This is a genomic window from Noviherbaspirillum sp. (genome assembly GCF_035254685.1).
In the GTDB taxonomy this organism is placed as follows: Bacteria; Pseudomonadota; Gammaproteobacteria; order Burkholderiales; family Burkholderiaceae_D; genus Noviherbaspirillum.
In genome coordinates, this window is the sequence record NZ_DATFAI010000040.1 from 1 (window position 1) to 53,856 (window position 53,856).

General features: G+C 61.8%; 61 protein-coding genes (1 of these 61 only partly in view). 33 read left to right on the top strand and 28 right to left on the bottom strand.

Translation table 11 applies throughout. The annotated features are described in order from the left end of the window. Window positions 1-205: Asp-tRNA(Asn)/Glu-tRNA(Gln) amidotransferase subunit GatC (gatC, locus tag VJ698_RS16975; RefSeq protein WP_324103974.1), on the bottom strand; the 205-nt coding region annotated here is incomplete at its 3' end. A 135-nt stretch (window positions 206-340) separates the two neighbouring features. On the opposite strand from gatC, the gene VJ698_RS16980 reads away from it, so the two are divergent. From VJ698_RS16980 to VJ698_RS17005, 6 genes are all read left to right on the top strand, one after another. Next, on the top strand, window positions 341-1,384 hold the full coding sequence (locus VJ698_RS16980; RefSeq protein WP_324103975.1) for a rod shape-determining protein: 1,044 nt from the start codon (window positions 341-343) through the stop codon (window positions 1,382-1,384). A gap of 96 nt (window positions 1,385-1,480) precedes the next feature. After that, on the top strand, window positions 1,481-2,767 hold the full coding sequence (gene mreC, locus VJ698_RS16985; protein ID WP_324103976.1) for a rod shape-determining protein MreC: 1,287 nt from the start codon (window positions 1,481-1,483) through the stop codon (window positions 2,765-2,767). Next, on the top strand, window positions 2,764-3,279 hold the full coding sequence (mreD, locus tag VJ698_RS16990; RefSeq protein ID WP_324103977.1) for a rod shape-determining protein MreD: 516 nt from the start codon (window positions 2,764-2,766) through the stop codon (window positions 3,277-3,279). The genes mreC and mreD overlap by 4 nt, the downstream gene beginning before the upstream one ends. 105 nt (window positions 3,280-3,384) lie before the next feature. Continuing rightward, the gene (gene mrdA / locus VJ698_RS16995) at window positions 3,385-5,373 is read left to right on the top strand and encodes a penicillin-binding protein 2 (RefSeq protein ID WP_324103978.1); all 1,989 of its coding nucleotides are present in this window, start codon (window positions 3,385-3,387) and stop codon (window positions 5,371-5,373) included. Continuing rightward, on the top strand, window positions 5,373-6,494 hold the full coding sequence (gene rodA / locus VJ698_RS17000) for a rod shape-determining protein RodA (RefSeq protein WP_324103979.1): 1,122 nt from the start codon (window positions 5,373-5,375) through the stop codon (window positions 6,492-6,494). Before mrdA ends, rodA begins: the two co-directional genes overlap by 1 nt. Before the next feature lie 262 nt (window positions 6,495-6,756). Further along, complete coding sequence (locus VJ698_RS17005) at window positions 6,757-7,839, top strand: septal ring lytic transglycosylase RlpA family protein (RefSeq protein WP_324103980.1); 1,083 nt, start codon at window positions 6,757-6,759, stop codon at window positions 7,837-7,839. Window position 7,840: 1 nt separating this feature from the next. Here VJ698_RS17005 and rsmI read toward each other — a convergent pair whose 3' ends face one another. Beyond that, on the bottom strand, window positions 7,841-8,746 hold the full coding sequence (gene rsmI / locus VJ698_RS17010; protein WP_324103981.1) for a 16S rRNA (cytidine(1402)-2'-O)-methyltransferase: 906 nt from the start codon (window positions 8,744-8,746) through the stop codon (window positions 7,841-7,843). An 83-nt stretch (window positions 8,747-8,829) separates the two neighbouring features. Here rsmI and VJ698_RS17015 point away from each other — a divergent pair, with 83 nt between their 5' ends. From VJ698_RS17015 to VJ698_RS17050, 8 genes are all read left to right on the top strand, one after another. Further along, window positions 8,830-9,078, top strand: coding sequence for a hypothetical protein (locus tag VJ698_RS17015; protein WP_324103982.1), 249 nt, complete (start codon window positions 8,830-8,832; stop codon window positions 9,076-9,078). After that, window positions 9,078-9,458 (top strand): YraN family protein, encoded by a 381-nt coding sequence (locus tag VJ698_RS17020; protein ID WP_324103983.1) that lies wholly within the window; start codon window positions 9,078-9,080, stop codon window positions 9,456-9,458. Before VJ698_RS17015 ends, VJ698_RS17020 begins: the two co-directional genes overlap by 1 nt. A gap of 138 nt (window positions 9,459-9,596) precedes the next feature. Then, complete coding sequence (locus VJ698_RS17025) at window positions 9,597-10,193, top strand: phosphoheptose isomerase (protein WP_324103984.1); 597 nt, start codon at window positions 9,597-9,599, stop codon at window positions 10,191-10,193. After that, window positions 10,186-10,827, top strand: a complete 642-nt coding sequence (locus VJ698_RS17030) for a BON domain-containing protein (protein WP_324103985.1) — start codon at window positions 10,186-10,188, stop codon at window positions 10,825-10,827. Before VJ698_RS17025 ends, VJ698_RS17030 begins: the two co-directional genes overlap by 8 nt. Before the next feature lie 86 nt (window positions 10,828-10,913). Continuing rightward, window positions 10,914-11,504, top strand: a complete 591-nt coding sequence (locus tag VJ698_RS17035; protein ID WP_324103986.1) for a LemA family protein — start codon at window positions 10,914-10,916, stop codon at window positions 11,502-11,504. 156 nt (window positions 11,505-11,660) lie between these two features. Beyond that, complete coding sequence (locus tag VJ698_RS17040) at window positions 11,661-13,586, top strand: M48 family metallopeptidase (RefSeq protein WP_324103987.1); 1,926 nt, start codon at window positions 11,661-11,663, stop codon at window positions 13,584-13,586. After that, window positions 13,583-14,014 (top strand): DsrE family protein, encoded by a 432-nt coding sequence (locus VJ698_RS17045; protein ID WP_324103988.1) that lies wholly within the window; start codon window positions 13,583-13,585, stop codon window positions 14,012-14,014. The genes VJ698_RS17040 and VJ698_RS17045 overlap by 4 nt, the downstream gene beginning before the upstream one ends. A gap of 60 nt (window positions 14,015-14,074) precedes the next feature. Then, window positions 14,075-14,602, top strand: coding sequence for a TlpA disulfide reductase family protein (locus VJ698_RS17050; RefSeq protein ID WP_324103989.1), 528 nt, complete (start codon window positions 14,075-14,077; stop codon window positions 14,600-14,602). A 50-nt stretch (window positions 14,603-14,652) separates the two neighbouring features. Here VJ698_RS17050 and VJ698_RS17055 read toward each other — a convergent pair whose 3' ends face one another. The 4 genes from VJ698_RS17055 to VJ698_RS17070 all read right to left on the bottom strand — a co-directional run bounded on the left by VJ698_RS17055 (window position 14,653) and on the right by VJ698_RS17070 (window position 18,236). Beyond that, window positions 14,653-15,297, bottom strand: a complete 645-nt coding sequence (locus tag VJ698_RS17055; RefSeq protein ID WP_324103990.1) for a phosphatase PAP2 family protein — start codon at window positions 15,295-15,297, stop codon at window positions 14,653-14,655. Between the two features lie 328 nt (window positions 15,298-15,625). Then, window positions 15,626-16,600, bottom strand: a complete 975-nt coding sequence (gene lipA / locus VJ698_RS17060) for a lipoyl synthase (RefSeq protein WP_324103991.1) — start codon at window positions 16,598-16,600, stop codon at window positions 15,626-15,628. Window positions 16,601-16,652: 52 nt separating this feature from the next. Then, entirely contained in the window at window positions 16,653-17,291 is a 639-nt protein-coding gene (gene lipB, locus VJ698_RS17065; RefSeq protein ID WP_324103992.1) for a lipoyl(octanoyl) transferase LipB, read from the bottom strand. A 96-nt stretch (window positions 17,292-17,387) separates the two neighbouring features. Then, the gene (locus tag VJ698_RS17070; protein ID WP_324103993.1) at window positions 17,388-18,236 is read right to left on the bottom strand and encodes a helix-turn-helix transcriptional regulator; all 849 of its coding nucleotides are present in this window, start codon (window positions 18,234-18,236) and stop codon (window positions 17,388-17,390) included. Between the two features lie 275 nt (window positions 18,237-18,511). On the opposite strand from VJ698_RS17070, the gene VJ698_RS17075 reads away from it, so the two are divergent. From VJ698_RS17075 to VJ698_RS17090, 4 genes are all read left to right on the top strand, one after another. Continuing rightward, the gene (locus tag VJ698_RS17075) at window positions 18,512-19,075 is read left to right on the top strand and encodes a hypothetical protein (protein WP_324103994.1); all 564 of its coding nucleotides are present in this window, start codon (window positions 18,512-18,514) and stop codon (window positions 19,073-19,075) included. A 61-nt stretch (window positions 19,076-19,136) separates the two neighbouring features. After that, complete coding sequence (locus VJ698_RS17080) at window positions 19,137-20,282, top strand: branched-chain amino acid ABC transporter substrate-binding protein (protein WP_324103995.1); 1,146 nt, start codon at window positions 19,137-19,139, stop codon at window positions 20,280-20,282. 395 nt (window positions 20,283-20,677) lie between these two features. Next, window positions 20,678-21,412, top strand: a complete 735-nt coding sequence (locus VJ698_RS17085) for an aspartate/glutamate racemase family protein (RefSeq protein ID WP_324103996.1) — start codon at window positions 20,678-20,680, stop codon at window positions 21,410-21,412. Beyond that, a complete protein-coding gene (locus tag VJ698_RS17090; RefSeq protein ID WP_324103997.1) occupies window positions 21,409-22,422 on the top strand; it encodes an asparaginase in 1,014 nt (337 codons plus the stop codon). The genes VJ698_RS17085 and VJ698_RS17090 overlap by 4 nt, the downstream gene beginning before the upstream one ends. Before the next feature lie 75 nt (window positions 22,423-22,497). On the opposite strand, the gene VJ698_RS17095 is transcribed toward VJ698_RS17090, so the two are convergent. Further along, a complete protein-coding gene (locus VJ698_RS17095) occupies window positions 22,498-22,809 on the bottom strand; it encodes a cupin (protein ID WP_324103998.1) in 312 nt (103 codons plus the stop codon). Window positions 22,810-22,877: 68 nt separating this feature from the next. Continuing rightward, entirely contained in the window at window positions 22,878-23,234 is a 357-nt protein-coding gene (locus VJ698_RS17100; protein ID WP_324103999.1) for a DUF2917 domain-containing protein, read from the bottom strand. 144 nt (window positions 23,235-23,378) lie between these two features. On the opposite strand from VJ698_RS17100, the gene gcvA reads away from it, so the two are divergent. Further along, on the top strand, window positions 23,379-24,275 hold the full coding sequence (gene gcvA, locus VJ698_RS17105) for a transcriptional regulator GcvA (RefSeq protein ID WP_324104000.1): 897 nt from the start codon (window positions 23,379-23,381) through the stop codon (window positions 24,273-24,275). Window positions 24,276-24,279: 4 nt separating this feature from the next. On the opposite strand, the gene VJ698_RS17110 is transcribed toward gcvA, so the two are convergent. The 10 genes from VJ698_RS17110 to VJ698_RS17155 form a co-directional block, all read right to left on the bottom strand. Then, a complete protein-coding gene (locus VJ698_RS17110; RefSeq protein WP_324104001.1) occupies window positions 24,280-24,549 on the bottom strand; it encodes an HP0495 family protein in 270 nt (89 codons plus the stop codon). Window positions 24,550-24,613: 64 nt separating this feature from the next. Continuing rightward, on the bottom strand, window positions 24,614-25,459 hold the full coding sequence (locus tag VJ698_RS17115; RefSeq protein WP_324104002.1) for a D-amino acid aminotransferase: 846 nt from the start codon (window positions 25,457-25,459) through the stop codon (window positions 24,614-24,616). Between the two features lie 166 nt (window positions 25,460-25,625). Then, window positions 25,626-26,771 (bottom strand): D-alanyl-D-alanine carboxypeptidase family protein, encoded by a 1,146-nt coding sequence (locus VJ698_RS17120; RefSeq protein WP_324104003.1) that lies wholly within the window; start codon window positions 26,769-26,771, stop codon window positions 25,626-25,628. Window positions 26,772-26,870: 99 nt separating this feature from the next. Then, on the bottom strand, window positions 26,871-27,494 hold the full coding sequence (locus tag VJ698_RS17125; protein WP_324104004.1) for an alpha/beta hydrolase: 624 nt from the start codon (window positions 27,492-27,494) through the stop codon (window positions 26,871-26,873). A 1-nt stretch (window position 27,495) separates the two neighbouring features. Then, window positions 27,496-27,813: a (2Fe-2S) ferredoxin domain-containing protein gene (locus tag VJ698_RS17130; protein ID WP_324104005.1), complete on the bottom strand. Its 318-nt coding sequence runs from the start codon at window positions 27,811-27,813 to the stop codon at window positions 27,496-27,498. Window positions 27,814-27,862: 49 nt separating this feature from the next. Further along, complete coding sequence (locus tag VJ698_RS17135; protein ID WP_324104006.1) at window positions 27,863-29,038, bottom strand: VanZ family protein; 1,176 nt, start codon at window positions 29,036-29,038, stop codon at window positions 27,863-27,865. A gap of 87 nt (window positions 29,039-29,125) precedes the next feature. Continuing rightward, a complete protein-coding gene (locus VJ698_RS17140) occupies window positions 29,126-29,737 on the bottom strand; it encodes an ABC-type transport auxiliary lipoprotein family protein (protein ID WP_324104007.1) in 612 nt (203 codons plus the stop codon). 12 nt (window positions 29,738-29,749) lie between these two features. Further along, window positions 29,750-30,685, bottom strand: a complete 936-nt coding sequence (locus tag VJ698_RS17145; RefSeq protein WP_324104008.1) for an MlaD family protein — start codon at window positions 30,683-30,685, stop codon at window positions 29,750-29,752. Between the two features lie 9 nt (window positions 30,686-30,694). Beyond that, the gene (locus tag VJ698_RS17150; RefSeq protein ID WP_324104009.1) at window positions 30,695-31,462 is read right to left on the bottom strand and encodes an ABC transporter ATP-binding protein; all 768 of its coding nucleotides are present in this window, start codon (window positions 31,460-31,462) and stop codon (window positions 30,695-30,697) included. Further along, window positions 31,462-32,583 (bottom strand): ABC transporter permease, encoded by a 1,122-nt coding sequence (locus VJ698_RS17155; protein WP_324104010.1) that lies wholly within the window; start codon window positions 32,581-32,583, stop codon window positions 31,462-31,464. The genes VJ698_RS17150 and VJ698_RS17155 overlap by 1 nt, the downstream gene beginning before the upstream one ends. Before the next feature lie 125 nt (window positions 32,584-32,708). Here VJ698_RS17155 and VJ698_RS17160 point away from each other — a divergent pair, with 125 nt between their 5' ends. From VJ698_RS17160 to VJ698_RS17170, 3 genes are read left to right on the top strand one after another with little or no spacing between them, the layout of a single operon-like run. Further along, window positions 32,709-33,512 (top strand): biotin--[acetyl-CoA-carboxylase] ligase, encoded by an 804-nt coding sequence (locus tag VJ698_RS17160; RefSeq protein WP_324104011.1) that lies wholly within the window; start codon window positions 32,709-32,711, stop codon window positions 33,510-33,512. A gap of 4 nt (window positions 33,513-33,516) precedes the next feature. After that, window positions 33,517-34,284 carry a type III pantothenate kinase gene (locus VJ698_RS17165; RefSeq protein WP_324104012.1) on the top strand — a complete coding sequence of 256 codons (768 nt, stop codon included), beginning with the start codon at window positions 33,517-33,519 and terminating at the stop codon, window positions 34,282-34,284. A gap of 8 nt (window positions 34,285-34,292) precedes the next feature. Further along, window positions 34,293-35,003 (top strand): SPOR domain-containing protein, encoded by a 711-nt coding sequence (locus VJ698_RS17170; RefSeq protein ID WP_324104013.1) that lies wholly within the window; start codon window positions 34,293-34,295, stop codon window positions 35,001-35,003. A 29-nt stretch (window positions 35,004-35,032) separates the two neighbouring features. Here VJ698_RS17170 and VJ698_RS17175 read toward each other — a convergent pair whose 3' ends face one another. Further along, the gene (locus VJ698_RS17175; RefSeq protein ID WP_324104014.1) at window positions 35,033-35,227 is read right to left on the bottom strand and encodes a zf-HC2 domain-containing protein; all 195 of its coding nucleotides are present in this window, start codon (window positions 35,225-35,227) and stop codon (window positions 35,033-35,035) included. A gap of 14 nt (window positions 35,228-35,241) precedes the next feature. Continuing rightward, complete coding sequence (locus VJ698_RS17180) at window positions 35,242-35,793, bottom strand: sigma-70 family RNA polymerase sigma factor (protein WP_414691183.1); 552 nt, start codon at window positions 35,791-35,793, stop codon at window positions 35,242-35,244. A 124-nt stretch (window positions 35,794-35,917) separates the two neighbouring features. Between VJ698_RS17180 and argB the strand changes: the two genes are divergently transcribed. Beyond that, complete coding sequence (argB, locus tag VJ698_RS17185) at window positions 35,918-36,829, top strand: acetylglutamate kinase (RefSeq protein ID WP_324104016.1); 912 nt, start codon at window positions 35,918-35,920, stop codon at window positions 36,827-36,829. 361 nt (window positions 36,830-37,190) lie between these two features. Here the strand turns inward: argB and VJ698_RS17190 are convergent, their stop codons facing one another. Then, entirely contained in the window at window positions 37,191-38,000 is an 810-nt protein-coding gene (locus VJ698_RS17190) for a TraB/GumN family protein (RefSeq protein ID WP_324104017.1), read from the bottom strand. Window positions 38,001-38,173: 173 nt separating this feature from the next. On the opposite strand from VJ698_RS17190, the gene VJ698_RS17195 reads away from it, so the two are divergent. The 4 genes from VJ698_RS17195 (at window position 38,174) to pabB (ending at window position 42,636) form a co-directional block, all read left to right on the top strand. Then, the gene (locus VJ698_RS17195) at window positions 38,174-38,896 is read left to right on the top strand and encodes an HAD-IA family hydrolase (RefSeq protein ID WP_324104018.1); all 723 of its coding nucleotides are present in this window, start codon (window positions 38,174-38,176) and stop codon (window positions 38,894-38,896) included. Window positions 38,897-38,921: 25 nt separating this feature from the next. Beyond that, complete coding sequence (slmA, locus tag VJ698_RS17200) at window positions 38,922-39,497, top strand: nucleoid occlusion factor SlmA (RefSeq protein ID WP_324104019.1); 576 nt, start codon at window positions 38,922-38,924, stop codon at window positions 39,495-39,497. Window positions 39,498-39,770: 273 nt separating this feature from the next. Continuing rightward, window positions 39,771-40,664, top strand: a complete 894-nt coding sequence (locus tag VJ698_RS17205) for a DMT family transporter (RefSeq protein WP_324104020.1) — start codon at window positions 39,771-39,773, stop codon at window positions 40,662-40,664. Between the two features lie 121 nt (window positions 40,665-40,785). Further along, complete coding sequence (gene pabB, locus VJ698_RS17210) at window positions 40,786-42,636, top strand: aminodeoxychorismate synthase component I (RefSeq protein WP_324104021.1); 1,851 nt, start codon at window positions 40,786-40,788, stop codon at window positions 42,634-42,636. A gap of 2 nt (window positions 42,637-42,638) precedes the next feature. Here pabB and VJ698_RS17215 read toward each other — a convergent pair whose 3' ends face one another. Together VJ698_RS17215 and VJ698_RS17220 are read right to left on the bottom strand one after the other, a co-directional pair. Continuing rightward, a complete protein-coding gene (locus VJ698_RS17215; protein ID WP_324104022.1) occupies window positions 42,639-43,835 on the bottom strand; it encodes a YbfB/YjiJ family MFS transporter in 1,197 nt (398 codons plus the stop codon). A gap of 4 nt (window positions 43,836-43,839) precedes the next feature. Next, window positions 43,840-44,730 carry a DMT family transporter gene (locus tag VJ698_RS17220; protein WP_324104023.1) on the bottom strand — a complete coding sequence of 297 codons (891 nt, stop codon included), beginning with the start codon at window positions 44,728-44,730 and terminating at the stop codon, window positions 43,840-43,842. Window positions 44,731-44,919: 189 nt separating this feature from the next. On the opposite strand from VJ698_RS17220, the gene VJ698_RS17225 reads away from it, so the two are divergent. After that, on the top strand, window positions 44,920-45,312 hold the full coding sequence (locus VJ698_RS17225) for a hypothetical protein (protein ID WP_324104024.1): 393 nt from the start codon (window positions 44,920-44,922) through the stop codon (window positions 45,310-45,312). Here the strand turns inward: VJ698_RS17225 and VJ698_RS17230 are convergent. The 5 genes from VJ698_RS17230 to gpmA form a co-directional block, all read right to left on the bottom strand. After that, a complete protein-coding gene (locus VJ698_RS17230; protein WP_324104025.1) occupies window positions 45,299-46,060 on the bottom strand; it encodes a molybdopterin-synthase adenylyltransferase MoeB in 762 nt (253 codons plus the stop codon). The two genes, VJ698_RS17225 and VJ698_RS17230, sit on opposite strands and share 14 nt — an antisense overlap. Before the next feature lie 109 nt (window positions 46,061-46,169). Beyond that, window positions 46,170-47,471, bottom strand: a complete 1,302-nt coding sequence (locus VJ698_RS17235) for a divalent metal cation transporter (RefSeq protein WP_324104026.1) — start codon at window positions 47,469-47,471, stop codon at window positions 46,170-46,172. Between the two features lie 180 nt (window positions 47,472-47,651). Then, window positions 47,652-49,133: a S41 family peptidase gene (locus VJ698_RS17240; protein ID WP_324104027.1), complete on the bottom strand. Its 1,482-nt coding sequence runs from the start codon at window positions 49,131-49,133 to the stop codon at window positions 47,652-47,654. 55 nt (window positions 49,134-49,188) lie between these two features. After that, on the bottom strand, window positions 49,189-50,571 hold the full coding sequence (locus VJ698_RS17245; protein WP_414691180.1) for a murein hydrolase activator EnvC family protein: 1,383 nt from the start codon (window positions 50,569-50,571) through the stop codon (window positions 49,189-49,191). A 47-nt stretch (window positions 50,572-50,618) separates the two neighbouring features. Then, the gene (gene gpmA, locus VJ698_RS17250) at window positions 50,619-51,365 is read right to left on the bottom strand and encodes a 2,3-diphosphoglycerate-dependent phosphoglycerate mutase (RefSeq protein WP_324104028.1); all 747 of its coding nucleotides are present in this window, start codon (window positions 51,363-51,365) and stop codon (window positions 50,619-50,621) included. Window positions 51,366-51,478: 113 nt separating this feature from the next. Here gpmA and VJ698_RS17255 point away from each other — a divergent pair, with 113 nt between their 5' ends. From VJ698_RS17255 to VJ698_RS17275, 5 genes are all read left to right on the top strand, one after another. Next, window positions 51,479-51,880 (top strand): rhodanese-like domain-containing protein, encoded by a 402-nt coding sequence (locus VJ698_RS17255; RefSeq protein ID WP_324104029.1) that lies wholly within the window; start codon window positions 51,479-51,481, stop codon window positions 51,878-51,880. Between the two features lie 10 nt (window positions 51,881-51,890). Beyond that, window positions 51,891-52,154, top strand: coding sequence for a glutaredoxin 3 (grxC, locus tag VJ698_RS17260; RefSeq protein ID WP_324104030.1), 264 nt, complete (start codon window positions 51,891-51,893; stop codon window positions 52,152-52,154). Between the two features lie 73 nt (window positions 52,155-52,227). Then, window positions 52,228-52,728: a protein-export chaperone SecB gene (secB, locus tag VJ698_RS17265; protein ID WP_324104031.1), complete on the top strand. Its 501-nt coding sequence runs from the start codon at window positions 52,228-52,230 to the stop codon at window positions 52,726-52,728. 34 nt (window positions 52,729-52,762) lie between these two features. Further along, entirely contained in the window at window positions 52,763-53,209 is a 447-nt protein-coding gene (locus VJ698_RS17270) for an SH3 domain-containing protein (RefSeq protein ID WP_414691181.1), read from the top strand. A gap of 42 nt (window positions 53,210-53,251) precedes the next feature. Beyond that, a protein-coding gene (locus VJ698_RS17275; protein WP_324104102.1) for an NAD(P)H-dependent glycerol-3-phosphate dehydrogenase crosses the window boundary here: on the top strand, window positions 53,252-53,856 show its 5' portion. The gene runs 397 nt beyond the window's last position; 605 of the gene's 1,002 nt are visible here — the first part of the coding sequence; the start codon lies at window positions 53,252-53,254; its stop codon lies off the right edge, out of view.

Consider the following 53,856-nt stretch of genomic DNA (forward strand, 5'->3'; position numbering starts at 1 on the left):
CGTCACGCAGGCGCAGGGCCACCTCGCTCACTGCGGACAGTGGGGTATACAGCGGCTCGACGCCGCGCGTATCGACCGCGCTCATCTGCCCGACGATGGAGAAGAAACCGTTGAGCTGCGCGAGCATCGCGGCCTGTTCGCTCGGCTGCAGTTCGAGCCGCGCAAGGTGGGCGATCCGGCTGACATCGAAAGGGGTCAAAGCCATGGACAAATGCACTCAGAGTCGTGCTTCCCACAGGTGGGGAGCGGGAGGGGATCGGGTATTATCTTCGGTTAATTTTCCACGCGCAGCAGCATCGCGCGCCGCGTCGCCCACAGCCTGCTGAACGCACAACACACCATGTTCGGATCTTTTCGTCGCTACTTCTCGACGGACCTCGCCATCGACCTCGGCACCGCCAACACGCTGATCTATGTGCGTGGCAAAGGCATCGTGCTCGATGAGCCCTCCGTCGTCGCCATCCGCCACGAGGGCGGCCCCACCGGCAAGAAAACCATCCAGGCGGTCGGCGCCGAGGCCAAGGCGATGCTGGGCAAGGTGCCCGGCAACATCGAAGCCATCCGCCCGATGAAGGACGGCGTGATCGCCGACTTCACCGTCACCGAGCAGATGCTCAAGCAGTTCATCAAGATGGTCCATCCGCGCTCGGTGTTGAAGCCGAGCCCGCGCATCATCATCTGCGTGCCCTGCGGCTCGACCCAGGTCGAGCGCCGCGCGATCCGCGAATCGGCGCTCGGCGCCGGAGCCAGCGAGGTGTACCTGATCGAAGAGCCGATGGCCGCGGCGATCGGCGCCGGCCTGCCGGTCAGCGAGGCCAGCGGCTCAATGGTGGTCGACATCGGCGGCGGCACCACCGAGGTGGGCGTGATCTCGCTCGGCGGCATGGTCTACAAGGGCAGTGTGCGGGTGGGCGGCGACAAGTTCGACGAAGCCATCATCAGCTACATCCGCCGCAACTACGGCATGCTGATCGGCGAGCAGACCGCCGAGGCAATCAAGAAGGAAATCGGCTCCGCCTTCCCGGGCTCGGAAGTGAAGGAAATGGAAGTCAAGGGCCGCAACCTGTCCGAAGGCATCCCGCGCTCGTTCACGATCTCGTCGAACGAGATCCTGGAAGCGCTGACCGACCCGCTCAACAACATCGTCTCCGCTGTCAAGAACGCGCTGGAGCAGACGCCGCCGGAACTCGGTGCCGACATCGCCGAGAAGGGCATGATGCTGACCGGCGGCGGCGCGCTGCTGCGCGACCTCGACCGCTTGCTGATGGAAGAGACCGGCTTGCCCGTGATCGTGGCCGAGGATCCGCTGACCTGCGTGGTGCGCGGCTCCGGCATGGCGCTCGAGCGCATGGACAAGCTCGGTTCGATCTTCTCCTACGAGTAAATCTTCGCAACGCTTCAAATGCGGGCCTTGCCGACGATGCAGGGCTCGCGGGCGGACCGAGACACGTCACATTCCTCGTACTCACGTTAGATCCTGATGGAATACAGTCCACCGCCACTCTTCAAGCAAGGCGCATCCGCACGCGCCAAAGTGGTGTTTTTCTCTCTGATCGCCCTGATCCTGCTGGTGGCAGATTCGCGCATGCGCTCGCTGTCGATCATTCGCCAGGTGGTGGGCACCGTGCTTTATCCCCTTGAGGTGGTGGCGCTGATGCCGCGCGACGCGGCGTACAAGGTGACCGATTACTTCTCCTCCATGTCTGCGCTGCAGAAGGAAAACAACCGCATGAAGGAGCAGCAGGTCGCCAATGCGTACACCCTGCAGCAGGTGCAGCAGCTGGCCGCCGAGAATGTGCAGCTGCGCAAGCTGCTGGTGGCCAACGAGCGCGTGCCGGTCAAATCGATCCTGAGCGAGATCCTGTACGACGCGCGCGATCCGTTCACGCGCAAGATCGTGCTCGACCGCGGCAGCCAGCACGGCGTCACGCCGGGGCAGCCGGTAATCGATGACGTTGGTGTGGTGGGGCAGGTCACGCGCGTATTCCCGTTCACTTCGGAAGTGACGCTCCTGACCGACAAGGACCAGGCCATTCCAGTGCAGGACGTGCGCAGCGGATTGCGCAGCATCGCCTACGGCATGGGCCATTCCGGCTCGCTCGACCTGCGTTTCATGCCGGCCAATGCCGACATCAAGAACGGCGATACGCTGGTCACCTCGGGGATCGACGGTGTTTACCCGGCAGGCCTGGCCGTGGCTAAGGTCGTGCAGGTGGAGAGCAAGTCGAACGATGCATTCGCCCGCATCGTCTGCCAGCCGATGGCGGGCATCGACCGCAACCGGCAGCTGCTGATCCTGCTGACCGAAGCCAATTTCCCGCAGCGTCCGCCGGCCGAGGAGCCGCGTGACAAGAAGGACAAGCTCGGCAAGAAGCGTCCTCCCGAGGGCGCGAAAGAAGCACCGAAGGATCCGCTCAAGGAGCCGGCGAAGGAACAGAAGACGGATGCGGCGCCCGCCGCCGAACAGAAGGCTCCGGCCCAGGCTGCGGCAGCCCCGGCCGCAGTGCCCCAGCCTGGCGGTGCGGCAACGCTGAAACCTGTTGCTGCTGCGGCAGGGCAGAAGGCGCCTGTGCAGGCAGTGCAAAAACCTGCCGCAGTGGTTGCTCCGGCCGCGACTGCGAAACCAGTGGCCGCACAACCGTTGCCGGCCCGGAAGCCGGTGACGCCTCCCGCAGCCGCGCCGACCGTCACGAAGACGCAGGCCCCGGCGCAGCCTGCCGCTGCGCCGCGGAAGACGACCGTTGAGCAAAGGACAACGACGCCATGAACGACCGTCCTCAGTACATTCTGCTGCCGGCCAACTCACTGTTCATTGCCGCCAGCATCATCTGCGCGTTCCTGCTGAACCTGCTGCCGTGGGACCATTGGTACGGCGTACCGGATTTCGTCGCGCTCGTGCTGGTGTTCTGGAGCATTCACCAGCCGCGCAAGGTAGGCATTGGCATTGCCTTCATGATGGGCCTGCTGATGGATGTGCACAATGCCAGCCTGCTCGGCGAGCATGCGCTGTCGTATACGCTGCTATCCTATTTCGCCATCATGATTCACCGCCGGGTGCTGTGGTTCAGGCTGCTGACGCAGGCCGCGCACGTGTTGCCATTGCTGCTCCTGATGCAGGGTGTGCAACTCGTGGTCCGGCTGCTGGTGAGCGGCAAGTTTCCCGGCTGGCTGTACTTCCTGGAAAGCGTGACAGCTGCCGCGCTCTGGCCGATGGTGACGATCCTCTTGCTGGCGCCGCAGCGCCGCGCCATCGATCGTGACGAAACGCGCCCGATCTGAAATGGACTATCCACGATCTTGAAGATTGCCGAGAACAGCGCTGTGGCAGGCGTCTATCCCTTTCCGCTTTCCTCCATGCGGGCGAGCGGAACGTAATGGCTGAACATGACCGAGTTTAAGAATACCGAACGCGAGATACACCTGTTCCGGCTGCGCCTGTCGGTTGCTGGCGTGTTCGTGCTCATCTGTTTCGGATTGCTGGCGACGCGCTTCCTGTGGTTGCAGACCGTCAAGTACAAGGATTACGCCAGCCAGGCCGAGGACAACCGGATTTCCGTCGTCCCCGTAGTGCCCAACCGCGGTCTCATTCTGGATCGCAACGGCGTGGTGCTGGCACGCAATTTCTCCGCCTACACGCTGGAAATCACGCCGTCCAAGATCCGTGAGCCGCTGGAACAGGTCATCGACGGACTTGCCACGCTGGTCGACATCCAGCCCAAGGACCGCCGCCGCTTCCGCCGTTTGCAGGAGGAAGCCAAGAATTTCGAGAGCGTGCCGATCCGTACCCGCCTCACCGACGAAGAGGTAGCGCGTTTCACCGCGCAGCGCTATCGCTTCCCTGGCGTTGAAATCCAGGCGCGCCTGTTCCGCCAGTATCCGCTGGGAGAAACTGCATCGCACGTGATCGGCTACATCGGTCGTATTAGCCAGCGCGACGCCGAGCGCATCGATGACATGGAAGATTCGGCCAACTACGCCGGTACCGATTACATCGGCAAGGAAGGCCTGGAAAAGAAGTACGAAGAAACCCTGCACGGCACCACCGGCTATGAGGAGGTCGAGGTCTCGGCGGGCGGACGCGCCGTGCGCACGTTGTCGCGCACACCCGCCACCCCGGGCAACAACCTGATCCTGTCGATCGACATCGAATTGCAGAAGGTCATCGAAGAAGCGTTCGGCGAGCATCGTGGCGCGCTGGTGGCGATCGAGCCATCGACCGGCGACGTGCTGGCCTACGTGTCCAAGCCGACCTTCGATCCCAACCTGTTTGTGGAAGGCATCGACCCGAAGAGCTGGGAAGAGCTGAACACCTCGATCGACCGGCCTCTTTTGAACCGTCCGCTGATCGGCAGCTATCCGCCCGGTTCGACCTACAAGCCGTTCATGGCGCTGGCAGCGCTCGAACTGGGCAAGCGCACGCCGAACCAGATCGTGCATGATCCCGGCTTCTTCTGGTTCGGCAATCACAAGTTTCGCGACGACAAGGAAGGCGGTCACGGCAGCGTCGACATGTACAAGTCGATCGTGCAGTCCTGCGACACGTACTACTACATGCTGGCAAACGACATCGGCGTCGACGGCATCCACGACTTCATGAAACAGTTCGGCTTCGGCCAGCTCACCGGCATCGACCTGGAGCACGAACGCCAGGGTGTGCTGCCGTCCACCGCATGGAAGCGTAATGCCTATAAGCGGCCGGAGCAGAAAAAGTGGTACGCCGGCGAGACGATTTCGCTTGGCATCGGCCAAGGCTACAACTCGTTCACGCCATTGCAGATGGCGCATGCCATTGCCACGCTCGCCAACAACGGCGTGGTGATGAAGCCGCACCTGGTGAAGATCATCGAGAACGGCGCCACCAAGGAGCGCACGCTGACGGTGCCCAAGGAAAGCTACCGCATCAGCCTCAAGCAGCAGAACGTGGACTTCATCAAGAATGCGATGGTTGGCGTGACGCGCGAAGGCACGTCGTCGCGGGCGTTCGCTGGCGCAGGCTATGTCTCGGGCGGCAAGACCGGTACCGCGCAGGTGGTGGGCATCAAGAAGAATGAAAAATACGATGCGAAAAAGGTCGAGGAGCGGCATCGCGACCACTCGCTGTACACGGCCTTCGCGCCAGCTGACAATCCGAAAATTGCGATCGCGATCATCGTCGAAAACGGCGGCTTTGGCGCGACCATCGCAGCCCCGATCGTGCGCAAGGCGCTCGATTACTACCTGTTGGGCAAGCGCCCCGATGACAAGGACAAGCCCGCTGTGCCGGCCGAAAAAGCCGACGATGCCAACGCCCGCCCGGTTGCCGAACTGAAGGCGGAGGAAGAGTCGATTGGCGGCCCGAAAGCAGGCGCGGAAACCAGAGGAAACCAGGACTGATGGCAAACAACGACTTGACTGAACACCGGCCGGTCTGGCCGATGATCAAGCAATATCTGACGGTCTTCGACGGACCGCTGGCCCTGATCGTCTTCCTGATCCTGTGCGTGAGCAGTGTGACGATGTATTCGGCGGGTTATGACTTTGCCGGGCGCTTCGAAGACCACATGCGCAATATCCTGATTTCCTTCGTCATCATGTGGATCGCGGCCATTCTGCCGCCGCAGACGCTGATGCGCTTTGCCGTGCCGGCCTATTCGATTGGCGTGGCCTTGCTGATCGCGGTCGCCACCTTCGGCATCGTTAAGAAGGGCGCGCGTCGCTGGGTCAATATCGGTGTCGTCATCCAGCCCTCGGAAATCCTGAAGATCGCAGTGCCGCTGATGCTGGCGTGGTTCTTCCAGAAGCGCGAAGGCATGCTGCGCTGGCATGAATTCGTGATCGCGGGAATCCTGCTCGTGATACCGGTCGGCCTGATCGCCAAGCAGCCTGACCTGGGCACCGCCATCCTCGTGGTCGCAGCCGGCTTTTACGTCATCTTCCTTGCAGGCCTGTCATGGAAAGTGCTCATCGGCCTTTTCCTTGCGGCCGCTGCCAGCCTGCCCGTCGTGTGGTCGCTGCTGCATGATTACCAGCGCGAACGCATCATGACGCTGATCGATCCGACCACTGACCCGCTGGGCAAAGGTTTCCATATCATCCAGTCGACCATCGCGATCGGCTCCGGCGGCGTCACTGGAAAGGGCTGGCTGAAAGGGACGCAGGCACATCTCGAATTCATTCCTGAACGCACCACGGACTTTATCTTCGCGGTGTTCTCCGAGGAGTTCGGCTTGATCGGCAACCTGATCCTGGTGGTGCTGTACCTGCTCCTGATCGGGCGCGGCCTGCTCATCGCGGCTAACGCGCCGACGGTATTCACCCGCCTGCTGGCCGGTGCGATCACCATGATTTTCTTCACCTATGCCTTCGTCAACATGGGCATGGTGAGCGGAATCCTTCCGGTGGTCGGCGTGCCCTTGCCCTTCATGAGCTATGGCGGCACGGCGTTCACCACACTGGGCGTCGCGATCGGCATTTTGATGAGCATCCAGCGGCATCGCAAGCTGGTGCAAAGCTGAGTAGAACCCGGGAAACTTTTTCCCGGGCACGCAGTCGATATCAGTTCAAGAACGACAAGACCGGCCTTGCGGCAATACCCTTGTCGGTGCAAACTGTTTCCATTTGGAACGCGTGATTGCGCGTTTCCGTCCGTAAATTAAAATAATGACCACAAGCGGCGGCCGTCGCGCCCGATGGCTGCCGCTTGTGTTGATCTGTGAGGGGACGCATGCGCAATGCCGCGGCGACCTGCCTCGCTGGTCAGGAACAAGGGAGAAAGCGATGTCATTGCGCATTCAGAGCCGTTTCCGATGGTCGGCGCTGTTGTTATCCATGGCGCTGCCTGCGCTGATCCTCGCCGGCTGCGGCAGCGTGCCGACTTCCTCCGATTCATCGGCGCGCGGCGCCTCATCCAAATCGGCGTCCCGCCTTCCCAAGCTGCCTCGGGCCGGCTCCGGACGCGGCGGCTATTACCAGGACGATGGTCCCGGCGACGCACCGCCCGAAGGCTTGCTGGATACGCCCGATGCGGAACCGAAAATCGAACCTTATTCCACCCGCGCCAACAAGCCGTATGTCGTGTTCGGCGTGACCTATACGCCATTCACCGACGACCGGCCGTTCAGGCAGCGCGGTATCGGTAGCTGGTATGGCCGGAAATTCCACGGGCAGAAAACCTCGACCGGCGAGCCGTACAACATGTACGGAATGACCGCCGCCCATCCCACGCTGCCGATCCCTTCCTATGCGCGGGTAACCAATCTGGTCAACGGCAAGCAGGTCATCGTCCGCGTCAATGACCGTGGACCTTTCCATTCCGATCGCATCATCGACTTGTCCTACACGGCTGCCCTGAAACTCGGTTACCTCGCCTCGGGCAGCAGCCAGCTGGAGGTTCAACGCATCCTGCCGGACGAGATACAAGGCATGGCGAGCGCGAGGAAGCAGGCGCCGTCGCAGCCGGCCCCCGCGATGATGCCGGAATACCTGTCGGACGCCTCGCCGGTTCCGTCCGCACCGGAACCCGAAGCGCGGGCCATCGCGGCGGCAGCGCCCGACCAGGCGATGGGTGCGATGCCCGCCAGGCCGATGCTCGTATCCTATTCGCCCGCAACGCCTTCCGTTTCCCCGGCGGCCGGCTACTATTTGCAGCTTGGCGCGTTCACGCAAATGGAAAATGCGGAGGCGGCACGCCAGCGCCTGGCGCAAAGTCTGCCGGTGTCGCTGCCTGCCGTCGAGATGGTGGAATTCGGCCTGTTCTATCGCCTGTACAGCGGTCCTTTCGCGAGCAGGGACGAGGCTGCTGCCGCCGCGGCACAGTTGCAGCAAGGAGGCGCGGCGAAACCGTTGATCGTGCAGCGCTGAATCAGCCTTGCTTCATGCGCAATGCACGCTCGTACAGTGCATTCTTTTTCTGCCCGGTAATTTGAGCCGCGAGCGATGCGGCCTGTTTGACCGGGCACTCCGCCAGCAGGATCGCCAGCACGCGATCCGCTTCCGCTTCACCCTGGTCCGTCTCTGCCGGCGCGCCTTCCACCAGGATCACGTATTCACCCTTTTGCCGGTTGGCGTCTGCCGCCAGCCAGGCGCGCGCTTCCGGCAGGCGGCAGCGATGCATTTCCTCGAACAGTTTGGTCAGTTCGCGCGCGAACACCATCTGCCGCGTCGGCTCGAATGCTGCGGCAAGCGCTTCCACCGTCTCGTTGATGCGGTGCGGTGCTTCGTAGAAGACCAGCGTGGCGCTGATGCCCCGCAAGCCGGCGAGCACATTTTCACGCTGTTTCGCTTTGGCCGGAAGAAAACCGACGAAATGAAACTGATCGTTGATCAACCCGCTTGCCGAGAGCGCACTGACGGCCGCCGATGCGCCTGGAACAGGCACCACGCGCAGTCCGGCATGGCGCACGGCGTCGACGATGCGCGCGCCCGGATCGGAAACCGCCGGCGTGCCCGCATCCGACACCAGCGCAATGCGTTGGCCCGCCTGCAGGCGCGCGATCAGCTTGTCTGCCACTTCGCGCTCATTGTGCTCATGCGCGGCAAGCAGTTCCTTTGACAAGCCGTAGCGCGCAAGCAGGTGCGAGGTGTTGCGGGTGTCCTCGCAGGCGATGGCATCGACCATCTCCAGTACCTTGATTGCGCGCAACGTGATGTCGCCCGTGTTTCCGATGGGCGTCGCCACCACATATAATGTAGACAAAGGATAAACTTGTTGCGACACCTCCTGCATCAGTGGCAGCAGGGATGAAGTGGTTGTAGTGGACGGTGTCATGGAGAGAGGTGATGTTCGGTCGGCTTACGAAAGCGGCGTTGCTTGGTAGTTTGCTCATGGGATTGTGCCTTCCCGCCGGGGCGATGACAACATTGGACGACGCGGAGCCGTCCGCGCTGCCCGAAGACGCGAACGTGTCCATCCTCCTGGCGGAATGCACGCCGTCCGACACGATTCGCCTCGACATGGATATGCCCTTCCTGCGGAGACCGCTCGTCATGGCACTACTCTTGCCATTGCGCTACGAAAAGAACGCCGCCCGATTCGCGCGCACCGAGCAGCAGGCCGTTTATCGTGAAGGCATCGTCATGCCCGACGAGGAGCCGCGCTGATGGGTGTTCTGGATGCATTCAGGCGCAGCCGCACCGCGAAGCAGGTGGCCGGCGATGCAGCCGAGGATCGCGCCCTGCACTTCCTGGAACAGCAGGGCATGACGCCCATCGCGCGCAATTTCCGCTGCAAGGGCGGCGAGATCGACCTCGTCATGCGCCACCGCGACACCCTGGTGTTCGTCGAAGTCAGGAAGCGCGGGACTGCCCGCTTCGGCGGCGCGGCGGCAAGTGTGACGGCGCGCAAGCAGGCAAGGTTGGTGATCGCTGCACAGGTCTTTCTTCAACGTTACAAGATACCTCCTCCATGCCGCTTCGACGTGATTGCGATTGAAGGCGAACGGATCAACTGGTTGCAGAACGCCATCGAGGCCGGCACATAGGAACAAAAGCGAGGCACAAGAGCGAGACACACAAGCGCTGCCGGGTTTCGCTACTATCAATCATTTATTGCACGCCGGTTTCAATGCTCCTGCTGCCCGAGGCCTTTTCTTCCCGGTCTGCACTATAATCGCTGGATCATGACGAACCAACGCATCCAGGCGCACTTCCAGGAAAGTGCCGAACTGAAACAAAAGGCCGCTTCCCTCCTTGCCCATCCAATTTCCCAAGCCGTGGAACTTATGTTTACGGCATTGTCTAATGGCAATAAGATTCTTGCTTGCGGGAATGGTGGCTCGGCTGCCGATTGTCAACATTTTGCCGCCGAGCTTGTAGGCCGCTTCGAGCGCGAGCGTCTGCCGTTGCCGGCGATCGCACTGACGACTGACACCTCGATCCTCACCGCTGTGGCCAACGACTACAGCTTCCAGGACATTTTCAGCAAGCAGGTGCAAGCCTTTGGTCAGCCTGGCGACGTGCTCCTCGCCTTGTCGACCTCGGGCAATTCGGCGAATGTGCTCGCCGCCGTCGATGCTGCGCTCGAACGGGACATGCGCGTGGTGGCGCTGACCGGCAAGGGCGGCGGCACGATCGGCAGGCGCATCACCGATGCCGACGTGCACATCTGCGTGCCGCACGACCGCACCGCAAGGATCCAGGAAGTGCACTTGTTGACCATTCATTGTTTGTGCGACGGCATCGACGTCGCCTTGTTCGGGGAGGATGCGAATGATTAATTGGGGACGCGTAACACGTCCGCTGGCCACCGCGCTGTTGTGCGGTGCCGTGGTAACCAGCCTGCAGGGCTGCATCGAGATGGCTGTCGGCACCGCCGTGGTCGGAACACTGGCTGCAACGGATCGCCGCACGTTCGGCGCGCAGACCGAAGACAAGGAAATTCTGGTCAAGGGCGAAGCGCGGGCGCACAACGTGGTTGGCGACGCCGGGCACGTCAACGTCACCAGCTTCAACCGCAAGGTACTGATCACCGGCGAGGTGCGCGACCAGGCAATGAAGGCTGCGGTCGAGCGCGAAGTCGGCTCGATCGAAGGCGTGCAATCGGTCGTCAACGAACTGGAAATCGCCGGTCCGTCGAGCTTCACCTCGCGTTCCAACGACTCCCTGATTACCGGCAAGGTCAAGGCATCCTTCGTCGATGCCAAGGATATCTACGCGAACTCCATCAAGGTCGTCACCGAGCGCGGCGTCGTTTACCTGATGGGCCGCGTGACGCCGCGTGAAGGGCGGGTCGCGGCGGATGTCGCCGCCGGTGTGAGCGGCGTGTACAAGGTGGTGAAAGTATTCGATTACATCACCGAGGACGATCTCCGGCAGATGACACAGGCATCGGAAGACCAGAGCAGGAAATGATGGCCGGGCAGGCAGCCGCCGGCCCTTGAAATGCTATAGTAAGCCGCAACTCATTTCGATTTGCGGCTTTTTCTTTGGGGGAAACCATGGTCGGAATCATTATCCTGGTGGTGCTTGCCTTGCTGGTTCTGTTCTGGGGCGTGGGCGCGTACAACCGCCTGGTGAGCCTGCGCAACCAGTTCAAGAATGCCTTCGCGCAAATCGACGTCCAGCTGAAGCGGCGCTACGATCTCATCCCGAACCTCGTGGAAACCGCCAAGGCTTACATGAAGCATGAGCGCGAAACGCTGGAAGCGGTGATTTCTGCACGCAACCAGGCGGTGACGGCGAATGCGAAGGCGGCGAGCAACCCGGCCGATGCGGCGGCGATGCACAACATGGCGGCTGCAGAGAATGCGCTGTCGGCCACGCTGGGACGGATGTTCGCTCTCTCCGAGGCCTATCCGGACCTGAAGGCAAACCAGAACATGATGCAGCTTACGGAAGAGCTGACCAGCACCGAAAACCGCATTGCCTTTGCACGCCAGGCATTCAATGACAGCGTGATGCAGTACAACACCTCGCGCGAACAGTTTCCCGGCTCGATCATTGCCGGCATGTTCGCCTTCCAGCCGGCGGAATTGCTGGAAGCCACCGAGTCGCCGGAAGAGCGCAAGGCAGTGAAGGTTTCCTTCTGAGCGAATGCGCTTCGCGCATCCGTTCTCACCTTCTCCCTTGCAGGGAAAAGGCCGGGATGAGGCTAGAGTGGTCGATCGGTTGAAATTGGCAGTTCAATGACTCCATGCCCGCCCTGGCCTCCCTCAGCAAGGAAGAAAAAACCCGCCCCGCCGCCCATGAACTTTTTCGAACAGCAGGATCACGCACGCCGCCAGACAAGGACGCTCATCGTCCTGTTCACGCTGGCGGTTATCGCGATCGTTGCTGCCGTCAATGTTGCCATGGCGCTCATCTGGATCTGGGCGCGCAACGGGTATGTCCCGGGCATGCACACCTATCCGCGGGGTTTCTTTTTCACCAACACAACGATTACGCTGGCGCTGATCGCGGCCGGCACACTGATTGAAACCTTCAACCTGCGTGACGGCGGCGACGCGGTGGCGAAAATGGCCGGCGGCCGTCTCATCCCGCCGTCCTCGACGGATTTGCGCGAGCGCCGCTTGCTCAACGTCGTCGAAGAAATGGCGCTCGCATCCGGTATCGCCTGCCCCAAGGTCTATCTGCTCGATCGCGAGGATTCGATCAACGCCTTTGCCGCCGGCTACAACCAGAACGAAGCGGTGGTGGCGGTGACGCAGGGCGCGCTGGTGCGACTGACGCGCGATGAGCTGCAGGGTGTGATCGGCCATGAATTCAGTCATGTCCTGAACGGCGACATGCGGCTCAACGTGCGCTTGATCGGGCTACTGTTCGGCATCCAGATGATCGCGGGCTTCGGCCAGCACCTGATGAATTTCGGCTCCAGCACATGGAGCTTCCGCGATCGCGACGAAAAGGGATCATCGGCACGCGGCGCATTGTTCGCTTCCGGCCTCGCCTTGTTCGTGATCGGCTACATCGGCATTTTTTTCGGACGCCTGATCAAGGCCGCCGTGTCGCGTCAGCGCGAATTCCTGGCGGATGCCAGCGCCGTGCAGTTCACGCGCAATCCGGATGGCATCGGTGGCGCATTGCGCAAGATCGGCGGGCTCTCGCGCACCATGGAGCTCGGATCACGCATTCGCCATCCGAATGCCGAGCAGCTGTCGCATCTCTTCCTCGGTGCGCCGAGGGCAAACCTGATCGGCGGATTCTTCGCCACCCATCCGCCGATCGAAGAGCGGCTGCACCGCATTTACGGGCGTAGTGTGGATCTGCTCGATGCGCCGGAGCTGCCGCCCGAACCGGTGCCGCAAGGCGAAACGCTGCCGGACATTCCCTATGTCGCCAGCGGCTTTGCCGCTGCGGCACCGGCCTCGCATTGGCTCGCGTTCGGCAACGATGAGCCGGATCGCATCCCGCTGCCGCAAGAGATCGACAGCGCGGTGCGTGATCCGCAATCGGCATGCGCGGTCGTCCATGCGCTCCTGCTTGGCAGCGGCGCGGAGCGCGACACGCAGATCGCCCTGCTGGAAAATGAGGTGCCAAGACAGGCAGCGTTCGTGCCGTCGCTTGCCAGGGCCATCAGTCGTTTGCCCAAGAGCGCACGCCTGCCTTTGCTGGATCTTGCCATGCCCGCGCTGAGGCAATTGCCCGATGCGGAACGCGCAGGTTTGCTCGCCATCGCCGACAAGCTGATCGCGGCCGACAACAAGCTCACACTGCCCGAGTTCGTGCTGCAAACCGTGCTGGCGCGGCGACTGGATTCGCGTGCCGGGCGGGCAACACCGATACGTTATGATCGACTTGATGCCTTGAGGGAAGATTGCATCAGCCTGCTTTCCCTTGTTGCCTACGTGGCGGCGAAAGATGGCGCGGATGCTCGTCAACTATTCGCCAGCGGCGCGGCGCGCTGCAAGGACCTGGGCCTGTCGGCTGCCGACCTGCAGCCGGTCGAGGCGCTCGACTATGCCCAGGTGAAGACCGCTCTCGACCACGCGCAACAGCTCGCGCCACTGGCCAAGCCGGCGCTGGTCAAGGCATTGCTTGCCGCCGCCGGCGATCGTGATCCAGTGCCACTTGCAGTGGCGGACCTGCTGCGCGCCATCTGCGCGGCGCTGGACGCACCCATTCCGCCTTCCGTGGCGGCCACTTACACCAGCTTTCATTGGGAGCAGACATGAAACGCACATTGCTCAAGATTTTTCTCGCCACGATGTTAGGACTGCTTGTCAGCAGCGGGGTATCGGCAGAAGAGCGCATCAAGGTGGTGTACCACATCGTCGACGGCCTCGATCAGGCTGCACGCGCACTGGCGAACATCCGCAACCATTTGCGCGCCGAGCCGGGCGTGCAGATTGTGGTGGTTGCCAATGGCAACGGCATCAAGTTCCTGTTGAAGGGTGCACAGGATCGCGACGGCAAGCCCTTCGATGCGGCAGTCCGTGCCCTTGCGGAGCAAGGCGTCGAATTCCGTGCCTGCCGCAATACCATGACCGCGCATGAGATTCCGGAATCGGACTTGTTGCCGGAAGCGAAGCTGGTGCCTTCCGGTGTTGCTGAAGTGGCTCGCCTGCAGGCAAGGGAAGGCTTCGTCTATCTGCGTCCCTGATGTGCCCGGTGACGGCACTATAATGCGGGCATTGGCATCAACGAAAAACGGGCAAATACCATGCAGCCGGAAACATCCGTGACCCCGCCTGCGCGCACCTGGAGCGCATTGCTGGCAGTTGTTGTCGTGGTCGCACTTGCCGCCATCGGCTATCTCTCCCTGTCCGCGACGAACACTGCGCCGAACGTCACATTCTCAAGCCTGACCGGCGAAAAGATTCCTCTGCGCAGCTTGCGTGGCAGGGTAGTCATGGTGAATTTTTGGGCAACAAGCTGCACTACCTGCGTCAAGGAAATGCCGGAGATGGTCCGGACCTATAACAAGTTCAAGGACAAGGGGCTGGATTTCGTCGCTGTGGCGATGAGCTACGATCCGCCCAACTATGTGCTGAATTACGCGCAGACACGCCAGCTTCCTTTCACGGTCGCGCTCGACACAAAGGGCGACATCGCAAAGTCGTTCGACGATGTGCAACTGACGCCGACCACTTATGTGATCGACAAGGACGGCAAAATCATCAAGCGCTATGTCGGCGAGCCAGACTTCGCTGCCTTGCATCAGTTGCTGGAAAAGGCGCTAGCGGCCTGAACACAGCACGCAAAAAGAAAGCGCCTTCCCGGCGCTTTCTTTTTGTGGCTTCATAGCGCACCGGGTGGTCTTCCGCTCACGCGGTCTGTGCGCCAGCCTTCGCGCGGGAAGGGCTGGTCATGACCTGAAAAATAGAGCGTGATATTGGTCAGCCATTGCTGTGTCGGCGCCGGATGCACGTACGGTGCCGGCAAAAGCGTAATCAGGCTCAATACGATGCGCCAGGGATTGAGGACCGGTTTACGCAGCGACTTGCCGGCGATCCGGATGAAGCCGAGGCTGACGCAGCTTCCCAGCATCCATCCCGCCGTGATTTCGGAGACGGAATGCGCGTGCACGGCAAGGCGCGACACGCCGATCACCATCGCGAGCGCAAGCCCCAGCAAGATGCCGCTGCTGCGCACGAAGGATGGCGTGCGCTGCAGGACCAGGTAGAGCAGCACGGGCAGCACGGCAGCGGCGCGCATCGCGTGTCCGCTGAAGCCGGCGAAATCCAGCGATCGGATGCCGATGCCCCAGCCGATGAACGCCATCTTGGTGACGATCACGACGCACAGCCCGAGGCCGAACAGCAGGCCCCAGCACAAGGCCAGGCGCCTTTCGTTTTCTACAAGGAGCCAACCCGCGATTGCCAGGGCGGCAAACGTGGTAATCGTGACGTCTCCGAACTTTGTAACCTCTGACCATGCAATCATAAGTGTTGGTATGGCAAGCGTGTCGGGGATAAGTTCATGCGGATTTGTAACCGGATGCGAAACGCAACATGCCTTGTCGCAAGTCCGGCCTCGCGTCGCATGCGGCGCTGGATGCCTCCGCAGGGTTCAGTCGAAACATGCCGGTGCACGGTCTGATGGCGCATGCGGGGCGAGAGCTCGCTCACCCATGCATTGTCTGCGATACGCCGGCTGCTTCCTTTATTTTTATCAAACGCAGCAGGGCTGCGAGGACAAAGTCTTGTCCTGCCTCAGCTGGTGTGAAGAGGAGGGAGAGGCGCCCGGGCGGACACCTCTTGCCATGGATGGATCAGAGGACGCCGGCGCCGTGCGCCTGCTGGTCGGCGTGATACGAACTGCGCACCAGGGCGCCAACTGCCGCATGCGCGAAACCCATCTTGTAGGCTTCGGCTTCGAACATTTTGAAGGTGTCGGGATGCACATAACGGCGTACCGGCAAATGATCACCGGACGGCATCAGGTACTGGCCGATGGTCAGCATGGAGATGCCATGCTCGCGCATGTCGCGCATCACCTGCAGGATTTCCTCGTCCGTCTCGCCGAGGCCGACCATCAGGCCGGACTTGGTGGGAACGTCGGGGCAGATTTCCTTGAAGCGCTTGAGCAGGTTCAGTGAAAAGGCGTAATCCGCACCGGGCCGCGCTTCCTTGTACAGGCGCGGTACGGTTTCGAGGTTGTGGTTCATCACATCCGGCGGCGCTTCCTTGAGGATCTCAAGTGCGCGATCCATGCGGCCGCGGAAGTCCGGCGTCAGGATTTCGATGCGCGTGTTCGGCGAGACCGCGCGGATCTCGCGGATACAGTCTGCAAAATGGCCGGCGCCGCCGTCGCGCAGGTCGTCGCGGTCGACCGAGGTGATCACCGCGTAGCGCAGGCGCATGGCGGCGATGGTCTTCGCGAGCTTCCCGGGTTCGTTCGGGTCGAGCGGGTCGGGACGGCCGTGGCCGACGTCGCAGAATGGGCAGCGACGGGTGCACTTGTCGCCCATGATCATGAAGGTCGCCGTACCCTTGCCGAAGCATTCGCCAATGTTCGGGCAACTGGCTTCCTCGCAGACCGTCACCAGCTTGTTTTCGCGCAGGATGTCCTTGATCTCGTTGAAGCGTGTCGAAGGCGAGCCCGCCTTCACGCGGATCCAGTCAGGCTTGGGAAGTTTTTCCGCCGGGACGATCTTGATCGGAATGCGCGCGGTTTTGCCGGCGCCTTTTTGCTTCTCGGTGGGATTGTAGGCTGGCGCAGCCTGCGGTTCTTTTTCAGTGGTCATGGAGCGGCTCGTTTCCTCGTCCATCGCTTCGACGGAGCGAAAGGCGTGTCTATCACGCCGTTAATAAATCGATCAGGTTGTGAGCCAATGCCGATTGCACGTCGTGCAAATGTGCTTCCACGCCGACAGTTTTCATGTCCACGGTAGCCAGTCCTTCATAACCGCAGGGATTAATCCAGGAGAATGGGGCCAGGTCCATCGAGACATTCAGCGACACGCCGTGATAGGTGCATCCGCTGCCACGCACCTTCAGTCCGAGCGCGGCAATCTTCGCGCCTTTCCATTCGCCGTCCGACATGTAGATGCCGGGCGCGCCGGGCTTGCGCTCACCGTCCAGATTATACGCTCGCAAGGTATTTATGACCGACTGTTCGATTTTCTGCACGAATTCCCGTGCATAGAGGCGCGCTTCCGTCTTGCGGCGCAGATCCATGAGCAAATAGACCACGGCCTGGCCCGGACCGTGATAGGTCACTTCGCCGCCGCGATCGGTCTGGATCACCGGTATGCCGTGCGCGTCCAGCACGTGCGACGGGTCAGCGCCGAGGCCGAGGGTATATACCGGCGGATGTTCGACGATCCAGAATTCATCCGGGGTCTCGACAGTGCGCGTATCGGTAAAGGTGCGCATCGCGTCGAAGGTGGTCTGGTACGGCTCGTTTCCGCGGTCAATGATGATGGGATTGGGCATGTGCGCAAGTTTACCGAAATCCGTTGAGGTTTGTGGCAGTGTTGAAATGACAAGCCCGGATTGAAATGACGATGACGTCGCGATCATCGACGCGGCCTACAGGGGGATCGTGTAGAAGTGGTGCTGGTCCTTGTGCGGCGAGTTGTCGATCACTTTTAGGATGGTCGGATCGATGCCGTCGCGCTTCGGGTCGAACAGGCCGCACAGGCGCATTGCCTTGCGGATATCGATGCTCTTGCCGAGGAATTCGAACACTACGCGCGCGCAGGCGATCGAGCGCTGGTTGCTCGATGCGACGCCCAGCATCAGGCCCGAGAGGCGGGCAACCTTGTTCTTGTAGGTCGGGAAAAGGATGGTCTGCGCGACCTCGTTGCCTGTCAGAGATTCATAGTCCGTCAGGAAGATGCGGTCGTTCAGGTAGAAGGTGCAGCCCATGTACTTGCACTTGTAGGTCTGGTCGAGGTTGGCATGCTGCGGGAAGCGCTCGAGGCGTTCATGGTAGACCGCGCCATCGTGCATGAAGATGTGCACCAGCCCGCGCAGCACCTTGCCGGGAGAGCTCATCGAGTAGTAGTACTCGTAGTAGTAGCCGAGATATTTATCGAACCTGCCGGTCGACTGATGCTGCAGGCGCGCGATGTGGTCGGCGTATACCGCGCGTTCGGTGCGCTGCCTGGGGCGGACCTGTACGATCTGGTGGAAATGCTCGTGCGGCAGGTAGATCTCCGCCGGTTCCACGCCGAAGAAATCGCAGATGCGCTCCAGCGTGTGGCTGGACGGCTTGCTGGTGCCGTTCAGGTAGCGGTTGAATTGCGCGCGGTTGAGGTTGAGCTTGCGGCAAACGTCCGCTACCGAGCGGTAATAGCTGCAGAGCATGCGCAGGTTGGTGCAGAACTCACGCTGGGAGGCATGAACGGGCCTTGTAGTTTCCATGGTGTAGGTCATGCGGCGCCCCTCTTTTCTGGCTGGCAATGAACGATGCTGGATGGTGCTAGTTTAGCAGCATCTAGTATCAGGTAGCGCCAAGTAGCGAAATGGTGTTTGTCTCACTTTGTCCCTAAAGTTGCGTTCCATGTTGTCATTGCTTCAATTCACGAAGCGATGCTTCGGACGGACAAAACAATAAGAAAAAGCCGTTGCAGGAAAGCGACTGCGAGAGGCGCAACCGGTCAGAAACCGGCCTGTACCGACCGCAGCCAGACCCCACAAAGGAGACATTAATGGTGACCGTTGAAGACTGCATTCTCGGCAATGGCGCGTTGCACGACCGCTTTTTTGCCACTACCGAAATCCTCGCCAGGCTTGTGTCAAGTTCACCGCGGACGGTGAGCATGGAGCAGCTGGAGGACGCAACCGGGCGTCCGGCGCGCGAGCTGGCAAGGCTCTGCAATAACCTGGTCCGTGCCAATCTGCTGCAACACGACCCAGCAGCACCCGACAAGTGGATGCTGACATGCCACCCGGGCATGGTGACGCTCGAAGACGTATTTCGCTGCGTACTGGCAGGGCAGCCGGCACGTTCAAAATCCGCAGTCAGGAGCAGCACCCACGAACGTTCGTCCAGCGACGTCGACCTGCTGGTCATGCAGGCGATGATTGCCATCAACCAGAGTGTGTTCAAGCATCTGCGACAGTTTTCCCTTGACCGACTGAAGATCAGCGCCACGGGCATGTTCCCACCCCGCAGGAATCCGCTTCGCGATGCCTGTCCGGACGACAGTTTCGACCTGGAGATGTCCGGTAATGAAACGAGTCATGTTTCGCCTGCGCACGTCCCGGCGTAGGTGAACTTTATCGCAGCACCAGGGCAGCAACTTCATTCCATTCATGATCAGGAGACATCTCATGTCGTTCAAAACAAAAATGATTCCATTGGCTGGCGCGCTCGCATTTGCCTTTGCTGGTGCCGCAGCTGCACAGGAGCTGGTCGTCAAGATCGGCCACGTCGGCCCGATATCAGGCCCCATCGCCCATCTCGGCAAGGACAATGAAAACGGCGCGCGCATGGCCATCGATGATCTCAACGCCAAGGGCGTGACCATCGGCGGCAAGAAGGCCAAATTCGAATTGGAGGCGGAAGATGATGGCGCCGATCCGAAGCAGGGTACCGCCGCGGCGCAGAAGCTGGTCGACGCCAAGGTCAACGGTGTGGTCGGTCACCTGAACTCCGGTACCACCATCCCGGCATCCAAGATTTATGCCGACGCCGGCATTCCGCAGATCTCCCCGTCAGCAACCAACCCGAAATATACGCAGCAAGGCTTCAAGACCACCTTCCGCGTGGTGGCCAACGACGGCCAGCTCGGCGGCACGCTGGGACGCTATGCGGCCGACAAGCTCAAGGCCAAGAAAGTGGCCGTGATCGATGACCGCACCGCCTACGGTCAGGGCGTGGCGGAAGAATTCATGAAAGGCGCGAAGGCCAAGGGCGTGCAGGTTGTGGCGCAGCAGTACACCAACGACAAGGCCACCGACTTCAACGCGATCCTGACTGCCATCAAGGGCAAGAGCCCGGATGTCATCTTCTTCGGCGGCATGGATGCCGTGGCCGGTCCGATGCTGCGCCAGATGAAGGCGCTGGGCATCAATGCCAAGTTCATGGGCGGCGACGGCATCTGCTCCGAAGCGCTGGCGCAACTCGCAGGCGACGCCCTTGGCGACAACCATGTGGTCTGCGCCGAAGCGGGCGGCGTGCAGGAAGCGCAGAAGAAGGGCATGGAAGATTTCCGCGCCAGGTACAAGCAGAAGTTCGGCACCGATGTGCAGATCTACGCGCCGTACGTCTATGACGCCGTGATGGTGATGGTCGAAGCCATGAAGAAGGCAGGTTCCGCCGAACCGCAGAAGTATTTGCCGGAACTGGCGAAGATCCATTACAAGGGCGTGACCGGCGACATTGCCTTCGACTCCAAGGGCGACATCAAGGACGGCACTTTGACGCTCTACACCTACAAGGACGGCAAGCGCACGCAGATCGCCGTTGTGAAGTAAGGCGCCGCGCAGGAATAACTTGCACAATTCTGCTGGTCGTAGCGGGCGAGTGGCGACGTTGCTCGTCGTCGCCATAGCCCCTGCTATGACTCCTCCTCGTGCCTTGCCGCGCATCCCGCTAGGACCGACAAATTGCACAAGTCATGCCTGCACGCCGCCTAAGCCATGAAACGCAGGTAGCAATCAGTAGTCTCCGTCGATGCGGTTGGCCTCGTGGCCAACCGCTTTTTTTAGCGTCGCAGCCACGCGAGACTCGCTGCCGCAATAACATTCAGGCTTTGTCCATGTCGACCGGACAGTTCGCGCTGCCATCCGTCGTGACGACACGGCGATCTGCTGGCAAACTACCTGTTCTCCAATGCGTCGTGTAGCGACGCGAGGAAAGGGACCTGGCCATGCTTACCAGCTTCAACACCCATCCGAAGATCGGCATCATCACCGGTTCGGGGCCGGACGCCGGCCTCGACCTGTGGCGCAAACTGCTGCGCGCCAATCGCGCGATGCTCGGCACGCATTTTCGTGGCGACCTCGATGCGCCCAACGTCACGATTTTTTCCGAGCCCGCGCTCGGCCTGTCGATGGAACTGGCAGCCAACGACGCCGCAGTGTGGGCATGCCTGAAGGAGACTGCGCAGGCCATGGCGCAGCGCGTGGACTACTACGCGATCGCCTGCAATACCCTGAACTATTACCAGCCACAGCTCGAGGCATTGCAGTTGCCGGCAAAGCTGGTGTCCTTCGCCGACACGGCGCTGGAATTCCTTCAGGCCGCGCGCATCCAACGCGTGGCGCTGCTGGGCGCGCGGCCGGTCATTGAGTTCGGTCCCTGGTCGCCTTACCGCAAGCTGGCGGCGCACGTGGATCTGGAACCTCCGGATGCGGCCGTTGTGGAGCAGGTGCATCAACTGATTTATGACGTGAAGACACACGGCCAGGATGCGCCGGACATACGCGAACGTTTCGGTGCGATCCTCGACGCGCTCCAGTCGGATACTGTCCTCCTTGCCTGCACCGAACTGCCGCTGATAGCGCAGGAGCCGGGGCGCAAGCGAACCGTCGACGTTACAGATCTTGTCGCGCACAAATTGGCTCGACTGGCGAATACCTTTGAGAATATTGAGAAACGATGAGCAGAAAACACATCGCACTGATCTACGCTGGCGGCACGGTCGGCATGACGCGGACCGCGCAAGGTTTTGCACCGACGCCGGATTTCGATTCCTCGTTGGCGAAACTGCTGGAGAACCAGGATGCGAGCCTGCCGCGCTACACGTTGCATGCCTACGAATCGCCGATCGACAGCTCCAACGCGACGCCGCGGGACTGGCAGAGGATCGGGCGCGACATCGCGACGCGCTACAACGATTACGACGGTTTCGTGATCCTGCATGGCACCGACACCATGGCCTACACGGCTGCTGCGCTGTCCTTCATGCTGCAAGGACTGCGCAAGCCAGTGATCATGACCGGCTCGCAGATACCCCTGAGCGCGCCGAATTCGGACGCCCCGCATAACATGGTCACGGCGCTGCAACTGGCAGCGTCGGATGTAATCAATGAAGTTGCCATCTATTTCAATGGCCGTCTGTTGCGCGGCAATCGCGCGACAAAGGTCAGTATTACTGCGCTCGATGCCTTCGACAGCCCGAATTACCCGTGGTTGGCCGAGACACTGCCGCAACTGCGCTTTGACATGCAGGCTCTGCTGCCCCAGGCGGACCAGGAAAAATTCGAACTGCCGGATTACGACGATACGCTTGTCCTGCCCTTGCGCTTCGTGCCGGGACTGCCGGTTCGCGCGGTGCGGGCCATGCTCGACCTTGCGCCGCGGGCAGTGATCCTGCAATGTTACGGCGCCGGCAATATTCCCGATCGCGATCCCGCCTTGCTCGAACTGCTCGGGCGGGCGCATGCCAGCGGCGTGGTGCTGGTCGCCTGCAGCCAGTCGCCGCAGGGGAAAGTGTCTATCGGCACCTACGCCGCGGGCGCGGGAATGACTGCGGCCGGTGTCATTGGCACCGGCGATATGGGTTTCGAGGCGATTTTCGCCAAGCTGCATCACCTGCTCGCGCTTGGCATGACAGCCGATGCCGTGCGAAAGGAATTCCTGCGCAACATGAGTGGTGAATTAACGGACTGAAGAATCAGGCAGCCTGCTGCTTGATCCTCGGAGGGCGAGATGGTGATTGGCAGATGCCATCTGCCGAAATGGATCCTAAATGCTGCCTTCCGTTTCGATCACCAGGATGCGCGCCGCGCCGCGTGGATGCGCGACATGTTCGCAGCCGATCCCCGCAAAGAAGATATCGCCGGCCTCCAGTTCTGCGATCTTCTCCTCGCCGTTCTCGCGATAATGCATCTCGACCACGCCGTCGAGCACGGCAAACACTTCCTCGCCGTCATTGACATGCCATTTATAGGGCGCGTCGGTCCAGTGCAGGCGGACGCTGACACCGTTCATGCTGGCGATGTCCAGCGCGCCCCAAGGCTTGCCCGCGACGAAGCTGCGGCTGCGAATGACCTTCAATGTACCCTCCAGTGATCTGTTTCAACGCAGACGCAGGCACGCTTCATCGATGCTCCTCCGATCTGAGCTCAGGCCGACTCACCGCAGTTGCAGGTGCGATGGCGCTTGAGCGAGGCGCTAACGGTGCGACCGGGCGCGAAGCGCGATGCGATGTCTGCCAGCAGCAGCTTCAATGTCTTGATCCACTGGATCGCCGGCGCCCATTCGACGCGACTTTCGTGCTGGTCGGCCTCGACCACGGTGATGCGGCCGGGAATCGTGGTGAGGGTGTCGCCGGCATGCAACCAGTAGTCATGCGAAATGCCTTCGACCGTGATCCAGACGCGGCCCTGCGTCACGCGCAAGGTGTGGGCGCGTCCTGCGACGCCGGAAACGGTCTCACCGGCCGGGATGGTGAGTGCCTGTTTTGTGAATAAGCCTCTCATGATGGTTCACTCCTGAAGCAATGACCAGGCTCGCTTCATCCTGTGGATTCGGGATAATTGCCTGCCATGCAAAGTCATTCTAGTGCTTGCATGGCGCTTGTCTAAACGATATATTTTTGATTCCCTTGTCAATTGCATTCACATATGGCGGACTTCAGGAAACTGCCGAACCTGGCGGCATTGCGGGCCTTCGAGGCGGCCGCGCGGCATGGCAACTTTTCCCGCGCGGCAGAGGAGATTCACGTCACGCATGGCGCGATCAGCCATCAGGTGCGTGCGCTGGAAGAGGAGCTGGGTGTCGCGTTGTTTGCGCGGCATGGCAAGCGGATTGCGATCACGCCGGACGGCGAGCATTTCGCCGCCGTGCTGCGCAAGGCGCTGACGGAGATCGCCGGCGCGGCGGAAGCCTTGCAGGCGAACGCGATGCAGGCGCGCCTCACGGTAACCGCGCTGCCCTCCTTCGCCGCCCGCTGGCTGTCACCACGCCTCGGTCGTTTTATCGAGCAGCATCCGGGCCTGGAGATGATGCTGCAGTCGAGCCACCAGTTGACTGATTTCGTTCGCGAATCGGTCGATCTCGGCATTCGCTTCGGGCGCGGCAATTATCCCGGGCTACTGGTCGAGAAGATCATGGACGATTACTACTACCCGGTTGCCAGCCCGCGTTTCAATCGAGGCAAGCTGCCCCGCTCGCCGCAAAAGCTGGCGCAGCATTCCCTGCTGCGATGCGTGATGGAACCGTGGACGCCTTGGTTCCGTGCGGCAGGCGTGGATTTGCTCGAGCCGACCGGCGGCTTGGTGTTCCAGGATTCATCGATGCTGGTGCGCGCGGCGGCGGAAGGGCATGGCATTGCGCTGGCACGGCATTCGTTGGCCATGATGGATATCGATGCGGGCGAACTGGTACGCCTGTTCGATATCACCATCCAATGCCCCGAGTCGTATTACCTCGTGTGTCCGCCGGAAGCGATGCAGAAGCCGCAGGTGCGGGCGTTCCGCGACTGGCTGTTTGATGAGGTGGGGAAGATGCCGCAGGCCTGAGCGCTTACAGCACGACTTTCACCATCGGATGCGACGACAGCGCGCGATACAGGTTGTCGAGCTGTTCACGGCTGGTGGCGCGCACCGTGATGGTGAGCGACAGGTAGGTGCCCTTGGACGAGGCGCGCATCTCCATCTTGCCTGAGTGGAAGGTCGGGTCGTGCAGTTGGACCACTTCGACCATGGTCTGCGCAAAGGCGTCCTGCATCACGCCCATGACCTTGATGGGGAAGTCGCTCGGATATTCGATGAGTGAATCGGTAGGTTGAGGCATGGCTTGCTCGTTGGATGTATTTCATCCAGATAAGAACGAAATCGCGTATTTCAATGCCATCATTCTAAGCCTTCTTGGCCTCCTGGTAGCCGGCGTAGAGCATGCGGAACACAGGGCCGGGCTTGCCGCTGCCGATCACCTTGTCATCGATACGCACAACCGGCAGCAGTTCGCGGCCGGCAGACGAAATCAACACTTCATCGGCGACCAGCACTTCCTCGCGCGTCAACTTGCGAGCGACGAATGGAATGTTGGCGGCCTGGCACAATTCCTCGATCAATCCATAGCGGATGCCCTCCAGGATCAACGAGTCCTTCGGCGGTGCCATCAATGTGCCGTCCTTCAACACCCACACATTCGACGACGAGCCTTCGGTCAGGAAACCATCACGGAACTGGATGGTTTCCGTCGCGTCATGCTCCACCGCATATTGTGCGGCTAGCACATTGCCGAGCAGGGAGATCGACTTGATATCGCAGCGCAGCCAGCGCTTGTCTTCCATCGTCGCGCACGCGATGCCGTTTTCGCATAATGCGGTGGCGGGCGCCACGAAGGGATTGGTCATGATGAATACGGTCGGCGTCACGCCTTCAGGGAAAGCATGCGCGCGCTTGGCCACGCCGCGCGTCACCTGCATGTAGATCAGCTGGTCATCGGCGGGGTGCGCTGACGCGACCTTGTCGATCAGCTCCATCCATTCTGCCTCGGTATGCGGATTGCGGATGCCGACAGCTTTCAGGCTGCGAAACAGGCGCGCCATGTGCTGCTTCGCGCGGAACAGGCGGCGCGCGTACATCGGGATGACGTCGTACACCCCATCGCCGAAGATGAAGCCGCGATCCAGCACGGGGATCTTTGCTTCGGACAGCGGCGTCATTTCGCCATTGAGATAAACGAGCGGATCAAGCATGACAGGTTCCTGGAATGAGAGCGAACCATTCTTGCACAATCATCGATGGATGATGATGCAAAATCGGTATGGGAAGGAGGAGCTTGAAGGAGGGGGGGCGGCGACGCCAACTGCCGGGAGAATGCCGGGTGGGCAACGCATGCCCACCCGCACAATGCACAAGCTGTTACTTCATCCAGAGACGCATGGAGTCCCAGGCGCGACCGAAGATGGTGGCCTGGTTCACCTGTTCCAGCGACACGACCGGCAGTTCGGTCAATGCCTTGCCATCGACCATCACCTTCATGATGCCGACCTTGCTGTTCTGGTTGACTGGCGCAATCAGCGGGTCCTTGCGTTCCAGCACCGGCTTCATCTTTTCAGCCACGCCCTTGGGCACGGTGACATAGATATCCTTCGTGAAGCCGATTTTCACCTGGCCTTGCGAACCTTTCCAGACTTCCGGCGTGGCGACCGGCTGGTTCTTCGCATACAGCTTCACGGTGTCGAAGTTCTGGAAGCCCCAGTTCAGCAGCTTCTGGCTTTCCTGGCTGCGGACCTGGTCGGAAATCGTGCCGAGCACGACGGCAACCAGGCGGCGGTCACCACTGGCGGTCGGACGGTGTGCGGTCGAGATCAGGCAGTAGCCGGCGCTGGAGGTGTGGCCGGTCTTCAGGCCGTCGACCGTCGGGTCGAGCCAGAGCAGGCGATTGCGGTTCTGCTGCCTGATCTTGTTATAGGTGTATTCCTTGATCGAGTAGATCTTGTAGTCTTCCGGGTGATCGTAGATCACGTGCGTGGCCAGCGTGGCGAGGTCTGTCGCAGTCGTGTAGTTGCCGGGATCGGGCAGGCCGTGTGCGTTGGCGAAGTGGCTCGACTTCATGCCCATGCGTTCTGCTTCACGGTTCATCAGGCTCACGAAGGTATCTTCGGTGCCCGCCGTTGCTTCGGCCAGCGCCACCGCGGCGTCGTTGCCGGACTGGATGATCAGACCGTACAGCAGGTCGTTGATCTTCACCGGGGTGGCCGGGTCGATGAACATCTTCGAGCTGCTCTTGTCGACTTTCCAGGCGCGCACCGAGACGTTCACCATCTGGTTCGGATCAAGCCGCTTTTCCTTGAGGGCGGAGGAGACGACATAGGCAGTCATCAGCTTGGCCAGCGATGCCGGCTCGACGCGCATGTCGGCCTCGTGCGACGCGAGCACCTGTCCGCTGGTGGCATCCAGCAGCAGCCAGGATTTGGCGTCAATGGTCGGAGGGGGAACGGATTGCGCGAACGCGCAGGAAACCGAGAGCACGGTGGCAGCTATTGCCGCGAGAAACTTTTTCATGGACGTAAAGTAGGATAGCCGCCCCGGCGAGGGCGGGTGACAAGAGGAAACAGGCTGCAAATTATAGCCCCGCTTTCGGCACGTCTTTCAAGTGTGCTTTCAGCGGTGCCACATTTCGACCACGAAATTCTTTATATGTTGCAACTTGCGATGAAAAAAATGATCTGCGCCGGGGATCACGATGACGGGCAGGTCTTGCGGTCTTGCCCAATCGAATACATCCGCCAGCGGAATGGTGTCATCGAGTTCACCGTGGATCACGATCGTGTTGGCGGGAACGTGGGGAACGTCCCACTTGCCCGCGGCGGTGCCGACCATCACCAGGCGTTCGGCAGGCGTGCCCTGTTCGGCCAGCCGCTGCTGCAAATGCGCCTGCACGAAGGTGCCGAAGGAAAATCCGGACAGCGCGACCGGCAGGCCGGGATACTGCTCTTGCATGTGTGACAGCAACAGCGCCATGTCATCGGTCTCGCCGCGGCCGGCATCATGCTCGCCTTCCGACTTGCCGACGCCACGGAAATTCATGCGCGCGGCGGCATAACCGATGGCCACGAAAGCGCGTGCCAGCGTCTGCGCCACCTTGTTGTCCATGGTGCCGCCGTAAAGCGGATGAGGATGGGCGACCAGGGCGATGCCGCGAGGTGCATCGTGTGGCAGGTCGAGCGCGCATTCGAGCGCGCCGGCTGCTCCGCGCAGCATGAAGCGTTGTGTACGGGAGTTCATGTCAGATCTTCAGGCGTTCGACCACTTTGCCGCCCACAAGGTGCGAATCGATGATTTCATCGATGTCATGCGTGTCTACATAGGTGTACCAGGTGCCTTCCGGATAGACCACGATCACCGGGCCTTCCTCGCAGCGGTCGAGGCAGCCGGATTTGTTGATGCGGACCTTGCCCTGCCCGCTCAGGCCGAGCTGCTTGATGCGTTTTTTCGCATGTTCCTGCGCGGCGCTGGCCCCCTTGTCGTAACAGCAAGGACGCCCGTCATCGCGCTGGTTGACGCAAAAGAACACGTGGTGTTGATAGTACGGCTTGTCAGACATGTCAGGGTCATTTGTTGTTGCATCGAAGGCGAAATGATACACCCGGGTGCTACTGAGGCGCGGAAGGCGCCTCGGCCTTCTTCGCCCGATGCGCGGGATGCAGCAGGAACCACAATGCGAGGAACGGCCAGAACACGGACAGGAAATGCGCTGCGCCGTTGAAGTTCAGGAATTTCCCCTGCGTCCAGGTCTGGAGCGTAGCGACGAAATACGGATTCGCCGGTACCAGGTTGATGACGATGAAACTGAACGCAAGGCTGGTGACGGCGAGCCGCCGCTGCACCGGCGGTGGCGCATACGCCAGGCCCGTGACCATCATTGCGCCGACAAGCAGCCCGCCCCGGGCGCCGGGAGTCAGCCATGCGAGTACGTTCGCGGGTGCGAACAGGAGCGCATTGGCCATGGATTTCGTGGCAAGCGATGCCACGGCCAGCGCCAGCAGCAACGGTGCTTTTGGTGCGTGCTTGCGCAGTACGCATGACAGCGTGAGCAGCGCGCCGGTGAATCCGCAGGCGGTGATCAGCGTCTCGGCCAGCCAGTATTCCTGTACGTTCAGCTCGACATCGCGCATCAACAGGCCGAGCAGGTCGATCGGCGTTTCCATCCAGTCGGACAGCCATTCCGACAGGATGGGCACGATCTGCCCGTGGCCGAACAGATAACCCTGCGGGTAGATCTGCGCCAGCGGCCACAAGCCGGCGATGATCAGGCCGCGCCCCGCTTCGGGCAGGAACCACTCGCGGCGCAATTGCAGCAGGCGGCTCTGCGTGAGGAAGGTGGGGCTCAGCAGCACGCCCACGACCGCGCCGATGCAGGTGCCCGCGATGTTGGTCAGGAAGTCGAGGTTGGAAGACACGCGGCTCGGCAGGTAAGTCTGTACGGCTTCCATCGAGCCCGACAGCAGCATCCCGCCAAAGACCGCCAGTACTGCCGCCGAGACGCCGCGCACATTGGGATACAAGGCGAACACGATCAGCGTGCCGAGAGGCAGATAGCCGATCACATTGGTGATGACGTCGAAGCCCGTCCAGTAATGCGGCATGGGCGCGAACAGGAAACCCCAGAACGGCAGCCCCATGCTGTGCCAGTTGGCGAACGGATACAGGCTCGCGTATACGATCAGGAAGGTATACATCAGGAGGCCGACGCGCGCGAAGGTCGATACATGCGCGGGCGGCAATGTCTCCGTCGGGGAAGTGTGCGGATTGTCCTCGTTGGGCGGCATGGCTTGTCTGCTGGGTGAACACTGCGCGGCCTCGTGAGCCGCGCCAGCCCTTATTCTCGATACATGCGCCTGCCGTAGCAAGCGAAATTATTTCAGGTTGAGCGTGCCCAGCCACATGATCAGGTCCGAGATCGCCGCGTCGCTCGCTGCTGCCAGCGCCTTTGCGCCGCCGGCGGCATCGGCGCTCGGTGCGGGCGCCTCATGCGACAAGGATTTCTGCGCGACCAGCACCCGCCCCCGATAGACCGCGGCCCGCAGGCCGACGCGTGCCGTGCTGCGGCCGGGCGCTTCGAAATACTGTGTGAAATCGTCGGCCTCGATGCGCAATACCGGGATGTTGATCGCGCCGTCGGAAGCCGGCAGCACGATACCGCCCGCCTGCGCGATGCGCGATTTCAGTTGCTGCACCAGCAGTTGCCCCGGCGGTTCGATCCAGCGTGCATGCGCATACGGCCGAGGCTGCTGGTCGTTCGCGTAGTTCAGGCGGAAATAGAACATCGTGCTATCCAGCCAGGCAGGTACCTGAATGTCGGCGACGCTGAGCGGTGGCAGGGCCGGCAGCGTGCCGCTCTGTTTCGTGTGCAGCGGGCCCAGGTCGTAGAGCGTGGCCGATTCGGTCGGCCTGATCGCGCAGCCTGTCAGCAGCATGGCATGCAGAGCGAACAGCAGTGAAAGCAGCAAGGTTGCAATTTTTTTCATTGGCGTTTTCCTTTACCTGGAAGGCGCGGCAAAGCCAGGCTCGCCCGGTCCAGGCGCGCTCGGCGGCGCACCGAACAGCACACTCTGCGGGCGGTCGTTGAGGGTGTTCAGCGTGCGGTTGAGGGCGCGGATCGAGGAACGCACATCGCTGGCCAGCGGCAGCGTGTCGTGTTCGAGCTTGTCGGCCACCGAGCCGAGCCGGTCGGCGCTGGACGTGAAGGTGTCGATCGGTCCGCCCGGCGTCTGCAGCTTGTTGCTCAAACCGTTCAGGCTGCTGGTGAGCGCACTGGTGTTCTTGGAGAGCGTATCGAGCGAATTGAGCGTTTGCTGCGCCTGTGCCTCCAGCGCCGGCAGCTTGGCGAGCGCCGGCTCCAGGCGGCGCGGGATCGTTTCGATTTCCGTCGCGGCCTTGCTCACGCTGTCGAAGGCCGACATGATGGCTTTCCGGTTCTCCGGATCCAGCATGCTGTTGATGCGCTTCGTGACTTCCTCGGTCTGCTGCAGGATCGCCAGTCCACGGCTTTGCAGCTGGTCGAACAGGCTGGGCCGCATTTCGATGCGTGCGATTTGCTCCTTGCTGCTGTGCACGCGCACCGGCCGGCTGCCATCGTCGTCGAGCTGCACATAGGCGATGCCGGTCACCCCCTGGTAGCCGAGCGTGGCGTAGGTCGATTGCGTGATCGGCGTGTCGGGGCGCACGCTGATGTGCACCAGGATCTGGCCGACTACCTGCGGGTCGAAGGTGATGTCATCCACCTTGCCCACATCCAGGCCGCGATAGCGAACGTCTGCCTGCGGATTGAGACCGGGGATCGAGAGCTTGGTCGCGATCTGGTACGGCACCCATTGGACGCGGTCGCGGTTGAGCCACAGGCCGATCAGCACTGCGGCGATCAACAGCACGATGGTGAACAAACCCGCCACCAGTGCATGCGATTTGTTTTCCATGATGGTGTATCAACTCCTTAAAACGTCCAGCGCGCGCCTGCCGCGCTCGCCGAGGAAAAACTGCTGGATGAACGGATGCGGATTGGCGATGACCTGCTCCGGCGTGCCGGTGGCGATCACATGCTTCTCCGCGAGTACCGCGATCCGCGTCGACAGCGCGAACAGCGTGTCGAGGTCATGCGTGACCATCACCACTGTCAGGTGCAGCTGCTGGTGCAGCGCGCGGATCAGGGCGACGAAACTTTCCGACAGATCCGGATCGAGCCCGGCGGTTGGCTCGTCCAGGAAAAGCAATTCCGGTTCCAGCGCCAGCGCGCGCGCCAGCGCCACCCGCTTGACCATGCCGCCGGACAAGTCGGCCGGCATCTTCAGTGCATCTTTCGGCGAAATGCCGACCATGTCGAGCTTGAGCAGGACCGCATCGCGGATCAGGTCCTCCGGCAGCGCATGCAGTTCCCGCATCGGCTGCGCGACGTTGTCGAAGGCCGTCAGTGCGGAAAACAGTGCGCCGTGCTGGAACAGCATGCCCCAGCGGTTGCGCAGGCTTTGCTGGTGTCCGCCGTCGCTGTGGATGTCTTCGCCGAACACCTCCACGCAGCCGCGCGTGGGTGTCTCCAGGCCCAGCATCTGGCGCAGCAGCGTCGTCTTGCCCGAGCCGGAACCACCGACCAGCGACAGGATCTCACCCTGTCGCACTTCGAGGTTCAGATCCTGGTGGACCACGAACTGGCCGAACTGCGTCCACAGGTTGCGGATCTCGATGACCGGTGCGTCCATCAGTAGAACCCCACGCCTTTGAACAAGATCGCGAACACCGCGTCGGCCAGGATCACGACAGTGATCGCCGTGACCACCGACAGCGTCGTGCCTTGTCCGAGGCTTTCCGTATTCGGCTTCACGCGCAGGCCGAAATGGCAGGCGACCAGCGCCACCAGCGCGCCGAACACCACGCCCTTGCCGAGGCCGATCCAGTAGTTCGGCAGCGGTACTGCAGAAGGCAGTTGCTGCACGAAGTAGGTCATCGACAGGCCAAGCTCGAGTTTCGCCGCGGTCATGCCGCCGAGCAGTCCGATGGCATCGGTCCACACCACCAGCAGCGGCATCGAGATCGCCAGTGCGATCACGCGCGGCATGATGAGCCGGAATCCGTGCGGCATGCCCATCACCAGCATTGCATCGAGTTCCTCCGTCACGCGCATCACGCCGAGCTGCGCGGTGATGGACGAACCGGATCGGCCGGCGACGAGGATCGCGGCCAGCAGCGGCCCGAGTTCGCGCACGATGCTCATGCCGAGGATATTGACCAGATAGACGTCGCCGCCGAAGGTGTGCAATTGCTGCGCCGACAGGTAAGACAGCACGACGCCGATCAGGAATCCCACCAGCGCGGTGATGCCGAGTGCCTGATAGCCGATGTGGAAAATGTTGGAGGAAATTTCCCGCCACGGTCCGCGCAGGGGACGCAGGACAAACTGGCCGAGGTCTATCGTGAGTTGCCCGATCAGCGCGACGAAGGCTTTCAGGTGATCCGCGAAGGTATAGGTCATGGCGGTGACGGCTTGAATCGAGAACCAGCGCCTCCCGGGCGGTTCCGGCAGCTGCAGTACGCTGGCCTGTTCGACGCGCCGGAAAATGTCTTCATGGATCGGCTGCAACGCAAGCTGTTGTGGGCGCGACCTGCCCCATGCATTCCAGAAAAGTTGCGCGCCGATATGATCCAGGCCGGTGATCTGCGTCAGGTCCCAGGCAGCGCCGCCGGGCAGGCTGTGGAACCTGCTCTGCAATTCCGCCATGACGCCCGCCTGCGCGAGCGAATGCACTTGCCAATTGCCGCGCGCCGAAACGCTGGCGGGCGTCCCTTTGTTGACCGTGAGGACGGGTGCTTGTTGAATTGGCATGGCAAGAGTTTAAGGGAGAAAGTGCCTGCCGTCATCCGCAGGGCTGCCGCGTGCATTTGGCCCGTTGGACGGAGGGCGGATGCGGCGCAATTTCTTTGCTGCAGGCATCCCGTTACAATGCGCATATGAATCTGCCTTCCATTCTCTCATCCGAACGCATTTCCGCGCTGTGCCGCCCCGCCGCACAGGCGGTGACGGTCAAGGTGGTCGACGAAACCGGCTCCACCAATGCCGATCTGTTGGCCGCCGTGCCGACACTCACCACGCCCATGCTGCTGGTGGCGCGGCAACAGACTGCCGGGCGGGGCCGCGCCGGCCGCAGCTGGCTGTCCGAAGCCGGCAAGTCGCTGACCTTTTCGCTCGCGTGGAGGTTCAACTTGCCGGTGCACTCCCTTGTCGGCTTGCCGCTGGCCGTCGGCGTGGCCATTGCGGAAGCGTTCTCGATGTTTCAGGTGTCGGTCCGCCTGAAGTGGCCGAACGATGTGCTGTACCAGGGAAAGAAGCTCGCGGGTGTGCTCATCGAATCCGCTTCCGCCGGCCATGTTCCGCATGAGGCGAGCTGGGCCGTGATCGGCATCGGCATCAATATGTCCGTCAATGAGCAGATGGCCGCGCAGATCGGTCGCCCGGTGGCGAGCATTCCCTGGCTGGTTGATCTGGATCAGGATATGCTGATGGCGACGCTGCTCAATACCCTGAGCGATGCGCTGCTGCAGTTCGAGCACGAAGGACTGGATGCATTCACGCAGCGCTGGAACGCCTTGCATGCCTACACCGGCCAGCCGGTCGTGATCCTCGACCATGGGCAGACGCTGCATGAGGGGACTGCGGTCGGCGTCGACCGCATCGGGCGCTTCCTGCTGGATACTGCGCAGGGGCGCGTCGCCGTCATGGCAGGCGATGTTTCGTTGCGAGCAAAGGAGTATTGAACGCATGTTGTTGTTGATCGATGCCGGCAATACCCGGGTGAAATGGGCGCTGGTGCCCAATAGCGCGCGCGGCGCGGATGTGCTTGGACGCTGGACGGAGTCCGGCATGGTCGAGCATGCGCAGCTCAGGCAGCTGAGCTGCGCATGGCGCGCGCGGAAGATCGTACGCGTGCTGATTTCGAATGTCGCCGGCCAGGCCATGCGCGATGCGCTCGAGCAGACCATGCTTGGCGCGCTCGGCATGCATCCGGTGCCGGTCGAATGGTTCGCCTCGGCGGCGGTCATGGCGGGCGTGCGCAACAACTACCGCAATCCGCAGCAACTGGGCTGCGACCGCTTCGCATCGGCCATCGGCGCGCACGCCCTGTACCCGGCGCGGCCCCTGATCGTGGCCACCTGCGGCACTGCCACGACGGTGGATGCGATTACTGCAGAAGGCGTTTTCCTTGGGGGCATGATCCTGCCGGGGCTCGGGCTGATGGCCAGCTCGCTGGCGAAGAACACCGCGCAATTGCCGCAGGTGGCGCAGGACCTCGACATCGCCGAGCCGTTTGCCGACCATACCGACGCGGCCATCGTCAGCGGCTGCCTCGCCGCGCAAGCCGGCGCCATCGAGCGCGCAGTCGGTGCGCATGAGCGGCGCCACGGATCGCTGCAGTGCATCCTTTCGGGAGGTGCAGCCGCGCTGATTGCGCCACACCTCGCTGTGCCCCATGTGCAGGTCGACAACCTCGTGCTGATCGGACTGCACGCAGTCGCGATGCAACAGTGAGCCGCTCCATGCTGAAATTTTTCTTCTGGATCCTGTTGCTGGCGAACGCGGGCCTGTTCGCCTACCAGCAAGGCTATTTCGATGCGCTGATGCCGAGTGGGCGAGAACCGGCCCGCGTCAGCCAGCAACTGAATGTCGACAAGATACGGCTGGTGCCGGCGGCAGAGGCGAAACGCCTTGCCACACCACCAGCGCCGGCAGCCGCGCCCGAACCCGACACGACGCCTGTCTCCGCCGTGGAGAAAAAGGTGGAACCGCTGGCGTGTGCCGAGATCGGAAACTTCAATCCTGAGGAAGCCAAACGCTTCAGTGCACAGCTGGCGGAACTGTCATTGGGCGAGCGGCTGACGCGGCAGCCGGTACAGGAGGTGGCGTCGCACATGGTCTACATTCCGCCGCAGGCAGACAAGGATGCCGCGGAAAAGAAGGCAGACGAACTGCGCCGCCTGGGCATTGACGATTTCTTCATCATCCAGGACAACTCCAGCATGCGCTGGGCCATTTCGCTGGGTGTCTTCAAGCAGGAAGAGGCTGCCCGCGCCCATCTCGCAAGCCTGAACCAGAAGGGCGTGCGCAGCGCCCGGATCGGCGAGCGCACGGTCACCACCAACCTGGTGTCTTTCCGGGTGCGGGATATGAATGCGGCAACGAAGACTGCCGTGGAAAAGATCAGCGCCAGCTTCTCCAGGCAGGAGATGCGCAACTGCAAGCCCGCCTGACGGTCAATCGTTATCGTCAATCGCTGTCGTCAATCCTGATCGGCAGGAGGAAGCAGCTCGCGCATGGCGCGCCGGACGAGCTGCATCTGCGCGGTGAAGTTCTGGCAAGCGGTGCATACCAGCAAGTGCATGCGTACGCGCATGCGTTCCACCAGCGAGAGCTGACGGTCCATGCCTTCCGAGGTGAGGCGATGTACTTCCTTGCAAGTGGGTTTGAGTGACATGACGGGATTTTTCCTCAGGCGCGCTTGCCAAACCAGTTCAGGTCAAGGCATTCGCGCAGTTGCACCCGTGCACGGTACAGCATGACCCATGCATTAGACGTGGAGATGCTCAATTCCTTACAGATTTCCTCGGTTTCCAGTCCCAGCCATTCCCGCATCATGAAGATGCGCGCGGTCTTTGCCGGCAGGCGTTCGAGGCAGATCTCCAGCACCCGGAAGAAATCCTTCTGTTCCAGCGTGGCGTCGGGGTCGCCCCATTGCCGCGGCATGTCGACCGTATGGCCGTCGGGCTTGAACAGGGCATCGATCACTTCTGCGTCCGACTGGTCGGCGTCGGTTTCGATGGGCACTTCGCGCCTCGAAGTTCGCAAGACGTCGATGATTTTGTGCTTGAGGATGCCTGTCACGTAGGTGCGCAGCGAGGATGCACCGGCGAATCGTTCAGGCTTCTCCAGGACTGCGATCAGCGTGTCCTGCACCACGTCTTCCGCCAGGCTGTCGTTGCGAAGCTGTAATGCCGCAAAGCGCACCAAAGCGGGGCGCATACTTTCGAGATCGCGATGCAGGCTGGAAGTCACGGGAGGAGGGCGATTGTCAATTGAGCAAAAGCCTAGCGGATCGGCTGGGGAAACACAAGAAAGCCCCGCGCTTTCCCTGTAAAATCGCGAAAACCTTTTTTCAGGACCAGCCATGACCGAGTTAACTGATTCCAATACCGACCTGAGCGGGGTCTCGCCACAAATCAAGGCGGAAATTCTCGCCCAAGCCTTGCCGTACATTCGCAAATTCCACGGCAAAACCATCGTCGTCAAATACGGCGGCAATGCGATGACCGAAGAGCGACTGAAGCACGGTTTCGCGCGCGATGTCATCCTGCTCAAGCTGGTCGGCATGAATCCGGTCGTCGTGCACGGCGGCGGTCCGCAGATTGACAACGCGTTGAAGAAGATCGGCAAGCAGGGCACCTTCGTGCAGGGCATGCGCATCACCGACGAGGAAACCATGGAAGTGGTGGAGTGGGTGCTGGGCGGCGAAGTCCAGCAGGACATCGTGATGCTGATCAATCACTACGGTGGACAGGCGGTCGGCCTGACCGGCAAGGACGGCGGTCTGATTCGTGCACGCAAGATGCAGATGCCGGACAAGGAAAATCCGGGCAAATTCCTCGACATCGGCTTCGTCGGCGAGATCGACGCCATCAACCCGGCCGTCGTGAAGGCACTGCAGGACGACGCCTTCATTCCCATCATTTCCCCGATCGGTTTCGGCGAAGATGGCCAGGCGTACAACATCAATGCCGATCTCGTGGCAGGCAAGATCGCGGAAATCCTGAAAGCCGAGAAGCTGATCCTGATGACCAACATCCCCGGCGTGATGGACAAGAAGGGTAACCTGCTTACGGACCTGTCGGCGCGCGAGATCGATGAGATGTTTGCGGACGGGACGATTTCGGGCGGCATGCTGCCGAAGATTTCGTCGGCGCTGGATGCGGCGAAGTCGGGGGTGAATACGGTGCACATCATCGACGGGCGGATTGAGCATTCGCTGTTGCTGGAGGTGCTGACGGAGCAGGCGTTCGGGACGATGATCCGGTCGCACTGATTGTTTGTGGGTGTTGTCATTCCCGCGTGCGCAGGAATCGAGTGTCGTTTGTAGCGGCGCTCTTCGGTGATGCGATGCGTTGGCCTCTCCGTGGAGGCTAGCCGGGACTGGCCCCGGCGGGCCACCTCCTTTTTTGCGTCGCCAAAAAAGGAGGCAAAAAAGGCGACCGCGGTGAGCTGCCCCTTCGGGGTTCCCGAAAAGATGAAGGGTAAAGCGGGAAGCAAAATAACTCGCCCTCGCTTTGCTCGGAGCTCAAACAGATTTCGCTTCTTTTTCCGCTTTACCCTTCATCTTTTCGGCAGCTCACAGCGGAAAAGGCGACAGCCTTTATGTACGGCGTTGGCCCGTCTGGTTTACTTTTCTAGTACAACTTCTCCACCTCATACCCCCGCTCGCGCAGCAGGTTCGGTAGCCCCCTCTCACCCACCAGATGCAACAGACCGACGCCGACGAAGCTCGTCTTGTCGTTTCTTAGCAAGGCCTCGATCTTGTTCGCCATTTCTGGATTGCGCTTGTCCAGGAGGACGCTGCGCGTGAATTCCGCTGTTGCCGTTTTTTCCTTCGGCAGTTCGCGCACGATGTCGTCCAGCGCCTTGCTGTCTGCCTTGGCCCAGGCGTCGATCAGCGCCTGCGAGCGTTTCATCGCCTCGCCGTCGCCGAGCTCGGCGAGGTTCTCGCGCAGGTACTGTTCCTGCGTGGCGTCCGGCATGCTGTCGAACAGCGCCATCTGCAATTCCGCGGATTCCAGCTCCTGCACAGTCTTGGACTGCTTGCTGGCGAAGGAGAGCAGGAACATTTCGATACCGTCGCTACGCCGGTAGCCGTTGCGTTCGAGGTCGAGGCCGATCAGCAGGTTGGCGACGATCCATGGTTTCATGTGCCGGATGTTCTCAAACGGGATGTCGAATTGTCGGAGAGTGTTTCGCAATTGCGCCAGATTGGCAGACGAGAGGTGGTGTTCGATCGTATCGTCGCCCATATAGAGACCATGTTTTTTCAGGGCGGCCTGGAAGGGCGCGTCGTCACGCACGTCGAGTTCGAGCACGAGCTTGCCGGCGCTCTCCAGCGCACGGGTGACTTGCGGTTCGAGGGGGAAGAAGCCTGGCCGGCCGACATGGATCGTGCCGAACAGATAAGCAGTGTTGCCGTGATGCCGAATCCGGTACAGCATGCCGCGATGCGGAGGGCTTCCGGCTTGTGCTGTCGCCGCGGCTGCTGCATTATTCTCTGCATGGGAAAGCGGAAGTAAAAGGCCGAACAACACGCTTAGCAAAAAAACAATCCCGCTTCTCATGATTCTCCCTGACAGCCTCTGCGTTCGAGGCCTTGAAACGACTCTATCAGATGCCCAAGCCGATTTGGTTGTTCGATCTCGACAACACCTTGCACAACGCGTCGCATGCGATTTTCCCGACCATCAATGCGAACATGAATGCTTTCATGGCGAAGGTGCTGGGCGACGGCGAAACACCGGCTGATCCGGATACAGTGAACGCCGCGCGGCTCGCGTACTGGAAGCGTTACGGCGCAACCCTGATCGGCATGATCAGGCACCACGATGTGCGCATGGAGGACTTCCTGCGCGAGGCGCATCAGTTCGACAACCTGGCCGGCATGATCCGCGCCGAGCGCGGCCTCGCGCGTCTGCTCAAGCGTCTGCCGGGGCGCAAGATCCTGCTGACCAATGGTCCGCGCCGCTATTCGCACGAGGTGATGCGCCACCTCGGGCTGCACCGGCATTTCGCGAAGCACATCGCGATCGAATCGATGATCGTGCATCGGCAATTGCGGCCGAAACCGTCGAAACTCCTGCTGCGCAAGCTGATCGCGCAGGAGCATGCGGTGCCGCGCCGCTGCGTGCTGGTCGAAGATACGGCCGATACGCTGAAAGCGGCGAAATCGCTGGGCATGCGTACCGCATGGGTGACGCAATACCTCGCCACCAATCCGAATCTGCGCCATGCTGCGGCCAACCTGCCGCAGCCGGCATTCACAAAGCGCCCCTTTTACGTCGATGTCAAAGTAAAATCAGTAACGAAACTGCCTGCGATGCTTCATCGGCTATAACGGATTGCTTACATCTACTACTATCATGGCAACTACCAAACCGGGCGAACGCAAGCTGCAAATCCTACAGACCCTGGCAGGAATGCTGGAGCAGCCAAAGGGAGAAAAGATCACCACGGCGGCACTCGCGGCAAAGCTGGACGTGTCCGAAGCGGCGCTGTACCGGCACTTTGCCAGCAAGGCGCAGATGTTCGAAGGACTGATCGAATTCATCGAATCCACCGTCTTCGGACTGATCAACCAGATCAGCGAGCAGCAGGAAAACGGGCTGTCGCAGGTGCAGGCGATCATCGGCATGCTCCTTAATTTCGCGGAACGCAATCCGGGCATGACGCGTGTGCTGATCGGCGACGCGCTCGTGAACGAAGACGAACGCCTGCAGGTGCGCATGAACCAGTTCATCGAGCGCGTCGAGATGGCGATTCGGCAGTCGCTGCGTATCGCCGCCACGCAAGGGCAGGCGCGCGAAGAGGAAGTCGCCGCACGCGCCAACCTGATCACCAGCGTGGTGGTCGGGCGCTGGCACCGTTTTGCCAAGAGCGGCTTCAAGCAGAACCCGGCGGAGAACGCACAGGCGCAGATCGCGATGCTGCTGCACTGACCGCACACATTGCACAAGCCGTCACGGCGCTGCACCTGAAGGATGGCGGCGAAACATCGACGTTTTTTTGCTGCTCGATCCGAATTTGCTCTGTTTCTTCCCGCGAATGCCGCATGTCGGTATGGCCGGGCATTTCACAATTTCCCGTTTGTTCGGTACGGCCCACCCGCGAACTGTCATCCCGGCTGCGGCGCAGGTATAACGCTTGCCGCCCGCTGCGGCGAGCGTGAAACCTCAGTACACTCTCAGTCTTTGCGATTCCGCCACCCGCACATGACTTCCAACAAGAGCTTCCCTGCATTTGCCTTTGCCGCGCTGCTAGCCGGCGGCATGGCGATCGGCTTCGCCGGTATCCTGATGCGCCTGTCGGATGTCAATCCGCTCGCGTCGGCATTCTGGCGCATGGCGCTGGCCGCGCCCTTCCTGTGGGCATGGGCATTCGCCGTGCGAGCCCAGGATGAGGCAGCAAGAAAACGCACCGACTTCACGCGCGCTCTGGCGCTGGCCGGCATCTACTTCGCCGGCGACATGGGCATCTGGCACCTCTCATTGCACTACACCACGGTGGCCAACGCGACCTTGCTGTCGAACTTCGCGCCGATCTTCATCGCGCTCTGGATGTGGGTGGCGCATCGCGCGCGCTTCTCGCGCATCTTCGTGGTCGGTATGGCTTTCGCGCTGATCGGCGCGGTTATGCTGGTGGGGACGAATGCATCCGGCACAACGCAGGTAGCGGGCGGCCACAAGCTGCTGGGCGATGCGCTGGGGCTGTCGAGCGCGGTGTTCTATGCCGCCTACCAGCTGGTCATCAAGGATGCGCGCAGCCAGTATTCGACCGCGCGACTGATGGCATGGAGCACCACGATCACCGGCCTCGCGCTGCTGCCGTTCGCGCTGACCTCGCCGGGGAATTTCTGGCCCGCGCAGGCCGCCGGCTGGTTGCCGCTTCTGGCGCTGGCGCTGGTGGCGCAGATCGGCGGGCAGACCGTGATTGCCTACGCGTTCGCGCATTTGCCGGCATCGCTGTCATCCGTGAGCCTGTTGATCCAGCCGCTGACCGCAGCGATCGCGGCCTGGATCATTTTTCAGGAAGCGATCGGTCCGCTCCAGATGGCGGGCGGCGTCTTGCTGCTGTGGGGCATTTACCTCTCGAAACGCGGCAGCTAGCGGAGGCAGCTAAAGAATGCTTTGCCAGTCGATGTCAGTCGTTGTCTTACAATACGAGCTGGCGACGGCTGCCTGACTAGGGCGAGCTGCCGCAACCTCCTTCACACAGCCTGATACCGCCTTGGATCTCCCATCCCGCACCACTGCCGACTGCTTTGCCCTGCTCGACGATTGCGACGCCAGCGACGCCGATCCGCGCTCGCGCCTGTACACCGGTGTTGCGGCCAGCCTGCGATGTCATAGTGCTGCCGAACTGCCGGCCGTACTGAGGGAGATGGAAGACGCGCTGCGGCTGGGCAAGCATGCGGTCGGATTGTTTTCCTACGAGCTGGGTGCGGAAATGCAGGGCATCATGCCGCGCGATCCGGTGCCGGCGCTGGCGCAAGTGCTGCTGTTCGATCACTGCGAGCGGATGTCTGCGGCGCAGGTTGAAACGTGGCTGGAAGCCTCCATGCCAGCGTCACAGCACGCGGGAATCAGCCGCATCACGCCCACGATCAGCGAACAGGAATTCGCCACGGCCATCGATCGCATCCATGCCTGGATCGAAGCCGGCGACACCTACCAGACCAACTACACCTTCCGGCTGCGCTTCGATGCCTACGGAACGCCGCAAGGGCTGTATCGTCGCCTGCGCCAGCGCCAGCCTGTGCCCTATGGCGCACTGATCATGCTGCCGGAAGGCGAGGCGGTGTTATCGTTGTCGCCCGAACTGTTCATGCGGCACGAGCAGGGGATCATCACCGCGCGTCCGATGAAAGGCACGGCGCCCGCCACCGGCGACGCGCAGCAGGATGCACATCGCGCGGCATCGCTCGCCGCCGATCCGAAGAACCGCGCCGAAAATCTGATGATCGTCGACCTGCTGCGCAACGACCTGGGGCGCGTTGCACGCTTCGGTTCGGTGCGCGTGCCGAAGCTGTTCAGCGTCGATCGCTACACCAGCGTATTGCAGATGACCTCCACCGTGCAGGCAGATGTGCGTGAAGATGTCGGCCTGGCCGAGGTGTTCGGCGCACTGTATCCCTGCGGATCGATCACGGGCGCGCCCAAGCGCCGCACAATGCAGATCATCCGCGAGCTCGAACCCGATGCGCGCGGCATCTACACTGGCGCGATCGGCTGGTTCGACGCAGCGCATGCAGGCCGCCGCCTCGGCGATTTCTGCCTCTCGGTACCGATCCGCACGCTGGCCCTGCAGGCGCCGCAAGGCGGGGTGCGCAAGGGCGAAATGGGCGTCGGCGCGGGCATCGTGCATGACAGCGTCGCAACGGACGAATTCGCCGAATGCAGCCTGAAGGCGCGCTTCCTCACCGGCCTGCCGCAGGAGTTCGAACTGTTCGAGACGATGCGCGCGACGCATGCTGAAGGCTGCCGGCATGTCGATTTGCACCTGAATCGACTCGGATCATCAGCTGCGTACTTCGGCTTTGCATTCGACGAGCAGGCGATCCGTGCGCGCGTTCGCCAGTCATGCGATACGCTGCCAGCGGAAGGTGCGCATCGCATGCGCCTGGCACTGAAGCAGGACGGCAGCATCAGCATACAGACCGCTCCCATGGCATCGCTCGCGACGCCGGTGAAGGTCTTGCTCGCGCCCGACGCGACACAGTCGGATGAACTGTTCCTGCGCCACAAATCCTCCGTGCGGGAACGCTACGACGCCGCATGGCGCACGGCTGAATCGCTGGGCGCATTCGACATGCTCTTCTTCAACGAGCGCGGCGAACTGACCGAAGGCGGGCGCAGCAACGTGTTCGTCAAGGTCGACGGCAACTGGTTCACGCCCCCGCTGGATGCGGGCTTGCTGCCCGGCGTGATGCGCTCGCGCCTGCTTGCCGATCCCGCGTGGCATGCCGCAGAGCGCAGCCTGACGCGCAGCGATCTGCGTAGGGCCGAGGAAATCGTGGTGTGCAATGCCTTGCGCGGCGCGTTGGCCGCGCAGATCGTGTGGGACGACGCTGCCGGCTGAACTCAGCCGTGCGACAGGGCGCGTTGCCGCGTGGCCAGCAGGGCGCCAACGAACAAGGCCATCGCGGAAAACACCAGCCCGCGATGCAGGCCGCCTGCCGTGTCGGAGATCCATCCGACGACCGTCGGGCCGGCGATCTGCCCGAAGGCGAACACCGTAGTGAATCCGCTGATGCCCGCCGACCACGCTTCCGACGGCAAGTTATGGCGCACCAGCGCGGTGGTGGACGCAACCACCGACAGAAACACGCCGCCGAACAGCACGCCCGAAGCAAACACCGCAAGCGGCGCTGAACTCAGTACCGGCAATATCGTCGCCACGCCAAGCAGCGCATTCAGGATCGCCAGCGACTGTCCGCCCTTGAAATGATCCAGCATGCGCGCCCAGACGCGCGAGGAAGCCACCACCGCCAGCCCGAGCAGCGCATAGAAAGCCGTGATCGCCGGTGCCTGCATGCCTTGCTCCTTCAGCAGCGCGATCACGAAGGTCATGTAGCCGATATAGCCGACGCCGAACATGAAGTAGCCCGCCAGCCCGAAGGCGAAGGAGCGGATCCTGAAATGGCTGTGGCTGCCGCTGGCTGTCGTCTTGCCTTCGATATGGTGCGCCGGCCCCGCCATCAGCGCCGTCAGCACCAGGCAGATCGCGCCGAGCGCCAGCCATGCCCATTGCCACGCATGCGCAACTCCCCGCGTGGACGCCATGCCCAGGATCGCGGGCACCATCAGCGCCGACAGACTGATGCCGAATCCCGTACCGCCGTAATACAGGCCGATCAGGAAGCCGGCGCGTCCCGCATGCAGGCCCGCCAGCCGTGCGGCCAGTACGCCGCCCGCGATGAAGATGAAGGCGCTGGCGATGCCCGCCAGGACGCGCTGCAGCAACAGCATGTCGGCATTCGTGACGAAGCCCGACAGTGCCATGAACACGCTCGCCAGCAGCGCGCCGCCGATCAGGGCTGTCTGCGCGCTGAAGCGCCGCATCAGCATCGGGGTCATCAGCGCGCCGATGAAGTAGCCCAACGCGTTGGCGGTATTCATCGCCCCGGCAAGAAGATAGGACCAGCCCAGGTCGGCGCGCATCGGCGGCAGTAGCAGCGCGTAGGAAAAGCGCGTGAGGCCGAGCGAGATGGCCGCGCCCATCGACAGGGCCAGGGCAGTCAGCAAGGGATGATGGATGGCGAAATCGTGTTTGCACATGCAGTCAGTGCTCCGGGGTGGCCGAATCATGGCGCGACGCTGACAGGACCATGCCCATGGATGCCAGCACGATCAGTCCCCCGACCAGCGTCGACGATCCGACCGCTTCATGCAGGAAAATGAATCCCCACAGCATGCTGAACAGCGGGATCAGGAAGGACACGCTCATTGCCCGCGTCGGCCCGACACGGACGATCAATGGAATGAACAGCGCCTGCGCTACGCCGGACGACAGCAGGGCAATGGCGACGATACAGCCGAACGCCGGCAGCGAAGGCATGGCCGCCGGCAGGACGAAGGGTATGCCCGGGGCCATGATCAACCCGCCCAGTGCGAGGGAACCGGTTGCCATGGCGATCGGATGGATGCCGCCCGGGCGCCCGGTTTTCTTCACGATGATGCTCGACAGCGCGTAGCAGGCGGCCGCCGCCAGGCAGGCGCCGATTGCCAGCAGGGTAGCGGCAGTGATTGGCAGGCTGCCGGCGCCGACCAGGATCGCGACACCGGCGATGCCGAGCAGCAGGCCGAGCAGCTTGAGGATGGTGAGGCGTTCCTCCAGCCAGAGGACGGAGAAAGCGGCGCCGAACAGCGGCGCGGTGGCATTGAGTACCGCTGAGTGCGCGGCGGGCAGATACAGGGCGGCGAAGGAGAAACAGGAAAACGGCAGCACGCCCGCGGTCAGGCCGACCAGCACATAGGGTTTCAGGTTCTTGCGCCAGTCCATTGGCACGTCGGTCAGCGTGGCGAATGCCATCAGGGCGAGGCCGGCCAGCGAGGTGCGCAGCGCAGCGGTCAGGACGGGGCCGAATTCCGGTGCCGCAACCCGCAGGAAGATGAAAGAGCCTCCCCAGATGGCAGCGAGGAAAACCAGCTTGGCGAGATCGGCTGCGGGCATGAGTGGCGGCGCTGATTGCAGGGAGGAAATGAAAACGGCCGATCGATTGTAGCACCCGGATTTCTCCCCTGCTGACGGCCGTCTTGGATCAAAGGCTGGTGGCGCAAAGAGTCCGTCGCTGTAAGCCGCTTGATACAGGCCAAAGAGCGCGGCAGGAAAACGCCAATAATCTTGGCAGGGGAGATCACCATGTTCAGAGAATCCAGGGGCGCCATCTTGCAGGCAGGGTTGGTTGCAGTCCTTGCGAGCGCCGCCGCGTTGGCGCTGACGAGTTGCGGAAGCGATGATGCGCGCATGGCGACGGCAGCAGGACGCTTCCTGCTCGCGCCGTCGACGCAGGCGCTGAATGCAAGTGCCGCCTTCGACGATGATCCTGTCGGCCCGACGGAATCCTTGCCCGCGGTGTCGCGCCACTTCGCGATTTACCGCCTGTCCCGCCCGGTCTTCGATGCTTCCGGCAACACGTCCGGCCCAAGCGGCGGCAGCGATGCGCCGATGGAAAAATTCGCTTCATCCGATCGCGACGGTATCGTTGATACCATCGCCGCCTGCTCGATGCGCGCCATGCTCATGCAGGAGTAGATGCCTGCCCGCAGACGGAGCAGGCCGGGGTGCGCGCGATGCTGATACTGGTCCACTCCATGCGGCGGGCATCGAGCAGCAGGAGGCGGCCCGCCAGTGATTCACCGACATCGGCCACCAGCTTCAGGGCTTCCGCCGCCTGCATCGCACCAATGATGCCGACCAGCGGCGCGAATACGCCCATCGTCGAGCACAACACTTCCTCGAACTGCTGTTCCGGCGGGAACAGGCAGGCATAGCAGGGCGCATCTTCCTTGCGGGTATCGTAGACCGAGATCTGACCGTCGAAACGGATCGCTGCGCCCGACACCAGCGGCACCTTGTGCGTTACGCAGGCGAGGTTGACTGCATGTCGGGTCGTGAAATTGTCGCTGCAGTCGAGCACGACGGTGGCCTCGCGCACCAGTTCGGAAAGGCGTTCGCCTTCGACGCGCTCGGCCAGCGCGACCACCTCGACTTCAGGGTTGATCTGTGCCAGTGTCTGCTTGCCGGATTGCGCCTTCGGTTGCCCGACGCGCTCCGTCGTGTGCAGGATCTGGCGCTGCAGATTGGTGAGATCGACATTGTCGTTGTCGACCAGCGTGATCTTGCCGATGCCGGCTGAAGCCAGGTAGTACGCGGCAGGTGAGCCGAGGCCGCCGGCGCCGATGATCAGCGCATGGGCTGCCAGCAGTTTTTCCTGCCCCTCGATACCGATCTCTTCCAGCAGGATATGACGGGAATAGCGGAGAAGTTGATTGTCGTTCATGAAGTGGGCCTGCTTGCCCGGCCGGAAGGCGCCGGGCGAAATTGTCGTGCATTCCATTCTAAAGCGCGCACAAGGTGCGCACCAGCATTTTGCCTCTGAGAAAAATGCATCAGCGCAGTTGTGCCCAGAACATGGCAAGGACCGCGGCACCCATCATGCCGGTCGCCAGCCAGCCGGCAATGCGCAGGCGGGGACCGATGACGAACTGCCCCATGATTTCCCGCCGCGATGCCATCAGCATCATCACTACCATGATCGGCACCGAAATCACGCCGTTGATCACCGCGCTCCAGTACAGTGCCTTGATGGGGTCGATCGGCGTGAAGCACAGGCCGATGCCGCCCAGCGTGGCGACGGCGATGATGGCGTAGAACTTCCTGGCCGCGCCGGGTGCATATTCGAGCCCGTTCTTCCAGTTGAATGCGCCCGCCATTGCATAGGCGGCCGAGCCGGCAAGGACGGGTACCGCCAGCAGGCCGGTGCCGATGATGCCGGCGCTGAAGAGCAGGAAGGCGAAATGGCCGGCGATCGGCTCCAGCGCGGCGGCGGCCTGCGCCGATGTCTGGATATCGGTGACGCCGTGCACATGCAGCGTCACGGCTGCCGTGAGGATGATGAAGAAGGCTACCAGGTTGGAAAAGCCCATGCCGATGATGGTGTCGAGCCGGATGCGCCTGAAGTTCGACCTCGCCTGCTCGGGCGCTTCATTCAGCGGTCGCGAGGTCGGTTTGGCCCGCAGTTCTTCCACTTCTTCCGATGCCTGCCAGAAGAACAGGTAGGGACTGATGGTCGTGCCGAAGACAGCGACGACGGTGGTCAGATATTCCGGCGTCCATGACAGGTGCGGCAGCAGGGTGTGCTCGACCGCTTGCGCCCATGGAACCTCTACCACGAACACCGTGGCGACATAGGCCAGCAAGCCGAGCGTCAGCCATTTGAGCAGCCTGACGTAACGGCTATAGGGGATGAACATTTGCAGCAGGAGGGAAATAATGCCAAGTCCCGCCGCATATGGCTGCGCCGGGCCGCCGGTGAGCAGGGAAAGCGACTCACCCATGGCGGAAACATCCGCTGCGATATTGATGGTATTGGCGACCAGCAACAGCCCGACGACGAGATAGAGCAGCCATGCGGGATAGTGCAGGCGCATGTTGCTGGCAAGGCCGTGGCCGCTCACCCGTCCGATCTTGGCGCTGATGATCTGGATGCCGACCATCAGCGGATAAGTGAGGAACACCGTCCAGAGCATGTTCGGGCCGAACTGCGCCCCGGCCTGCGAATAGGTCGCTATGCCGCTCGGATCATCGTCCGCCGCGCCCGTGATCAATCCGGGCCCGAGTTTCTTTACCCACGATTGGCGATGGGCCTGCACGGGTCGTGATGTTGCAGATGAGGTTGCAGGATCTTGCATGCTTGTCTCTCTGTCCTGTACGTAAGGTACCCGCTATCGGCGCCGGAGGGATGACAACACGCAAAAAAGGTGCCATGTCATGGAGCAAGGATATGGGGAGCAAGGACATGGTCGGAGAGAAAGGTCTGTCGAAAAAGAAAAGGCCGCATCGCTGCGGCCTTTCTTCATCTCAACCCGGGCTTATTTCTTGTCGCTGTGCCCGTTTCCATTTCCGTTACCGTTGCCGTTCTTCTTCTCGTTGATCGTGTTTTCCTTCTTGCTTTCGATCTTGGGAGCCTTGGCCAGCTGGACCGGCAGGCCCTTCAGGTGGTTCAGCGCCTGTGCCAGCTGGAAGTCGTCCTTGCTGCCGAACTCGAGCGGCTTGTGCTTCTTCTCAAGGGCGGCAATCTGTTTTTCCTCTTCCACCTCATCGATCTTGCGCGCCGTCTCGTCCTTGTCCTTGTCGTTGTGCAGGTGCTTCTGCAGATCGGCCTCGCGCAGGCGCAGGCCGTTCAGACCGTCGCCATCGGCGTATTCGTCGACCAGCAGGTCAGGCACGATGCCGCGCGCCTGGATGGAGCGGCCGTTCGGCGTGTAGTAGCGGGCCGTGGTCAGCTTCACCGCGGTATCGGCAGTCAGCTGGCGGATGGTCTGCACCGAGCCCTTGCCGAAGGTCTGCGTGCCCATGATGGTGGCGCGCTTGTAATCCTGGAGAGCGCCGGCCACGATTTCCGAGGCAGAGGCGGAGCCGGTATTGACCAGCACGACCATCGGCACTTTCTTCACCGCATCAGGCAGCTTCGTCAGCGGATCGCTGGTCGACATGCGCGAGGAGGTGTAGAACTCGCGGCGGGCGTAAAAGGTCTGCTTCGAATCCGGCAGCTGGCCGTTGGTCGAGACGACCGGCACATCCTTCGGCAGGAACGCCGCGGAGACGCCAATCGCGCCCGGCAGCACGCCGCCCGGATCGTTGCGCAGGTCGAGCACAAGGCCCTTCAGGTTCGGGTCCTGGGCGTAAATCGCCGCGATCTTCTTGGACAGGTCGTCCACCGTCGGTTCCTGGAACTGCGCCACGCGCAGCCAGGCGTAACCCGGCTCGATGACCTTGGATTTCACGCTTTGCACGCGGATTTCCTGGCGCACGATGGTGACGATGATCGGCTTGTCTTCGTCCTTGCGGGCGATGGTCAGCGTGATCTTGGTGTTCGGCTCGCCGCGCATGCGCTTGACCGCTTCATCCAGCGTCAGGCCCTTGACCGGCGTGCTGTCGAGGCGGGTGATCAGGTCGCCGGCTTTCAGTCCGGCCTTGAATGCAGGCGAATCCTCGATCGGAGAAATGACCTTGACGTAGCCGTCTTCCATGCCGACTTCGATGCCGAGACCGACGAACTTGCCTTGCGTGCCTTCGCGCAATTCCTTGAAGGCTTTCTTGTCGAGGTAGGCGGAGTGCGGATCAAGCGAGGCGACCATGCCGGAAATGGCCTCGGTCAGCAGCTTCTTGTCTTCGACCGGCTCCACGTAGTCGGTCTTGATCAGGCCGAACACGTCGGCCAGCTGGCGCAGTTCTTCCAGGGGCAGCGGCGACGTGTTCTTCTGCGCGCTCGCCTCGAATTGCATCGAGCCGGCGATGCCCGCGATGACGCCAAGACCGATAAGGCCGAAGTTCTTCAGTTTGCTGCTCATGTCTCCACCTGAAAGTAACGCAATACACGAACCTGGCTTTCAGGCCCATCCATGGTCATCGTGTGGACGGGCCTGAAAGCCAGGCTTGCGGATCGATTGCACGGCCCTGATGCCGCATCTCAAAGTATAAACCCGATTGTTCGTTGCCGCCGCTGTTGCCGGCACTGGCAATGGTGTCGCCGGTTTTGACAATATCTCCGACCCGTTTCAGCACGGCCTGGTTGTTGCCGTAGATGGTCATGTACTGGTCGCCATGGTCGATGATGATCAGATTGCCAAAACCCCGCAGCCAGTCCGCGAAGACGACCTGGCCGCCGGCGACGGCTTTCACCTCTGCGCCCTCCGCGGTGCGGATGAACAGCCCTTTCCAGTTGGGACCGTCGCCGCGCTTGCCGCCGAATCTGGCGACCAGGTCGCCCTTGACCGGCAGCCGCAGCTGGCCGCGCAGGGCATCGAATCCGTGTCCGATCGCCCCGTGTTGGACGCTGGCATCAGGTGTGAGTTCATTTCGCCCCAACAATTTTGGTGGTGCATCATCGTCAATTGCATCAGGATTGCGCCGCGGCGCCTTGACGGAACTCACTCTTGAGGAGGCCGTTGCCTCGGTTCTTGCCTTCGCACGCGCCAGCTGTTCCTGCCGGCGCCTTTCCTGCGCCGCGGCCTCGGCCTTGCGTTGCTCTTCGATCAATTTTGCCAGTCTGTCGACCAACCCTGCGAGGCGCTGGTCGTCGCGTTCGATATTGCCGGCCTGCTTGCGCTGCGCCGTCAGTCTGCTCGACAACTGGGTAAGCAGAGTCGCGTGGCACGCCTTTTCCTGCTCCAGCTGCTCCTTCTGGCGACGCTGTTCCTGTGCGATCCCGTCGAGTTCTGTACGCGCTTCCTGCGAGGCCGCCTTGTTGTCCTCGATCGCCTTGAGGTTGGCCCGCAGGGAGTCGATCAGCCGGGCCTGCGCCTGCGATACATAGCCCATGTACTGCAGGTCGCGGTTGATGCGATTGGGGTTGTCGCCGGACAGCAGCAGCTTGATGCGGTCTTCATTTCCGGCGACATACTGGTCGCGCAGTAGCCTGGCGAGGCGCTTCTGCTGCTCGCCGATGGATTTTCCCAGTTTGTCCTGTTCCGCCGACAAGGCCGCAATCTTCGACTCGATGTCGCGCTGGTCGCCGGCCAGTTCGAACAAGGCGCGGTTGGCTTGTGAGATGGCCGCTTCCGAATGGGCGAGGGCGTCGGCGGCGTGGGATCGCGCCGCTTCGGTGTGATCGATGTCGCGCTTGAGTGCGCTGAGTTTCTTCTGCAGATCGGCGCGCTCTTCCTCGGCTTCTTGCTTCTGCTGCGCGCGCTCGCTGAGCTTGCCGGCGTCCGCCGGCAGGTGCGCCAGCAATGCCGCCACTCCGAGCAAACCGAGCAATCTCCTTGCGGCTGACGTGCGATCGAACAAGGAGATTCCTATCTGGTTGCGGAGTGGCCCGGGGAAGACATGCCTGCTTACTTGGCCTTGCCCTGGCTGGCGACGGCCTTCATCGCCGCTTCGATGGCTGCCTGGTCACCCAGGTAGTAGCTCTTGATCGGCTTCAGATCCGCATCCAGTTCATAGACCAGCGGCTGGCCGTTCGGGATGTTCAGGCCGACGATGTCCTTGTCGCTGATGTTGTCCAGCATCTTGATCAGCGCGCGCAGGCTGTTGCCGTGCGCGGAAACGAGGATGCGCTTGCCGGCGCGAATCGCCGGGGCGATCGATTCATCCCATGCGGGCATGACGCGCGCAACGGTGTCTTTCAGGCATTCGGTAAGCGGAATCTGTTCGCGCTTGAGGTGCGCATAGCGCGGGTCGTTGTACGAGGCGCGCGGATCATTCGGCTCCAGCGGATTCGGCGGGGTGTCGTAGCTGCGGCGCCAGACCAGCACCTGCTCGTCGCCGTACTTCGCGGCGGTTTCTGCCTTGTTCAGGCCTTGCAGCGCGCCGTAGTGGCGCTCGTTAAGGCGCCAGTCGTTGACCACAGGCAGCCACATCAGGTCCATTTCGTCCATGGTCAGCCAGAGGGTGCGGATGGCACGCTTCAGGACCGACGTGTAGGCCAGGTCGAAGGTGAAGCCGGCTTCCTTCAGGATCTTGCCGGCCTGGCGCGCTTCGGCGGCGCCTTTTTCAGTCAGGTCGACGTCCGTCCACCCGGTGAAGCGGTTGTCCAGGTTCCAGGTGGACTCGCCGTGGCGCATGAAAACGATTTTGTACATGGTCAGATAAATGGAAAGAAATAAGGAATTTACAGGATGAAGCCGGGATTTGAAATGCTGCTCCGCCTTCTATTTTATAATGGCGGGATTGCTTCGAACCATTTTGGACCATTGTGAAATTCTTACTCGACAATATTTGGCTGATCGGCATTGCAATCGTCTCGGGTGGCGCCCTGTTATGGCCCAGCCTGCAGCGGCGCGGCGATCGCATCTCCATCCTGCAGGCCACGCAGCTGATCAACCAGGGCAAGGGCATGGTCCTTGATGTGCGCGAACCGGCCGAATTCGCGGCAGGGCACATGCGCGACGCCAAGAACATCCCCCTGAAGGAACTGTCGAACAGGATCGGCGAGCTGGACAAGTTCAAGGCAAAGTCCGTGATCGTCGTTTGCCAGTCCGGCGTGCGCTCGGCCAAGGCCGTGGCGCAGCTCAAGAAGGCCGGTTTCGCGGAGGCGTTCAGCCTGGATGGCGGCGTCGCCGGCTGGCAGGCGCAGGGCCTGCCGATCGCGAAGTAATGGAGCAATCATGACTGCACGCGTTGTAATGTACACCACCGCCGTTTGCCCGTATTGCCAGATGGCGGAACGGCTCCTGAAGTCTAAGGGCATTGAAAACATCGAGAAGATCCGGGTCGACCTGCAGCCGGAGCAGCGCGTCGAAATGATGCAGAAGACCGGCCGGCGCACCGTGCCGCAGATTTATATCGGCGAAACGCATGTCGGTGGCTTCGACGACTTGAGCGCGCTGGATCATGCGGGTAAGCTTGATCCACTTCTGCAAGGCTCCTGAGACCAGGAAGTATGATCCGAGGGGACGGCGCTCGCCGTCCTTTTCCTTATTATTACACTCACGAAAGTAGCCCATGTCCGATCAAAACCAACAACCCGTCTTCCAGATCCAACGCGTCTACCTGAAGGACATGTCGCTGGAGCAGCCCAATTCGCCGGCCATCTTCCTGGAGCAGGAAGCGCCGAACATTGAAGTGGCCGTCGACGTCGGCGCCGAAGCACTGGCGGAAACCATCTTCGAATCGACCGTCACCATTACCGTGACCGCCAAGATCAAGGACAAGGTGGCCTTCCTCGTGGAAGGCAAGCAGGCCGGGATTTTCGAGGCCGCCAACATCCCGCCGGAACAGCTCGATCCGCTGCTCGGCATCGGATGCCCAAATATCATCTATCCGTACCTTCGCGCCAATATCGCCGATATGGTCACCCGCGCCGGCTTCCCGCCCGTGCACCTGGCGGAAATCAATTTCGAGGCTTTCTACCAGCAGCGTCTGCAGGCACTGGCCGAGCAGCAGCAGAAGGAGGGCGGTTCCGGCATCGTCATGCCGGACGGTACAGCAGCAACCAAGCAGTAACGGGCAGCCGTTTTTCGAGTACAGGAGGGTGTTGATGAAGTCTGCGCGATTGCTCGTGTTTCCGATGCTGCTGCTGTCCATGGCCGGCACCGCACAAGCGCTCGAGTTCAGGTCGGTGGGTGCCGCGCCCGCGGTGTTGTACGACGCGCCCTCGATCAAGGGACGCAAGGTCTTTGTCGCACCACGCGGCATGCCGGTCGAAGTGGTGCTCACCTATGGTGAATGGACCAAGGTGCGCGATGCGGCCGGCGACCTGTCCTGGGTTGACTCCAGGCTCCTGAGCACCAGGCGCAATGTGGTGGTTAACGTGGCCAACGCCAAGGTGCGTGAAGCCGCGTCCGATGCAGCCCCTGTCGTGTTTACCGCCGACAAGGGCGTGCTGCTGGAATATCTCGAGCCGGTCGGTGGCGGCTGGGTCAAGGTCCGGCATCGTGACGGCCAGGGCGGCTACGTGCGCGCATCGGAAGTCTGGGGCGAATAAGAATCCATGGCAGCAGCTCCCGGTTCCCGGCCCACGCAGCCGATGAACGTCACCATCCTCGGCGCTGGCGCCTGGGGCACCGCTCTTGCCATCGTGCTTGCGGACCGTCATAACGTCGTCCTCTGGGGCCGCGACGCGGAAGCCATGCGCGAGGCCGCGGCGAAGCGCGAGAACGTTGCCTACTTCCCCGGCTTTGCGCTGCCGGACAGCCTGCAGGTCACATCCGACTTTGACGCGGCGGTCGCGAATGTGAACGCCGGCACTGAACGCCTGCTGATCCTTGCTTCTTCCGTGGCGGGGTTGCGTCCGCTGGCGCAGCGACTGCGGTCCCATCGCATTCCCAACATCGTCTGGCTGTGCAAGGGCTTCGAGGAAAACACACAGCTCTTGCCGCACCAGGTCGTGCATGAGGAACTGGGCGCGGCCATTCCGCATGGCGCCTTGTCCGGACCGTCGTTCGCGCAGGAAGTTGCGCGTGGCCTGCCTTGCGCCCTGACGATCGCATCCGATGTGCCCGATCTGCGCGATCGCGTGGTGCGCGCCATCCACGGCAATTTCATCCGCGTGTACTCGACGGATGACCTGGTGGGCGTTGAGGTCGGCGGCGCGGTCAAGAACATTCTCGCGATTGCCACCGGTGTCATCGA

Coding starts and splice junctions, on each gene's coding strand:
- slmA (WP_324104019.1), top strand. CDS start 38,922: ATGGCAACTACCAAACCGGGCGAACGCAAGCTGCAAATCCTACAGACC.
- VJ698_RS17145 (WP_324104008.1), bottom strand. CDS start 30,685: ATGGAAAACAAATCGCATGCACTGGTGGCGGGTTTGTTCACCATCGTG.
- VJ698_RS17035 (WP_324103986.1), top strand. CDS start 10,914: ATGGTCGGAATCATTATCCTGGTGGTGCTTGCCTTGCTGGTTCTGTTC.
- VJ698_RS17240 (WP_324104027.1), bottom strand. CDS start 49,133: ATGAGCAGCAAACTGAAGAACTTCGGCCTTATCGGTCTTGGCGTCATC.
- mreD (WP_324103977.1), top strand. CDS start 2,764: ATGAACGACCGTCCTCAGTACATTCTGCTGCCGGCCAACTCACTGTTC.
- VJ698_RS17055 (WP_324103990.1), bottom strand. CDS start 15,297: ATGATTGCATGGTCAGAGGTTACAAAGTTCGGAGACGTCACGATTACC.
- argB (WP_324104016.1), top strand. CDS start 35,918: ATGACCGAGTTAACTGATTCCAATACCGACCTGAGCGGGGTCTCGCCA.
- VJ698_RS17030 (WP_324103985.1), top strand. CDS start 10,186: ATGATTAATTGGGGACGCGTAACACGTCCGCTGGCCACCGCGCTGTTG.
- lipA (WP_324103991.1), bottom strand. CDS start 16,600: ATGACCACTGAAAAAGAACCGCAGGCTGCGCCAGCCTACAATCCCACC.
- VJ698_RS17075 (WP_324103994.1), top strand. CDS start 18,512: ATGGTGACCGTTGAAGACTGCATTCTCGGCAATGGCGCGTTGCACGAC.
- mrdA (WP_324103978.1), top strand. CDS start 3,385: ATGACCGAGTTTAAGAATACCGAACGCGAGATACACCTGTTCCGGCTG.
- gpmA (WP_324104028.1), bottom strand. CDS start 51,365: ATGTACAAAATCGTTTTCATGCGCCACGGCGAGTCCACCTGGAACCTG.
- VJ698_RS17040 (WP_324103987.1), top strand. CDS start 11,661: ATGAACTTTTTCGAACAGCAGGATCACGCACGCCGCCAGACAAGGACG.
- VJ698_RS17140 (WP_324104007.1), bottom strand. CDS start 29,737: ATGAAAAAAATTGCAACCTTGCTGCTTTCACTGCTGTTCGCTCTGCAT.
- VJ698_RS17220 (WP_324104023.1), bottom strand. CDS start 44,730: ATGCCCGCAGCCGATCTCGCCAAGCTGGTTTTCCTCGCTGCCATCTGG.
- VJ698_RS17050 (WP_324103989.1), top strand. CDS start 14,075: ATGCAGCCGGAAACATCCGTGACCCCGCCTGCGCGCACCTGGAGCGCA.
- VJ698_RS17125 (WP_324104004.1), bottom strand. CDS start 27,494: ATGAACTCCCGTACACAACGCTTCATGCTGCGCGGAGCAGCCGGCGCG.
- VJ698_RS17100 (WP_324103999.1), bottom strand. CDS start 23,234: ATGAGAGGCTTATTCACAAAACAGGCACTCACCATCCCGGCCGGTGAG.
- VJ698_RS17215 (WP_324104022.1), bottom strand. CDS start 43,835: ATGTGCAAACACGATTTCGCCATCCATCATCCCTTGCTGACTGCCCTG.
- VJ698_RS17070 (WP_324103993.1), bottom strand. CDS start 18,236: ATGACCTACACCATGGAAACTACAAGGCCCGTTCATGCCTCCCAGCGT.
- VJ698_RS17080 (WP_324103995.1), top strand. CDS start 19,137: ATGTCGTTCAAAACAAAAATGATTCCATTGGCTGGCGCGCTCGCATTT.
- VJ698_RS17120 (WP_324104003.1), bottom strand. CDS start 26,771: ATGAAAAAGTTTCTCGCGGCAATAGCTGCCACCGTGCTCTCGGTTTCC.
- VJ698_RS17175 (WP_324104014.1), bottom strand. CDS start 35,227: ATGTCACTCAAACCCACTTGCAAGGAAGTACATCGCCTCACCTCGGAA.
- lipB (WP_324103992.1), bottom strand. CDS start 17,291: ATGCCCAATCCCATCATCATTGACCGCGGAAACGAGCCGTACCAGACC.
- VJ698_RS17270 (WP_414691181.1), top strand. CDS start 52,763: ATGAAGTCTGCGCGATTGCTCGTGTTTCCGATGCTGCTGCTGTCCATG.
- VJ698_RS17205 (WP_324104020.1), top strand. CDS start 39,771: ATGACTTCCAACAAGAGCTTCCCTGCATTTGCCTTTGCCGCGCTGCTA.
- secB (WP_324104031.1), top strand. CDS start 52,228: ATGTCCGATCAAAACCAACAACCCGTCTTCCAGATCCAACGCGTCTAC.
- VJ698_RS17170 (WP_324104013.1), top strand. CDS start 34,293: ATGCTGAAATTTTTCTTCTGGATCCTGTTGCTGGCGAACGCGGGCCTG.
- VJ698_RS17150 (WP_324104009.1), bottom strand. CDS start 31,462: ATGGACGCACCGGTCATCGAGATCCGCAACCTGTGGACGCAGTTCGGC.
- VJ698_RS17235 (WP_324104026.1), bottom strand. CDS start 47,471: ATGCAAGATCCTGCAACCTCATCTGCAACATCACGACCCGTGCAGGCC.
- VJ698_RS17160 (WP_324104011.1), top strand. CDS start 32,709: ATGAATCTGCCTTCCATTCTCTCATCCGAACGCATTTCCGCGCTGTGC.
- VJ698_RS17230 (WP_324104025.1), bottom strand. CDS start 46,060: ATGAACGACAATCAACTTCTCCGCTATTCCCGTCATATCCTGCTGGAA.
- VJ698_RS17005 (WP_324103980.1), top strand. CDS start 6,757: ATGTCATTGCGCATTCAGAGCCGTTTCCGATGGTCGGCGCTGTTGTTA.
- VJ698_RS17090 (WP_324103997.1), top strand. CDS start 21,409: ATGAGCAGAAAACACATCGCACTGATCTACGCTGGCGGCACGGTCGGC.
- VJ698_RS17165 (WP_324104012.1), top strand. CDS start 33,517: ATGTTGTTGTTGATCGATGCCGGCAATACCCGGGTGAAATGGGCGCTG.
- VJ698_RS17135 (WP_324104006.1), bottom strand. CDS start 29,038: ATGCCGCCCAACGAGGACAATCCGCACACTTCCCCGACGGAGACATTG.
- VJ698_RS16980 (WP_324103975.1), top strand. CDS start 341: ATGTTCGGATCTTTTCGTCGCTACTTCTCGACGGACCTCGCCATCGAC.
- rodA (WP_324103979.1), top strand. CDS start 5,373: ATGGCAAACAACGACTTGACTGAACACCGGCCGGTCTGGCCGATGATC.
- gcvA (WP_324104000.1), top strand. CDS start 23,379: ATGGCGGACTTCAGGAAACTGCCGAACCTGGCGGCATTGCGGGCCTTC.
- mreC (WP_324103976.1), top strand. CDS start 1,481: ATGGAATACAGTCCACCGCCACTCTTCAAGCAAGGCGCATCCGCACGC.
- VJ698_RS17190 (WP_324104017.1), bottom strand. CDS start 38,000: ATGCTGTACCGGATTCGGCATCACGGCAACACTGCTTATCTGTTCGGC.
- VJ698_RS17115 (WP_324104002.1), bottom strand. CDS start 25,459: ATGCTTGATCCGCTCGTTTATCTCAATGGCGAAATGACGCCGCTGTCC.
- rsmI (WP_324103981.1), bottom strand. CDS start 8,746: ATGACACCGTCCACTACAACCACTTCATCCCTGCTGCCACTGATGCAG.
- VJ698_RS17155 (WP_324104010.1), bottom strand. CDS start 32,583: ATGCCAATTCAACAAGCACCCGTCCTCACGGTCAACAAAGGGACGCCC.
- VJ698_RS17015 (WP_324103982.1), top strand. CDS start 8,830: ATGACAACATTGGACGACGCGGAGCCGTCCGCGCTGCCCGAAGACGCG.
- VJ698_RS17225 (WP_324104024.1), top strand. CDS start 44,920: ATGTTCAGAGAATCCAGGGGCGCCATCTTGCAGGCAGGGTTGGTTGCA.
- VJ698_RS17130 (WP_324104005.1), bottom strand. CDS start 27,813: ATGTCTGACAAGCCGTACTATCAACACCACGTGTTCTTTTGCGTCAAC.
- grxC (WP_324104030.1), top strand. CDS start 51,891: ATGACTGCACGCGTTGTAATGTACACCACCGCCGTTTGCCCGTATTGC.
- VJ698_RS17085 (WP_324103996.1), top strand. CDS start 20,678: ATGCTTACCAGCTTCAACACCCATCCGAAGATCGGCATCATCACCGGT.
- VJ698_RS17020 (WP_324103983.1), top strand. CDS start 9,078: ATGGGTGTTCTGGATGCATTCAGGCGCAGCCGCACCGCGAAGCAGGTG.
- VJ698_RS17045 (WP_324103988.1), top strand. CDS start 13,583: ATGAAACGCACATTGCTCAAGATTTTTCTCGCCACGATGTTAGGACTG.
- VJ698_RS17195 (WP_324104018.1), top strand. CDS start 38,174: ATGCCCAAGCCGATTTGGTTGTTCGATCTCGACAACACCTTGCACAAC.
- VJ698_RS17110 (WP_324104001.1), bottom strand. CDS start 24,549: ATGCCTCAACCTACCGATTCACTCATCGAATATCCGAGCGACTTCCCC.
- VJ698_RS17025 (WP_324103984.1), top strand. CDS start 9,597: ATGACGAACCAACGCATCCAGGCGCACTTCCAGGAAAGTGCCGAACTG.